The 56,423-nt window shown below is 66.3% G+C and carries 53 protein-coding genes, 1 pseudogene and 1 riboswitch (2 of these 55 running past the window's edge); of the genes and pseudogenes, 17 read left to right on the forward strand and 37 right to left on the reverse strand.

Annotated features, from left to right (window positions below; all coding sequences use genetic code 11):
* On the reverse strand, nt 1-36 hold the start of the coding sequence (locus tag NNX37_RS04605) for a VOC family protein (RefSeq protein ID WP_255791125.1). The gene continues 366 nt to the left of window position 1, outside the view; only the first 36 of its 402 coding nucleotides appear in the window; the start codon lies at nt 34-36; its stop codon lies beyond the left edge, outside the window.
* A 165-nt stretch (nt 37-201) separates the two neighbouring features.
* On the opposite strand from NNX37_RS04605, the gene NNX37_RS04610 reads away from it, so the two are divergent.
* Nucleotides 202-954, forward strand: coding sequence for a glucose 1-dehydrogenase (locus NNX37_RS04610; protein ID WP_255791126.1), 753 nt, complete (start codon nt 202-204; stop codon nt 952-954).
* Nucleotides 955-1,002: 48 nt separating this feature from the next.
* Here NNX37_RS04610 and NNX37_RS04615 read toward each other — a convergent pair whose 3' ends face one another.
* The 3 genes from NNX37_RS04615 to NNX37_RS04625 form a co-directional block, all read right to left on the reverse strand.
* Complete coding sequence (locus NNX37_RS04615; protein WP_255791127.1) at nt 1,003-1,806, reverse strand: MerR family transcriptional regulator; 804 nt, start codon at nt 1,804-1,806, stop codon at nt 1,003-1,005.
* A 92-nt stretch (nt 1,807-1,898) separates the two neighbouring features.
* Entirely contained in the window at nt 1,899-2,315 is a 417-nt protein-coding gene (locus tag NNX37_RS04620) for a hypothetical protein (RefSeq protein ID WP_255791128.1), read from the reverse strand.
* Between the two features lie 77 nt (nt 2,316-2,392).
* Entirely contained in the window at nt 2,393-2,767 is a 375-nt protein-coding gene (locus NNX37_RS04625; RefSeq protein ID WP_255791129.1) for a hypothetical protein, read from the reverse strand.
* A gap of 486 nt (nt 2,768-3,253) precedes the next feature.
* Between NNX37_RS04625 and NNX37_RS04630 the strand changes: the two genes are divergently transcribed.
* Entirely contained in the window at nt 3,254-3,808 is a 555-nt protein-coding gene (locus tag NNX37_RS04630; protein WP_255791130.1) for a hypothetical protein, read from the forward strand.
* A gap of 85 nt (nt 3,809-3,893) precedes the next feature.
* Complete coding sequence (locus tag NNX37_RS04635; RefSeq protein ID WP_255791131.1) at nt 3,894-4,223, forward strand: hypothetical protein; 330 nt, start codon at nt 3,894-3,896, stop codon at nt 4,221-4,223.
* 56 nt (nt 4,224-4,279) lie between these two features.
* Here NNX37_RS04635 and NNX37_RS04640 read toward each other — a convergent pair whose 3' ends face one another.
* Both NNX37_RS04640 and NNX37_RS04645 read right to left on the reverse strand, forming a co-directional pair.
* Nucleotides 4,280-5,479, reverse strand: coding sequence for an acyl-CoA dehydrogenase family protein (locus NNX37_RS04640; protein WP_255791132.1), 1,200 nt, complete (start codon nt 5,477-5,479; stop codon nt 4,280-4,282).
* Nucleotides 5,476-7,095, reverse strand: a complete 1,620-nt coding sequence (locus NNX37_RS04645) for a fatty acyl-CoA synthetase (protein ID WP_255791133.1) — start codon at nt 7,093-7,095, stop codon at nt 5,476-5,478. Before NNX37_RS04645 ends, NNX37_RS04640 begins: the two co-directional genes overlap by 4 nt.
* 281 nt (nt 7,096-7,376) lie before the next feature.
* Here NNX37_RS04645 and NNX37_RS04650 point away from each other — a divergent pair, with 281 nt between their 5' ends.
* A complete protein-coding gene (locus NNX37_RS04650; protein WP_255791134.1) occupies nt 7,377-8,105 on the forward strand; it encodes a GAF and ANTAR domain-containing protein in 729 nt (242 codons plus the stop codon).
* Nucleotides 8,106-8,141: 36 nt separating this feature from the next.
* On the opposite strand, the gene NNX37_RS04655 is transcribed toward NNX37_RS04650, so the two are convergent.
* Nucleotides 8,142-9,269 carry a serine hydrolase domain-containing protein gene (locus NNX37_RS04655; RefSeq protein ID WP_255791136.1) on the reverse strand — a complete coding sequence of 376 codons (1,128 nt, stop codon included), beginning with the start codon at nt 9,267-9,269 and terminating at the stop codon, nt 8,142-8,144.
* 97 nt (nt 9,270-9,366) lie between these two features.
* Nucleotides 9,367-9,933, reverse strand: coding sequence for a GNAT family N-acetyltransferase (locus tag NNX37_RS04660; RefSeq protein WP_255791137.1), 567 nt, complete (start codon nt 9,931-9,933; stop codon nt 9,367-9,369).
* A 138-nt stretch (nt 9,934-10,071) separates the two neighbouring features.
* On the opposite strand from NNX37_RS04660, the gene NNX37_RS04665 reads away from it, so the two are divergent.
* Both NNX37_RS04665 and NNX37_RS04670 read left to right on the forward strand, forming a co-directional pair.
* A complete protein-coding gene (locus NNX37_RS04665; protein WP_255791138.1) occupies nt 10,072-10,698 on the forward strand; it encodes a hypothetical protein in 627 nt (208 codons plus the stop codon).
* 107 nt (nt 10,699-10,805) lie between these two features.
* Nucleotides 10,806-11,384, forward strand: coding sequence for a rhodanese-like domain-containing protein (locus NNX37_RS04670; protein ID WP_255791140.1), 579 nt, complete (start codon nt 10,806-10,808; stop codon nt 11,382-11,384).
* Between the two features lie 89 nt (nt 11,385-11,473).
* Here NNX37_RS04670 and NNX37_RS04675 read toward each other — a convergent pair whose 3' ends face one another.
* Nucleotides 11,474-12,856, reverse strand: a complete 1,383-nt coding sequence (locus tag NNX37_RS04675) for a DUF2254 domain-containing protein (RefSeq protein ID WP_255791141.1) — start codon at nt 12,854-12,856, stop codon at nt 11,474-11,476.
* A 192-nt stretch (nt 12,857-13,048) separates the two neighbouring features.
* On the opposite strand from NNX37_RS04675, the gene NNX37_RS04680 reads away from it, so the two are divergent.
* Together NNX37_RS04680 and NNX37_RS16480 are read left to right on the forward strand one after the other, a co-directional pair.
* Nucleotides 13,049-14,779 carry an MDR family MFS transporter gene (locus NNX37_RS04680; protein ID WP_255791142.1) on the forward strand — a complete coding sequence of 577 codons (1,731 nt, stop codon included), beginning with the start codon at nt 13,049-13,051 and terminating at the stop codon, nt 14,777-14,779.
* A 1-nt stretch (nt 14,780) separates the two neighbouring features.
* Nucleotides 14,781-15,245: a MarR family winged helix-turn-helix transcriptional regulator gene (locus NNX37_RS16480; RefSeq protein ID WP_255791143.1), complete on the forward strand. Its 465-nt coding sequence runs from the start codon at nt 14,781-14,783 to the stop codon at nt 15,243-15,245.
* On the opposite strand, the gene NNX37_RS04690 is transcribed toward NNX37_RS16480, so the two are convergent.
* From NNX37_RS04690 to NNX37_RS04700, 3 genes are all read right to left on the reverse strand, one after another.
* Nucleotides 15,229-16,845, reverse strand: coding sequence for a PAS domain-containing sensor histidine kinase (locus NNX37_RS04690; RefSeq protein ID WP_255791144.1), 1,617 nt, complete (start codon nt 16,843-16,845; stop codon nt 15,229-15,231). The genes NNX37_RS16480 and NNX37_RS04690 overlap by 17 nt on opposite strands.
* A complete protein-coding gene (locus NNX37_RS04695; protein WP_255791146.1) occupies nt 16,842-17,654 on the reverse strand; it encodes an alpha/beta fold hydrolase in 813 nt (270 codons plus the stop codon). Before NNX37_RS04695 ends, NNX37_RS04690 begins: the two co-directional genes overlap by 4 nt.
* A 296-nt stretch (nt 17,655-17,950) precedes the next feature.
* Nucleotides 17,951-18,433, reverse strand: a complete 483-nt coding sequence (locus NNX37_RS04700) for a MarR family winged helix-turn-helix transcriptional regulator (RefSeq protein ID WP_255791147.1) — start codon at nt 18,431-18,433, stop codon at nt 17,951-17,953.
* 94 nt (nt 18,434-18,527) lie between these two features.
* Here NNX37_RS04700 and NNX37_RS04705 point away from each other — a divergent pair, with 94 nt between their 5' ends.
* Nucleotides 18,528-20,387, forward strand: a complete 1,860-nt coding sequence (locus NNX37_RS04705) for an ABC transporter ATP-binding protein (protein WP_255791148.1) — start codon at nt 18,528-18,530, stop codon at nt 20,385-20,387.
* A gap of 38 nt (nt 20,388-20,425) precedes the next feature.
* On the opposite strand, the gene NNX37_RS04710 is transcribed toward NNX37_RS04705, so the two are convergent.
* The 9 genes from NNX37_RS04710 to ctaD all read right to left on the reverse strand — a co-directional run bounded on the left by NNX37_RS04710 (nt 20,426) and on the right by ctaD (nt 31,698).
* Nucleotides 20,426-20,791, reverse strand: a complete 366-nt coding sequence (locus NNX37_RS04710) for a VOC family protein (RefSeq protein WP_255791149.1) — start codon at nt 20,789-20,791, stop codon at nt 20,426-20,428.
* Between the two features lie 33 nt (nt 20,792-20,824).
* Complete coding sequence (locus tag NNX37_RS04715) at nt 20,825-21,184, reverse strand: VOC family protein (protein ID WP_255791150.1); 360 nt, start codon at nt 21,182-21,184, stop codon at nt 20,825-20,827.
* Nucleotides 21,185-21,374: 190 nt separating this feature from the next.
* Nucleotides 21,375-23,894 carry an MMPL family transporter gene (locus tag NNX37_RS04720; protein ID WP_255791151.1) on the reverse strand — a complete coding sequence of 840 codons (2,520 nt, stop codon included), beginning with the start codon at nt 23,892-23,894 and terminating at the stop codon, nt 21,375-21,377.
* Complete coding sequence (locus NNX37_RS04725; protein ID WP_255791152.1) at nt 23,887-24,585, reverse strand: TetR/AcrR family transcriptional regulator; 699 nt, start codon at nt 24,583-24,585, stop codon at nt 23,887-23,889. The genes NNX37_RS04720 and NNX37_RS04725 overlap by 8 nt, the downstream gene beginning before the upstream one ends.
* A 58-nt stretch (nt 24,586-24,643) precedes the next feature.
* A complete protein-coding gene (locus NNX37_RS04730; RefSeq protein ID WP_255791153.1) occupies nt 24,644-25,621 on the reverse strand; it encodes an aldo/keto reductase in 978 nt (325 codons plus the stop codon).
* A gap of 32 nt (nt 25,622-25,653) precedes the next feature.
* The gene (locus NNX37_RS04735) at nt 25,654-26,538 is read right to left on the reverse strand and encodes a DUF2231 domain-containing protein (protein ID WP_255791154.1); all 885 of its coding nucleotides are present in this window, start codon (nt 26,536-26,538) and stop codon (nt 25,654-25,656) included.
* Nucleotides 26,539-26,681: 143 nt separating this feature from the next.
* On the reverse strand, nt 26,682-28,079 hold the full coding sequence (locus tag NNX37_RS04740; RefSeq protein ID WP_308206302.1) for an FAD-binding oxidoreductase: 1,398 nt from the start codon (nt 28,077-28,079) through the stop codon (nt 26,682-26,684).
* A 60-nt stretch (nt 28,080-28,139) separates the two neighbouring features.
* Complete coding sequence (locus NNX37_RS04745) at nt 28,140-29,789, reverse strand: L-lactate permease (protein WP_255791515.1); 1,650 nt, start codon at nt 29,787-29,789, stop codon at nt 28,140-28,142.
* 154 nt (nt 29,790-29,943) lie between these two features.
* A complete protein-coding gene (ctaD, locus tag NNX37_RS04750; protein WP_255791155.1) occupies nt 29,944-31,698 on the reverse strand; it encodes an aa3-type cytochrome oxidase subunit I in 1,755 nt (584 codons plus the stop codon).
* A gap of 212 nt (nt 31,699-31,910) precedes the next feature.
* Between ctaD and NNX37_RS04755 the strand changes: the two genes are divergently transcribed.
* Together NNX37_RS04755 and NNX37_RS04760 are read left to right on the forward strand one after the other, a co-directional pair.
* Nucleotides 31,911-32,681 (forward strand): SDR family oxidoreductase, encoded by a 771-nt coding sequence (locus tag NNX37_RS04755; RefSeq protein WP_255791156.1) that lies wholly within the window; start codon nt 31,911-31,913, stop codon nt 32,679-32,681.
* Nucleotides 32,682-32,740: 59 nt separating this feature from the next.
* Entirely contained in the window at nt 32,741-33,394 is a 654-nt protein-coding gene (locus NNX37_RS04760; protein ID WP_255791157.1) for a PH domain-containing protein, read from the forward strand.
* 36 nt (nt 33,395-33,430) lie between these two features.
* On the opposite strand, the pseudogene NNX37_RS04765 reads toward NNX37_RS04760, so the two are convergent.
* The 8 genes and pseudogenes from NNX37_RS04765 to gcvP all read right to left on the reverse strand — a co-directional run bounded on the left by NNX37_RS04765 (nt 33,431) and on the right by gcvP (nt 43,327).
* A pseudogene (locus tag NNX37_RS04765) lies at nt 33,431-33,851 on the reverse strand (ChaB family protein).
* The gene (locus tag NNX37_RS04770) at nt 33,844-34,059 is read right to left on the reverse strand and encodes a hypothetical protein (protein WP_255791158.1); all 216 of its coding nucleotides are present in this window, start codon (nt 34,057-34,059) and stop codon (nt 33,844-33,846) included. Before NNX37_RS04770 ends, NNX37_RS04765 begins: the two are co-directional and overlap by 8 nt.
* Nucleotides 34,060-34,226: 167 nt before the next feature.
* A complete protein-coding gene (locus NNX37_RS04775; protein WP_255791159.1) occupies nt 34,227-35,801 on the reverse strand; it encodes an alanine/glycine:cation symporter family protein in 1,575 nt (524 codons plus the stop codon).
* Nucleotides 35,802-35,907: 106 nt separating this feature from the next.
* Nucleotides 35,908-37,323: an L-serine ammonia-lyase gene (locus tag NNX37_RS04780; protein ID WP_255791160.1), complete on the reverse strand. Its 1,416-nt coding sequence runs from the start codon at nt 37,321-37,323 to the stop codon at nt 35,908-35,910.
* Between the two features lie 11 nt (nt 37,324-37,334).
* Complete coding sequence (gene glyA / locus NNX37_RS04785; protein WP_255791161.1) at nt 37,335-38,642, reverse strand: serine hydroxymethyltransferase; 1,308 nt, start codon at nt 38,640-38,642, stop codon at nt 37,335-37,337.
* Nucleotides 38,639-39,016 carry a glycine cleavage system protein GcvH gene (gene gcvH, locus NNX37_RS04790; protein ID WP_227919961.1) on the reverse strand — a complete coding sequence of 126 codons (378 nt, stop codon included), beginning with the start codon at nt 39,014-39,016 and terminating at the stop codon, nt 38,639-38,641. Before gcvH ends, glyA begins: the two co-directional genes overlap by 4 nt.
* 315 nt (nt 39,017-39,331) lie before the next feature.
* On the reverse strand, nt 39,332-40,462 hold the full coding sequence (gcvT, locus tag NNX37_RS04795; protein WP_255791162.1) for a glycine cleavage system aminomethyltransferase GcvT: 1,131 nt from the start codon (nt 40,460-40,462) through the stop codon (nt 39,332-39,334).
* 12 nt (nt 40,463-40,474) lie between these two features.
* Entirely contained in the window at nt 40,475-43,327 is a 2,853-nt protein-coding gene (gcvP, locus tag NNX37_RS04800; RefSeq protein WP_255791163.1) for an aminomethyl-transferring glycine dehydrogenase, read from the reverse strand.
* 142 nt (nt 43,328-43,469) lie between these two features.
* Nucleotides 43,470-43,575: riboswitch (glycine riboswitch) on the reverse strand.
* Nucleotides 43,576-43,869: 294 nt separating this feature from the next.
* Here gcvP and cycA point away from each other — a divergent pair.
* Nucleotides 43,870-45,348 carry a D-serine/D-alanine/glycine transporter gene (cycA, locus tag NNX37_RS04805; protein ID WP_407079928.1) on the forward strand — a complete coding sequence of 493 codons (1,479 nt, stop codon included), beginning with the start codon at nt 43,870-43,872 and terminating at the stop codon, nt 45,346-45,348.
* 7 nt (nt 45,349-45,355) lie between these two features.
* Here cycA and NNX37_RS04810 read toward each other — a convergent pair whose 3' ends face one another.
* Genes NNX37_RS04810 through NNX37_RS04830 form a run of 5 tightly spaced genes read right to left on the reverse strand, consistent with a single transcriptional unit; the run spans nt 45,356 to nt 47,813 of the window.
* Entirely contained in the window at nt 45,356-45,979 is a 624-nt protein-coding gene (locus NNX37_RS04810; protein WP_255791166.1) for an alkaline shock response membrane anchor protein AmaP, read from the reverse strand.
* A 45-nt stretch (nt 45,980-46,024) separates the two neighbouring features.
* Nucleotides 46,025-46,639 carry a DUF6286 domain-containing protein gene (locus NNX37_RS04815; RefSeq protein WP_255791167.1) on the reverse strand — a complete coding sequence of 205 codons (615 nt, stop codon included), beginning with the start codon at nt 46,637-46,639 and terminating at the stop codon, nt 46,025-46,027.
* Nucleotides 46,636-47,037 (reverse strand): alkaline shock response membrane anchor protein AmaP, encoded by a 402-nt coding sequence (locus NNX37_RS04820; protein ID WP_255791168.1) that lies wholly within the window; start codon nt 47,035-47,037, stop codon nt 46,636-46,638. The genes NNX37_RS04815 and NNX37_RS04820 overlap by 4 nt, the downstream gene beginning before the upstream one ends.
* A complete protein-coding gene (locus NNX37_RS04825; protein WP_255791169.1) occupies nt 47,034-47,213 on the reverse strand; it encodes a hypothetical protein in 180 nt (59 codons plus the stop codon). The genes NNX37_RS04820 and NNX37_RS04825 overlap by 4 nt, the downstream gene beginning before the upstream one ends.
* A 30-nt stretch (nt 47,214-47,243) precedes the next feature.
* Complete coding sequence (locus NNX37_RS04830; protein ID WP_255791170.1) at nt 47,244-47,813, reverse strand: Asp23/Gls24 family envelope stress response protein; 570 nt, start codon at nt 47,811-47,813, stop codon at nt 47,244-47,246.
* A 203-nt stretch (nt 47,814-48,016) separates the two neighbouring features.
* Between NNX37_RS04830 and NNX37_RS04835 the strand changes: the two genes are divergently transcribed.
* The gene (locus NNX37_RS04835) at nt 48,017-48,655 is read left to right on the forward strand and encodes an RNA polymerase sigma factor (protein ID WP_255791171.1); all 639 of its coding nucleotides are present in this window, start codon (nt 48,017-48,019) and stop codon (nt 48,653-48,655) included.
* A gap of 95 nt (nt 48,656-48,750) precedes the next feature.
* Nucleotides 48,751-50,349, forward strand: a complete 1,599-nt coding sequence (gene aceB, locus NNX37_RS04840; RefSeq protein WP_255791172.1) for a malate synthase A — start codon at nt 48,751-48,753, stop codon at nt 50,347-50,349.
* Here the strand turns inward: aceB and NNX37_RS04845 are convergent.
* Entirely contained in the window at nt 50,346-51,362 is a 1,017-nt protein-coding gene (locus NNX37_RS04845; protein ID WP_255791173.1) for an alpha/beta hydrolase, read from the reverse strand. The two genes, aceB and NNX37_RS04845, sit on opposite strands and share 4 nt — an antisense overlap.
* Nucleotides 51,359-52,504, reverse strand: a complete 1,146-nt coding sequence (locus NNX37_RS04850) for an alcohol dehydrogenase catalytic domain-containing protein (protein ID WP_255791174.1) — start codon at nt 52,502-52,504, stop codon at nt 51,359-51,361. Before NNX37_RS04850 ends, NNX37_RS04845 begins: the two co-directional genes overlap by 4 nt.
* 159 nt (nt 52,505-52,663) lie before the next feature.
* On the opposite strand from NNX37_RS04850, the gene NNX37_RS04855 reads away from it, so the two are divergent.
* Nucleotides 52,664-53,092 carry a helix-turn-helix domain-containing protein gene (locus NNX37_RS04855; RefSeq protein ID WP_255791175.1) on the forward strand — a complete coding sequence of 143 codons (429 nt, stop codon included), beginning with the start codon at nt 52,664-52,666 and terminating at the stop codon, nt 53,090-53,092.
* An 81-nt stretch (nt 53,093-53,173) separates the two neighbouring features.
* A complete protein-coding gene (gene ald / locus NNX37_RS04860) occupies nt 53,174-54,292 on the forward strand; it encodes an alanine dehydrogenase (protein ID WP_255791176.1) in 1,119 nt (372 codons plus the stop codon).
* Between the two features lie 54 nt (nt 54,293-54,346).
* On the opposite strand, the gene NNX37_RS04865 is transcribed toward ald, so the two are convergent.
* Nucleotides 54,347-55,654: an MFS transporter gene (locus NNX37_RS04865; protein ID WP_255791177.1), complete on the reverse strand. Its 1,308-nt coding sequence runs from the start codon at nt 55,652-55,654 to the stop codon at nt 54,347-54,349.
* 333 nt (nt 55,655-55,987) lie between these two features.
* Here NNX37_RS04865 and NNX37_RS04870 point away from each other — a divergent pair, with 333 nt between their 5' ends.
* Nucleotides 55,988-56,423, forward strand: the 5' portion of a protein-coding gene (locus tag NNX37_RS04870) for a hypothetical protein (protein WP_255791178.1). The gene runs 29 nt beyond the window's last position; 436 of the gene's 465 nt are visible here — the first part of the coding sequence; it begins with the start codon at nt 55,988-55,990; its stop codon lies beyond the right edge, outside the window.

The raw sequence follows: 56,423 nt of genomic DNA on the forward strand, positions 1-56,423 counted from the left end.
ACTGTCGAAGGATGTGTGGGAGATCAGGGATGCCATGGGGAGGAGCCTATTGGGTTTCCTGCGGATATGACACTGCCCACAACGAGGCCCGTCCGTCGGATTTTGCCCGATTCCGCCGCCGTACGATCGAAAGCGGGCCCCGCCCCACCCCAGCACCGAACGTGCCGTGGAAACCGGCAATCCAACCAGGAGGATCCAACCGTGAGCGAACGACTCAAAGACAAAGTAGCCCTGATTACCGGCGCAGCCAGCGGGATGGGCGCCTCTCACGCGCGGGCTTTCGTGCGTGAAGGCGCCAAGGTGATGATCGCGGACATCAACGACGATGCCGGTGCCGCCCTGGCCGCGGAACTGGGCGACGCCGCCCGTTACGTTCATCTGAACGTCACCAGCGCCGAGGACTGGGCCGCCGCCGTGGCAGCCACCCTGGATACCTTCGGCAGGCTCAACATCCTGGTGAACAACGCCGGCATCCTCGACGGCGGTCCGCTCGGCCAGTACCCGGCGGAGCGCTGGCAGCGGGCGCTGGACATCAACCTGACCGGCCCCTTCCTGGGCATGTCCGCCGCCGTCGACGCACTGAAGGCGTCCGCGCCGGCGTCGGTCATTAACATTTCCTCCACCGCCGGGCTGGAGGGCATCGCCGGGATGCACGGCTACACGGCGTCGAAGTTCGGTCTGCGCGGCCTGACGAAGTCGGCCGCGCTGGAACTGGCCGCGTCCCACGTGCGGGTGAACTCGGTGCACCCGGGGTCCATCCAGACGCCGATGACCGCCGTGATGGGCCGGCAGAAGCCGATCGACTTCACCGAAACCACCCTCACCCGGCCGGCCGCGCCGGAGGAGGTCACCAGTGTTGTCCTCTTCCTGGCCAGCGACGAATCCAGCTTCTCCACCGGCGCGGAGTTCGTAGTCGACGGCGGGATCACCGCCGGGAAGATCTACAACGTCTAAACCTGCGGTGTTCCGCGGACCGGCACCCGGTGCCGGTCCGCGACCCCCTTACGCCGGCTGGACGGGCTGCTGCAGCTCCGTGACCCAGTCCGCCTGGTCATCGGAGGCTGCACGGATATACACCTCGCGGCACGGGCCGGAGAGAACAAAGCCGCGAGCAATGGTCTCCGTGTGCACGGCCTGCCAGCTTTCCCCGATGCGGTCCATGGTGCCAAGGTGGATACCGCAGATGGCCGTCGGGACGGACGGCAGATCCACCATCTCCACGCCGCCGGGACCTGCAGAGGAGACGGCATACCCGGCCACGATCTGCATACCGTCTTCGCTCACCTCGTACTGGGCGACCGGCTGATCCAGGGATGCGCCGGTGGGTGCCAGCGCCTCCGCGACGGCGTCGAACAACGGCCCGACGACGCCGGCCACTTCAGCCTGTTCGGAGACAACGGCGGTGCGGGCGGCCAAACGGACCGCGGGCAGTGACTTCTGCACAATTTCGATCTGGGACATGGCATTTTCCTTTTCAATGAGGTGGAGCCGCCGTTCCACGTCGAGGAGCCGCGCGGCCGCCGTCCGCTGTTCGCTCTCCACCTCGGCCCGCCGGATGCGGAGCATCCGGGCGATCCGGGCGGCGTCGACTCCGGCGTCGAGAATGGAGGCAACTTGCTCCAGGCCGAAGCCGAGCTGGCGGAGGGCGACGATCCGGTGCAGCCGTTCGAGCTGGGAGGGATCGTAGGAGCGGTAGCCGCTGAACTCGTTCACGTGGGCCGGTACGAGCAGCCCGGCGGTGTCCCAGTGCCGCAGCATGCGGTGGGTCACCTGGCCGATCTGTGCGAAGGCTCCGATGGATAACATGTCCCAGTTCTCCTGCCTGCCACTGTGTCAGGGTCAAGATTCACGCCGAAATGATTTTCCCCTGCGGCGGTCACCACGGCACACCGCTCCGGTCAGGTCGCGAGGCCGCCGCCCCACACATCATTGGGCTCGCTGTACAGGATGAAATCGAGGACCACCCAGGAAAAGAAGAGGAACAATGCCAATCCCGTGACGTTGAGGATTGTAGTGATCCAGCCGAGCACCTTCCCGGCAGTCGCCGGTGCGTTCAGCTTCTCGGCCTTTCGGGCGTAGTAAATGGCGAGCGGACCAAGAATGATGCCGGCCGCGAACAGGCCCACAATTCCCAGAATCATCGCCTGCTGGGCAAGGTGTTCCCCGGGAGTGCGCTCCCGGATCCCGGGACCTGCGTACCCGGGATCTATAAACCCGGGGTACAGCGGCGGCGGCGGCGTCCCCGGGTAACCACCGGAAAATGCCCCCGGGTGTGGTTGGGCATGCTCCTGTGGTGCGGAGTTCGGTGCGGTCATGCGGGCCTCTCCTCTTCGGTGCTGATTCCGATCATCGTAAGGGTTTTGCCCGACCCTGGCGGCAGACGGCCGTTCGGCTAGAGGCCCCCGTCCCCGTAGCCGGTGAGCGAGGCGAGGATAAGGAAGTAGACCAAGGTCTGGAAGAAAGCCGCGTAAATGGCGTAGATGACCACGGTGACCCAGCCGAGCACCTTGCCCGCAGTCGCCGGCACCTCCAGCTCTTCCGCTTTCCGGGCGTAGTAAATGGCGAACGGCGCAAGCACGAGTCCGGCCACAAACAGGCCAAGCACCCCGAAAAGGAGCGACTGGTTCTTAAAGCGCTCCCCAGCAGCCCGTCCGCCGGGCAGCTGGACAGACCCCGGGTAGGGCGGCAGTGCAGTCGACGGCTTTCCTTCGGTCGTTGAAGGGTAGGGATACTGCTCGTCCTGCGGGGCGGAGTGGGATGTTGACACTGGAGACTCGTTTCTACGGTGCTGCGGGATTCCGTTTGTCGGAGGCTGGTGCTTGATGATGCCCCGGCGGAAGAAGGCTACAGGACGATGCACAGCCGCCCGGGGTTCAGCGGTGCCGGGCGGGGCTGGTGCCGGCACGCGGCGTCGTCCGCAAGCCATACCTGCACCGAACCCCGCTGGACGCGGCCCGCATCCCCGTCGAAGCGGCAGAGTTATGAGACCCTTCCCCTGTCAGGCAGGCGCCAATGCCGGACATCGGTTTCGGTCCGCGGCCTAACGTGCGGGCCGCAGAAATGGGGGAAATTCATGTATAAGTCCGCGAAAGCCGGAGCTATTTTGGTCGGTGCCCTGGTTCTGGGCGGGTGCGGCTCAACTGAGCCAGCCTCCGCTCCGTCTGCCCCGTCCAGCCAGCCTGCTGCTGACTCTCCGACGTCGCAGCCCGCCAAAGACCCTTCACCTACCCCGTCGGCCGAGCCGACTGCGCAGATGAAAACGTATACGACGGCGGACGGCATGCTCGAGTTTGAACATCCTGCAGACTGGACCGTGATTGACGGACCTCCTCCTGCGGTGGGTGCAGGACAAGCGGTTAGTGTTCTTGACGGCGCGGGCCGAACCATGGCGACCCTCAGCACCGGATACCCGGGCGTGCACGACGCGGCCATGATGAGCCCCTCGCAGCCGACCGAACTGGATTATCAGGAGATGCCCGCAGACCAGCTGCCTTTGGTCTTCGCGGACTCGGTCAACGCCTTCAACTTCCAGGTTGTCTACAATCCCAATACCGATGTGACCGGAGCGGTGATGAGCATCAACAACCTCGCGGCAGGCTCCGATCACGGGTGGCTGCGCGGCATTGACCTGGATGCAGCCACGGGCGCGTCATTCTCCCGATGGATAGACGGCACGGACAGCCTGACCGGCCTGGCCCCCGAACTTTCGGCAGCCGGCGGTGCGGCAGCGTACGAGGCCTACATGGCGACGCCGGAATACCAGGCAGTCAAGACCATGCTCTTGTCCCTCCGCCAAACGGCAGGCTAAACAGCGCACGTGCAGAATCAGCCCGAACGCTATCAGTGCCCCTGATGTCGCAAGAAGAATCAACCGCGTAGAGGAGTAACCCGGATTGCAGAAGAAAATGGCCGCCGCCGTCCTTGCGGCAGGAATGCTCGGCACCTCGGCATGCTCGGACTCTCGGATGTCCACTGAGGAGACCTGCCAGGAAATCAGTGACCTTGTTTTGGCCAGCCCGTTGACCTGGGAGCCTGAAACACTCTACGAGGGGTTCAAACCCATCGAAGCTCGGGCTTCCAGGGAGCTGCGGAAGCCGACTAAAGCCGTCTTGGATTACTTGGAAGCAGCAGCCAAAAATGAATCAGATATGGAACGCATGTCCGAGCTGGAAGCCGGCTTTGATGAGGCCGAGGCCCAGATTGACGAAGTCTGCATCAAGTAATCTCTGCGAATACTCCGGGGACCGCCCGGCCCAGGTGCGCAAAGGGTGCGTTCGGGTCAGGCGAAGGCACTGATCCCGGTGAGGTCGCGGCCAAGAATGAGTGCCTGGACGGATTCCGTTCCCTCGTAGGTATGGAGCGCCTCCACATCGGTCAGGTGCCGGATGACATGGTTTTCGAGCAGAATGCCGTTGCCGCCCAGCATGTCCCGTGCCACCGAAGCGATCCGCCGGGCGGCGCGGGTGTTGTGGTATTTGAGCATTGAGGCCTGCACAGGACGCATCCGGTTCTCTGCCTGAAGCTGGGTCACGGCTCTGCACTGCAGCTGCATATTGGTCAGCTCCGCCAGCATCTGTGCCAGCCGTTCCTGAACCATCTGGTGCGCGGCAAGGGGTTTGCCGAACTGCGTTCTCTGCTTGGCGTAGGACAAGGCAGCCTCGAACATGGCCGTCGCGTGACCAAGGGCCGACCATCCGACGCTCACCCGCGTCTCGACGAGCGCCCGGGAGACGTCCTTGAAGGAACCGGCCCATGGAAGGAGGGCTTCCGGGCCCACTTTCACCCCGTCCAAGGCGATTTCCGCTTGGTGGATCGCCCGTAGGGCGCCCTTGCCGCGGATGACCTGGGCGGAGTAGCCCGGGGCGGACTGCTCCACGAGAAACCCTTTGACCTGGCCGTCGGCCTCATCGCGTGCCCACACGATGGTGATACCGCCGGCAGCGCCGTTGCCGATCCACTTCTTGTGTCCGTTGAGGACCCAGCCGCCCCCGTCCGGCCGGGCGGAGGTCTCCAGCGAAACGGCATCCGAGCCGTGGTCCGGCTCGGTGAGGGCAAATCCTCCGAGGAGCTCGCCGGAGGCCAGCGGCCCGAGGTACCGTTCCTGCTGCTCGATGCTGCCGAACAGGACAAGGCTGCGCAGAACCAGCCCGCCCTGGACCGCGGCGGCCGCACCCATGGACCCATCGGCCCGGGAGATTTCCATGGTGACCAGCCCGGCAGCCAAGGGGGACATGCTTTCGTGTCCGGGGATCTGCAGGCCGTCGGTGAACAAATCAAGCTCGCCCATGCGGCGAACCAGATCTAGCGGGTACTCTCCGCGGTCCCAGTACTCGTTGATGCGGGGCAGCAGCTCGGCCGTGTATTGGCGGGCGCGGTCCCAGTGGGCGGAGTCGGCGGACGGGATGTTCCCCAGGGCACCGAGGTAATCGGTGCCGAGAGCTTCGACCAGCTCATAGTCCGTGGACGGCTGGGCGGTCATGTCTGGATCCCCGAACCCTGGTCTGCCCGCTCCGCGCGCAGCTCGCGCTTGAGGAGTTTGCCGGACTGGTTGCGGGGCAGCTCGGCCACGAAGTCCACACGCTTGGGAACCTTGTAGTCCGCGATCCGGTTCCTGACGTGCGCACGCACGGTTTCCGCGGTGAGCGACGTCCCCTCCTTGAGGACCACGACGGCGGTGATCGCCTCAACCCACCGCTCGTCCGGCAGACCGACGACGGCAACCTCGGCTACCTCGGGCAATTCGTAGATGCAGTCCTCGACTTCGCGCGGGGCAACGAGCACCCCGCCGGTGTTAATGACGTCCTTGATCCGGTCCACCACCTGGATGTAGCCCTGCGTGTCCCGGGCGACCTGGTCCCCGGAGCGGAACCAGCCGTCAGTGAAGGCCTCGGCCGTGGCTTCGGGCTTGTTCCAGTAACCGGCCAGCAGCTGGGGCGACCGGTACTGGATCTCGCCGGGCTCGCCTGGCTCGGCGGCACGCCCGTCCGCGGTGACCACCCGCGCCTCAACGAAGTACACCGGCCGGCCGCACGAGGCAGGGCGGGCATCGTGCTCCTCGGGACGCAGCACTGTGCACAACGGGCCGAGCTCGGACTGCCCGAAACAGTTGTAGAAACCGATTTTCGGGTAGCGGGAGCGCAGCCGCTGCAGCACGGTGACGGGCATGATCGAGGCTCCGTACTGCGCCTTGGTCAGGGAGGACAAATCGCGGGTCTCCAGCTCCGGGTGGTTGCTCAGCGGCACCCACACGGTCGGGGCGAGGAACAGCGAGCCGATGTGCTCCGCCTCCACCAGGCGCAGGATCTGTCCGACGTCGGGGCGCGGGATCAGCCGGACGGTCGCCCCCAGCGAAAGATACGGGAGGGCGAACACGTGCATCGCGGCCGAATGGTAGAGCGGCATCGCGATGAGCGGGCGGTCCTCCGCCGTGAGGTCCAGGGCAATGACCGAGGAGACGTACTCGGCCACCAGGGCCGCATGCGTCATCATGGCCCCCTTGGGGGCCGAGGTGGTGCCGGAGGTGTAGAGCAGCTGCACCAGGTCATCCCCGGCCACGCTCACATCAAGCGGGGCGGTGTCCGCCTGCGGATCCAGTGCGGTCTCCAGGACGGAAGGGTCATTCCTGCCGGTGCCGGGGAAAATCGGCCACACCTGCTCAATCGCCGGGGCCCGGCCGGCAGCCCGAATGTCGTCCACGAGCGGCAGCAGCGCGTCATCGGCCACCACCAGGCTTGCTCCCGAATCCTCCAGGAGATAGCTGAGCTCGTCGCCCTTGAGTGCAAAGTTCACCGGGACGTGGACCAGCCCTGCCTCGGCGCAGGCCAGGAAGAGGAGCAGGTAGGCGTCGGAGTTTGCTCCGTAGGCAGCAACACGGGCGCCGGAGGGAAGCCCGGCGTCCGCCAGACGGCGTGCGAGCCGATGTACAGCGGCCCCGAGTTCGGTATAGGTCCAGCGCCGGTCCTCGAACAAGAGCGCGGCAGCCGATCCGTTGCGGGAGACAGTGCGGCGCAAGAGGGCGCCGACGGTGTTGGACGGCGTCTCCTGCACGGGCCCGGCGGCGGCGGAACTGTCAGAGTCCAGGGGTAGTACTTGCATGCTGTGGTGTTTCCTCTCGCTGATCAGTAACGCCGTTCGAGGAGGCCTGCGTCGGTTTATCGGCCGACGCCCGGTCATCCCGCCGGGGAGGATCCTTCGAAACAACCGCCCCGCCTGTCACTAGTAGGATGTCCAACTATCTGACTGTTGTCCAGATCACACTTTGGTCTCTGTGACCGGGGGAGGAAGAAGCCCCCGGGACCGCTCTGGGAACGGCAGCATTTTCGGAGCGTGTGGCAGGCGTCCCAGGGACGAATGCCCCCTTTAGGTAAGCTGTTGCAATGACAGCCCTTACTCGTGGAACCTCAGTTGCGGCACAGCTGCAGCAACTCATTCTGGACAACCCGGGCATGGAACTTTTTCTTGAAGCCTTCGCCGGGCAGGCTGCTGAACTTTTCAGCGACCCGAACCAGCTGCTCTGCAGCATCACCCTGAAGCGGGACAAACGCGCCCAGACCGTGGCCAGCAGCAGCACCGAGGCCAATAAGCTCGATGAACTCCAGTACGGCTACGGCGACGGGCCCTGCCTATATGCGGCGGAGAGCGGAGAGCTGACGCTGGTGGCGGATACCCGCACCGGGTCCCGCTGGATCGAGTATTTCGAGGCCATCCATGGTCTCGGTTGTTATTCCATGCTCGCCGTACCCCTGCTCATTGGTGACGACGGCGGAGCGGCCCTGAACCTCTACGGCAGGAGCACCGGCATCTTCACCGATGATTTCGTGCGTGCTGTGGAGGATTATGCAGCGGAAGCGGCCGTGACACTGCAGGTTGCCGTTATGATCGCGAACCACCAGGACGTCAGCGACAATCTGCACAAGGCGATGGAATCCCGGACCGCCATCGACGTTGCCGTCGGCATCGTTGCCGGCCAGAACCGCTGCAGCCAGGAGGAGGCCTTTGCCATCCTCAGCCGGGCGTCCAGCCACCAGAACATCAAGCTGCGTGCCCTGGCCGAACGGCTGGTTGAATCGGTGACCGCGGCCAAGGTGGCAACCCACTTCGCCTAACAGGCCGGGCAGGCCAGCGGCGCCAGGCGGCGCGGATTACAGATTCCCCCGCACCTCCCCGAACGGTTTCCAGAAGTAATCGAAATGCTCCTGCGGGCTGCTCAGGAACCGCTGGGTGAAGACGACGCCGATGTCCCCGTTGGGATAGACGGCGGCGCTGGTCCCGGATCCGCCGGCCCAGCCCCCCATGCCCGGCTCGGACCAAGCCGCCCCGCGTCCGGTCTGCACGGCGGTCATGAATCCCCAGGACTCGTCCGGGCCGGCCACTTCAGCCACACCGACCTGCTGCGGCGAGGTCAGCTGATCCGCGGTCATTTCGCGCCGCAGCTCGGCGGGCAGCACCGTGTCATCCGCGAGCCCGGCGAGGAAGCGCAGGAAGTCCGGCACGGTGGAGACCAGGCCGCCGCCCAGGGACGCGAACTTCGGCGGGCCGGCCAGTGCGTCCCGGTAGGACACCGCCTCGAACAGCCCGCCGTCGTCGTTCGCTGCATACACCACGGGGAAATGTTCGGTGCCAGTGGGGAACCCCGTGCCGATCAGCCCGAACGGTTCGCTGATCCGTTCCTGCACCAGCTGGTCCAGGGGCGTGACGGCAGCTGCCGCGAGCAGGACGGAAAGCACGTCCGCGCTGGAGTGGTACATCCAGCGCTCCCCGGGCTGATAGGCCAGCGGCAGGCTGCCGAGCCGGGTCAGATACTCCTCGGGAGTCATGTCCGGCGGGTTGGGACCCCAGAGGAAATCCTGGGTTGCCGCCACATAGGGGGTCGGTTCGAGGTCGACGCCGAGCCCGGCGGTGAAGGTCAGCAGGTGGCGCACCGTGACGGGGCCGCGGGCCGGGACCGTCAGCGTCAAAGGCGCGTCAGGGGTGGCCAGCACCCGCAGGTTCGCGAGTCCCGGCAGCCAGCGGCCGGCGTCGTCATCCAGCCCGAGCGTACCGTCGGCCACCAGACTCATGGCCAGGGCGCCGCCGATCAGCTTACTCAGTGAGGAAATGCGGAACGGGGTGTCCTCGGCCATCGGTTCGGACCGGTCGAGTCCCAGCGACCCGGCGGCGAAAATTTCGGTCTGCCCGTTGATCCGAACGCCTGCCACCAGTCCCGGGCACCAGCCCGATTGGACGGTCTCGGTCAGCCTGTCCCAGAGGGGTGCGGCGATGCCTGGCATGCTTCTACTGTCCGCTTGTGCGGCGGAGCGCGTCAACGGATGGGGGTCCCGGGCTCTTTACGGGGGATTGATTGCACCCGCTCCGTCCCGGCGCCGGTTACTCCCTGCGGTCCCGCACCGCCGCGTAAATGAACAGGTCCCTGCGCTGCCCGGAGATTTCCATGTAACTCCGCAGCAAGCCCTCCCGTTCAAAGCCGGCCAGCTCGGCGGTCCGGATCGAGGCGGTATTCCACGGCTCGATGTACGCCTCCACGCGGTGCAGTTCCGGAATACTCCAGGCGAAGTCCAGCAGTGCCCGCAGGGCGTGGGCGGCAAACCGGTGGCCGCGGGCGGTCGGCATGATGCCGTAGCCGGCCTGGGCACGGCCGTGCTGCAGCTCCCACCCCCAGAGTCCGATCTGCCCCACGCACCGGTCCGTGCCGGCGTCGGCCACCGCAAAGGAAAAGCCTGTTCCCTCGGCGTGCCGCTGCCGCTGCCGTTCCAGCCACTCCAAGGCCTGCCCGTGGGTCGCCCGCGCCAGAAGGCTTCCTACCGTGGGGACGTACTTGTCCCGGGCCAGCTCCATGGCCATCCCGACGTCGGTGTCCCGGAACGCGCGCAGCCTCACGTTGGCATACTGCGGCTCGACCGAAGGCCATGGGGGAATGCCGGTGCTGGTTTCCATGGCGACAGCCTGCCACAGCCGCGCCCGGTGGCCGGAGGCGAACCGCCGAACCGCACCGTTTGCATGGTCCGGGCATTCCCGGCAGGGACTCTCGGAGACAATGTACGGATACCTGCCCCACACGGAAATAGAGGAAGTATGACCACCGTCAATCTCAGCGTCAGTATTCAACGGAAAAAGCTAATGCCCTGGCAGCGGCCGGATGCCGTCTTCAAAACCGGCATGGACGTGGAATCCGTGGACATCTCCGAAGCTCCGGTCGCCGGCGTCTATGAGCCGGGAAGCGAATACTCCGGCGAATCGCTCCGAATCAGGGGCGGAGACTGGTTCGTTAGCCTGGGCCAGAACGCACGGGAGGTCATAGACCTTTCCGCCCATCTCCACGGACTCTCCCGGACGAAGGACCAATCAGCGGCAGAGGAGGCCGCCCGCCGCGCCGCAGACCAGTTCCTCGTTATTGCAGGCACCGTCTGGAAGAAGATCGGGGAACCGTACTACGAGATCATCGATTCCAGGGTAGACGGTGAGCGCGGCACCACCATTCTGGCGAACTGCAACGCCAACTCCCCTGTCGAGGACACTGCCTACTGCTACGGTGCGGACGAACGTGAGCAGGCCGTGAAGGACGCTACGGATCTCGCCGACCGCCGGGTGCGCAGCAAAGAGGTCTGCCTGGCGCTGCAGGATTTCGCCGGTATCGCGGTGACGCCCGAAGCGATCCTGACCATCAGGCACGGGATGCAGCCCGGCAGCCCCCTGGGGTAAACCCTGCCCTCACTGGCTTCCGGGCGCGCACGGTTTCCCGACAGCAGCCGTTTCACCGCCCGGGAAATCAACCTCCCAAATCTTCATCTACAGAAATGAGCCATTCCATGTCTTCTACCACCACCGCCCTTGACGCCGCCGCACTGCAGAACCTCATCACCCGGGATGAGGACCTAGTAGTCCTCGACGTCCGTTCCGCCGCCGAGTTCGAAACCCTGCACATCCGCGGCTCTTACAACGTCCCGCTGCCGCTGCTGAGCGGGCACACCGCGGACTTGGCTGAGCGCCTCGGCAGCCGCGTGGTGCTGGCCTGCCAGTCGGGCATCCGCGCCGAGCAGGCCCGTGAGCGCCTCGCCGGTGCCGGCGTTGACGCCCAGGTACTCGCCGGCGGTGTGCCCGCATTCGCTGCCGCCGGCGGCAGCGTCGTCCGCGGCGCCCAGCGATGGTCGCTGGAACGCCAGGTCCGGATGGCCGCAGGCTCCCTCGTGGTGGCAGGGCTGGCCGGCGGTCGGCTCGTGTCGCCGAAGATGCGCCTGCTGGCCGGAGCGATCGGCGCCGGGCTCACGTTCTCCGCCGCGACCAACACCTGCGCCATGGGCCAGGCCCTGTCGAAGATGCCTTGGAACAAAGCCGCGTCCGAGCCCACGGCCCAGTCGGCCATCAGCCAACTGCCCGCCACCCGCTAAGCACCGCGGTGCGCCGGCCGGTGGGCCGATGGGCCGATGGGCCGATGGGCCGATGGGCCGATGATCAGGAAACTGTCCGTTCCGCTGCCCTAAACCGACCGGGTCTCCCCCGCCCGGTCCGTGAAGGCGGACCGCAGGTCCCCGGCCAGCGCTTCCTCGACCCGGCGGGCCATGTCCCGGACCTCCTGCTCATCGGCCACGGCCAGATCCCGGGAAGTGCTCTCCAATACCAGCGAGGACTGCCGGCGGATCTCCTCACGCTGGTCGTCATTGACGGCGTTGGCCGCGCAGTCACGCAGCAGCCGCAGGAGCCCGGACAGCACAACCGGCTCCGAGTGCGCGAAGCGCCGCACGGGACCGCAGACCAGGTCCATGAAGTACCGGTAGTCCCGGCCTGCAGTGACCAGCCGCAGCACACCGGCGGAGTCCGCCTCCCCCTCCGGGCCGAGCCGGCGGCGGGAGATGTCGACCAACAGATCCGCGCAGTACCCCAACGCATGCGCAGCGGTGATCGGATCGTTGATGCTGGGGGAAATGGCCTTGACCGCAATATCCGTCAGCTGCCGCAGCCCGAGAGCGGCGTCCTGCTCCGGCGTCCGCTCATAACCGATCTCCAGTGCCTCGGCCAGGGAAGCCCGTACCGCACCCAGCGGGACAACGCCGCCGCTGTCGCTCCACACCCGGGCCACCGGCGTCCCGAAGGTCACGTGATCGCCCGGCTGCACCTCGATCCGCAGAGTCAGCCCGTGCCGCTGCAGCATCTGGACCAGCGGCTTGGCCTGCACCGCCTGTACGATGCCGCTGCGGCGGGCCGGGACGACGGTGCCGCCGTCGGGGACGGGGAATTCCTGTACCTCGCCGGCCTCGGAGTCGGGATAGGTTTCGCGCAGCACCGCCAGGCAGCTCTGATGCGCGTTAAGCATCATGGTGTCCACCCGCAGGGACCGGGTGATGTGCCCGATGAACAGCAGCAGCACCACGCCGCTGGCAATCCCCAGCACGTAGACCAGGCCCACCACCAGGACCGGGACGGACCGGTCCACTTCCATTCCGTACAGGCCGGTGACGGAGACCATGAACGTTCCCATCAGCACGCCAAGAATGGTCTGAGTGCGGGCATCCCGGGCGAACTCGCGCAGCAGCCGCGGCGAAAACTGCTGCGAGGCCAGCTGCAGGGCCACAACAGTCAGGGAGAACGTCACGGTGGCCGCGGTCATCACGCTGGTGGCCACGGTCTGCAGCAGGCTGCTCGCCGCGTCGACGCCGGCCGGCCAGATCCAACGTGCCCACGCGACGTCGTCGGCCGGACGGACCTGAAGCAGCAGCAGCGCCAGCAGCACCGCAGCCAGCGAAGCGCTGGTGGGCCAGAACCAGAGCGAGGCCCGCAGCGCATCGCGGGACACGTGGAACCGCCGCTCTGGCCCCGGGTGGCTCGGCAGGAAGGTGGATGGACCGTGCACCGTATCGCTCATCGAAGCCCCTGGGAGAGTAAAAGTAAGCCTGCTTTCATTGTGCCCGGGTTCGGCATGCGACTCCAATCCGAGGACTGTCTCGTCACGTACCCCCATGAGATCGGTCACCAGCAGGCGCATATCGGCAGGGCGGCGAAAAAGCCGGACCTAACGTTGATATAGATCAACTTTTCCCAGCTTTTTGGAGTGCGCATGTCCGTTTCCCCTGCCCGGGAGGGCGCTTCCCCCTCAACGCGAGCCGAGGCGCGCGCCGAGGCCAAACGCAAGCACCGCGCCGTCCTCCAGGCTCTGACCGGCCTGCTGCTGGGCATGTTCGTCTCGATGCTGGCCAACACGGTGGTCAGCACCTCGCTGCCGGTGATCATTTCCGATCTCGACGGCGACCAGGCAGCCTTCACCTGGGTGGTTACCGCCACCCTGCTGGCCACCGCGGTCTCCACCCCGGTCTGGGGCAAGCTCGCTGACCTGCTCAACCGCAAGGTCCTGATCCAGCTGGCCTTGATCATCTTCATCGTGGCCAGTGCCGCGGCAGGTTTCGCCCACAACACCGACTGGCTGATCGCCATGCGCGTGATCCAGGGCATCGGCGCCGGCGGCCTCGGTGCGCTGACCCAGATTGTCATGGCGGACATTGTTTCCCCGCGTGAACGCGGCCGCTACATGGGCCTGTTCGGTGCCGTGATGGCCCTGTCCACGGTGGGTGGCCCGCTGATCGGCGGTGTCATCACGGACACCGTCAACTGGCGCTGGAACTTCTACGTCGCGGTGCCGCTGGCCGTCGTCGCACTGGTGATGATCCAGAAGACCCTGCATCTGCCCCCGCTGAAGAAGCGAAAGGTCCAGATCGACTACGCCGGCATCGTGCTGCTTTCGGCATCCGTGTCCTGCCTGCTCGTCTGGGTCTCCCTGGTGGGCAGCGACTTCGGCTGGGCCAGTGCCGCCACGGCATGGATGGTGGGCGGTTCCCTGCTGGGCCTCGCCGCGTTTGTGGCCGTGGAGCGATCAGCTACGGAGCCGCTGATCCCGCTGAGCCTGTTCCGCAACCGGACCTTCACCTTCTCCGTGATCGGATCACTCTCCGTCGGAGTCGCCATGTTCGGCACCACCGTCTTCCTGTCCCAGTACATGCAGCTGGCCCGCGGCGCCTCCGCGACCATGTCCGGGTTGATGACCATCCCGATGATGGCCGGCCTGCTGATCATCTCCACACTGGTGGGCCGGATGATCACCAAGACCGGCAAGTGGAAGGCCTACGTGGTGGTCGGGTCCGTACTGCTGACCGTCGGGCTGGTCCTGATGGGCACCATCGAATACGACACCGACTTCTGGCTGGTCTCCGTGTACATGTTCCTGCTCGGCGCCGGCGTGGGCATGGTGATGCAGAACCTGGTCCTCGTGGTGCAGAACGACGTTCCCACCCGGGACCTCGGCGTCGCCAGCTCCAGCATCAACTTCTTCCGCACCATCGGCGGCACCGTCGGTGTCTCCGCCCTCGGCGCCGTGCTGGCCACCCAGGTGACGGACCGGCTGGCCGCGAAACAGGGCGAGCTGATGGCTGCCATCGGCGCACTCGGTGCGGAGGGCAAGGAAGTGGCCGATTCACTGGCCTCCGGCACCATCCCGGATGTGAACTCGCTGCCCGAATCGGTGCGCTTCATTGTGGAATCGGTCTACGGCTCCTCCGTGGCGCACATCTTCATGATCGCGGCGCCGCTGGGGATCCTGACCCTGCTGGCGGTGCTGTTCCTGCCGAACCTGCCGCTGGGCAGCCTGACCCGGCACGAGAAGATGCAGGCCGAGGAATCCGCAGTGGCCCCTGCCGGCTCCGCGGAAACGGTAGCCCACGTATCCGAGCACACCGCCGGGCAGAATCCCGCTGTTCCGTCCGGAAAGGATGTTCCCTCCGGAAAGGACAACAGCTAGCGTGGCGACGCCGACGGCCGGGGACTCTGAGAACATCACCTTCGAGTCCTCGGTCCTGGAGGTGGAACACCAGTTCTCGATGATGCTTGCCGCCGCCCGGCGGTCCGTTAAGCACGCCGCGGCAGCCGTCCACCCTGCCCTGCAGCCGCTGGGTTTCACGGTCCTGATGACCCTGTACCGCGGTGGGGAATGCCAGCAGGGCAGTGTTGTCGAAACCCTTCACGTGGACAAGGCACTGCTCAGCCGAACGGTGTCTCAGCTGGAGGCCCTGGGCCTGGTGGTCCGCCGGACCGATCCCGCGGACGGACGGGTCCAGCTGCTGGATCTGACCGCCGAAGGCCGGGCCCGCTTCGAAGGAGCGAATACAACCAAACGGTCCAAGCTGCGCGCCCGGCTGCGGAGCTGGACCCCGGCCGAGCTTCGGAACCTCTCTGACCTGCTGCACAAGCTCAACGAGCGGGACTGATTTCCTCAGCGTTTACCGCGTTCAGGGGCAGGGACACCGTGAACTCGCTCCCCTGCCCCGGGCTGCTGATGAAGCTCAGCTTCCCGCCGTGCGCCTCCACGATGTTCTTGGTGATGACCAGTCCCAGCCCCACGCCGGGGACCGCTGAGGCGACGGCACGGCGGGCACGGAAGAACTTGGTGAAGACCTTTTCCTGCTCCGCAATGCTCATTCCAATCCCGGTATCCGCCACCCGGAGATGGACTGCCTGCTCGTCCTGCCACAGCCGCACGGTCACCGTTCCGCCGTCGGGGGAATACTTCACGGCATTGGAGAGCAGGTTATCCACCACCTGGCTCATACGCTGCGGATCCACGTCCGCGGTCAGGGAAGCCGGGATGTCCGATACCAGCTCCACCCGGCCGGCATCCGCCTTCGGTTCCACTGACTCCACCCCGGCCCGCACAATCTCAGCCAGATCCATCGGACGGCGGTCCATTTTTGTGGCACCGGACGCCACCGACAGCAGATCGGACACCAAAGCCAGCAGCCGCTCCGAGTTACGCAGCGCGACGTTCAGGGCCGACTCCACCTGCGGGGGCAGGCCGTCCTCGTCCAGGGCAAGGTCGAGGTACCCCATGATCGAGGTCAGCGGGGTCCGCAGCTCGTGGGACACGCTGGCCACAAACTCATCCTGCGCCGCCCCGGCACGGACCAGCTTGGTGACATCGCTGAAGGCAAGCACGGATCCGGGGAAGGATCCCTCGGTTTTGATGGGCCGCGCGGACACGTTGAGGGCCAGCTCGTGTTCACCTGTACCGAACCACACCAGCTGGTCCGAGAATGACTCGCCGGCGGCGGCCCGCCGAATGGGGTGCTCAGTCTCGGGGACAGGCGTCGTCCGGTCCGGACCATAAATCTGCGGCCCTACCCCTGCGAGGGGGATGGGTCCGACGGTCCGGCGCCAGCTCGAGAGCAGATGGGAGTTGGCCAGCAGGGTGTTGCCCTGTGAATCCACTACCAGCAGGCCGACGTTGGCGGCGTCCAGCACGGATTCCAGCAATGCCTCACGTTCCCTGCTCTCGAGCAGGTTTGCCTGCAGGATGCGGTCCTTCTCCACGATGGCTTGCTGCTTTTCCCGGAGTTCCTCCACTGCCACGGCACGGGCAGCTTCGGCCGCTTCGGCCTTCCGCAGTGCCTCCACGAGCTCACGCTCGTAGAGGGTGCGTTTGGCGGCCTTGAAGGCTGCGATCCGGTCCACCGAGGTGCCGTCGCTGTCTTCGGAACGGACACCGGACAGGAGTACCGGAACCGGCTCCCCGTTCACCGACAGCAGCTCCGCGGCCATTTCGTTGAAGCACCCGGACACGGCCAGCTGGGACACCGCATAGGAGGCAAAAACCACCCGGTCACCCACGGGCATCAGGTCGGTGACGTTGCTGCCGAGCAGTGCGTCCCGGGAACGCCCGGTCCAGGCGGCAAGGGTCTGGTTGACCTCCAGGATGGTTCCATCCGCGGCCAGGACGAGGTGTCCGGAAGGCGCCGCGTGGAAGTGCTCCTCGTAGGCGCTTCCATGCGGCTGCGGTTGGTTCGCTCCCCGGCCGGTACCGGCGCCGGTCATGAGCGAACCACCGGTAGGTGTTGGAGGATGGCCTCAACCGTCTCGCGGGGGGAAATGACGTGCGGCATGCTTCCGCGGACGTTCAGCTCCGCCAGCGTACTGCCGGGAAGGAACCGGTGAAGGTACAACCCCGCCGCTTCAGGAGTAAGCGGGTCGGCCCGGGACTGCAGAATCAGGGCCGGGACCGACACCTGGGGCAGCAGGTGCCGGATGTCCGTGGCAAAGGTCATCCGCAGGAAATCCCGCACGTATTCCGGGTGTAGCCGGCACATCTGCTCGGCCATGGCAGCTTCACCCTCCGGGCCGGCGTCCGGGCCCGCTATTCCCGGAGCCACCATCCGTGCCCAGAGCGGATAGTTTGCCTCCACGGCATCCATCACTCCCTGGATATCCTCCTCCGAGAACCCACCGGCATATCCGTCGTCGCTGACGTAGCAGGGCGCGGTGCAAAGCAGAACGAGGCGTGCAATCCGTGGAGTCTGCACCGAGGCGGCCACTGCCATCGCGCCGGCGATGCTGTGCCCCACAATGATGGCCTGCTCCAGGTCCAGAGCATCCAGAATTTCCACCAGGTCCGCCGCATAGCCTTCGAGGACGGCATACTTGGCCGGGTCATAAGCCTCAGGATCGGCACCGCCGGTTCCTACGTGGTCAAACAACACCACCTTGTAGGTGTCCGTGAATGCCGGCAGGATCGGATTCCAGATCACCTGGTCGCAGCCGAAACCCTGCACAAGCATCAGCACCGGACCATCGGCACGCCCCAGCACCCGGACGTTGTTGCGACGGATCACTGTCTGCGCATTCATCCTGCTTCTGCCTTCGTCGGGTCCGTGATGAGACCCGGAATTGGAAGAAGTACCGGTCGTATTGCGCATGAAGTTGAGGCCTTATATCGAGACTGTTTCAAGTACCGGCGAAATTGCCGGAGAGAGAAAGCGGCACGAACGCGCAGAGATTCCCCGTTGCAATCTAACAGAGCCGCAGGTACGGAAGAAATCAATGCAATGACATGTACTGCTAATCGGCAGCATCCTTGCCTTTTCGTAGGGCAGCTGCCGATACGGCTCCCGTCATGAAGGAGATTTCACCGTCATACAGAGTCCTATTCCTCCCTGTTCCGGCCAAGATTTCCGAGGATCCGTGCCAGATCCGCCCGGTCTCCGGGCGACAGGACGGAAAAAAATTCATCCGCCTCACGTTTCCGCTCCGCCAGGACTGTTTCGCGCAGGCGCTCCCCGGCCCCGGTGAGTGACAGCAGGGCAGCCCGCCGGTCGGTCGGATGCGCCCGGCGCTCCACCAGGCCCTTGGCGGTCAGCTGGTCCACCACCTCCGTGGCGGAACGCGGCGCAATGCGCAGCCGCTCCGCCAACTCCTTCAGCCGCAGCCCGGGCTCACTGCCCGGAGGCACATCGGCGTCCCCGCCACCGTTCTGTTCGGCGGCCCGCGCCACCTCGTTCATCGCCCGGAACTGGTGCGGCGTCAGCTCATACGGAGCGAGCTGCTGCATCCAGCGTTTCCGCAGTCCGCGGAACGCGGCATGCATCAGGTCACCAAGGGCAGCCGGATCGGCAGGGGCATTCGTCATGGAGATCAGTCTACTCATTTCACAGGTAACCACATAATGAGGTAACCTCTGCATTAGCTGCCGATTCGCATCTCCCGGCAGCACAGGAGGAACCATGGCTATTCCCGAAGCGGCCCCGGAGGGCCCCGGAAGCGGTAGAGGATCAGGCGGCGGCCGCGGCCCCGCAAAACTGAATCCCGCCGACCAAAAACAACTGACCCGGCATCCGGTTCATCTGCGGCGCATCGCCGCCCTGTTCGCCCCGCACAAGGGGACGATCGCCGTCGTCGTTCTGCTGATCACCGCCTCGTCGGTGGTCGGCCTCGCCCAGCCGTTCCTGGTCCGCGCCGTGATTGACGACGCGCTGCCGCACGGCAATACCCGCCTGCTGCTGTTCCTCACCGCATCCATGGTGGGGGTGGCCGCGCTGACCGCCGCGATCGGCGTCGTCCAGACCTGGCTGGCCACCGGCATGGGCCAGCGCGTAATGCACACCCTGCGCGTCCGCCTATTTACCCATTTGCAGGCCCAGTCCCTCGGCTTCTTCACCCGCACCCGCGGCGGGGAGGTGCAGTCCCGGCTCACGCACGACATCTCCGGCATGCAGTCCGTGGTCACCACCACCGCCACTGGAGTCGCCTCGAACCTCACGACGGCGGTAGCCACCGCCGTCGCCATGGTGGCCCTCTCCCCCGGGCTCACCCTCATCTCGCTGGTGGTGCTGCCGCCGGCCATCTGGCTTTCCCGCCGCGTGGCCATTATTCGCCGCGACGTCACCGACGAACGCCAGCGCGAACTTGCCGCCCTGCACACCCAGGTAGAGGAGGGCCTGTCCGTTTCGGGGGTGCGGCTGGCCAAAACGCTGGGCACTGTTCCGCGCGACGCCGAGCGGTTCCGCGCCCGCTCCGAGACCCTTGTGGGACTGGAGATGCGGAGCCAGCTCGCCGGCCGCTGGCGGATGGCCACCATGCAGATTGTCTTCGCAGCCATCCCGGCCGTCATTTACCTAGCCGCCGGGTTCCCGGCCACCAGCGGCGACATGACCATCGGCACCCTGGTGGCTTTCACCGGGCTGCAGGCCGGCATTTTCCGGCCGGTCATGGGTCTGCTGAACATCGGTGTGCAGTGGGTGACCGCCATGGCGTTCTTTAGCCGGATCTTCGAATACCTGGACCTCGAGCCGCAGATCCGTCCGGCCGCGCATCCGGTCCGGCTGGATCCGGGCGCGGTGCGCGGCGACGTGCGGTTTGAGGACGTGCACTTCGCGTACGACGACGGCACCGAAGTCCTGCACGGCATCGACCTGGCGCTGCCCGCCGGGACGGCCACCGCCGTCGTCGGCCCCACCGGCTCCGGCAAAAGCACCCTCGCGTCCCTGTTGCCGCGGCTCAACGACACTGGTTCCGGCAGTGTGAGCATCGACGGCGTGGATGTACGTAATCTGGCGCCGGAGGACCTGGTCCGGATTGTCGGCGTCGTCTCGCAGGAGACGTATCTGATTCATGCCTCCATCCGCGAGAACCTGCTGCTGGCCGATCCGCAGGCGAGCGACGAGCAGCTCTGGTCCGCCCTGGCCGCGGCACAGATGGCCGACACCGTCGGTGCCCTGCCCGAGGGCCTGGACACTCTGGTGGGTGCGCGCGGCCACCGCTTCTCCGGCGGCGAGCAGCAGCGCCTGGCCATTGCCCGCACCATCCTGCGCAATCCGCCGGTGCTGGTGCTGGACGAGGCCACTTCGGCGCTGGACAACACCACCGAGGCACAGGTGCAGCTCGCCCTGGAGCGGTTGTCGGCAGGCCGGACCACGCTCACCATCGCGCACCGGCTCTCCACCGTGGAGAACGCGGATCAGGTGGTGGTGCTCGACGCCGGCCGGGTTGTCGAGGCAGGCACGCCGGCGGAGCTGCGGGCTGCCGGGGGTGCGTTCGCCCGGCTTGCCGCTCATAGCGCCGTGCAGGACGGCGTCATAGCCTAACCGCCGCTCATTCCGCCCGGCCTCCGCTTATCCGGCCGCTAGCCCTGGCAGAGGCAGAAGGGATGACCCGCCGGATCCAGGAACACGCGGAAGGTCCTTCCCAGCTGGTGCTCATGTTTGGTTGCCCCAAGCGCGAGGACCGCGGCTTCCCCCTCGTCCAGATCGTCAACATCGACATCGATGTGCATTTGCTGGGGAGCATCCTGGCCGGGCCAGACCGGCGGCGTGTAGTTCTTCACCCGCTGGAAAGCGAAGCGCTGGCCGGTGACGTCGGAAATCTCGGTCCAGTCGCCGTCGTACCCGTCCAGGTCCACCTTCCAATCCAGGAGGGCGCCGTAGAAGGTGGCGAGTGCCTCGGGATCCGGGCAGTCAATAACTGTGCTGGGTACTCGTGCGATAGCCATGGCTGGAACCTTAGCCGGGCTTCAGTCACCCTGCTAGCCGACACAGATACAGAAGGGGTGGCCGGCCGGGTCCAGGAACACGCGGAAGGTCTCCCCCGGCTGGAACTCGTGCTTGGTCGCGCCAAGGGCGAGGACGGCGGCTTCCCCTTCGTCCAGATCGTCCACATCGACGTCAATGTGCATCTGCTGGGGAACATCCTGACCCGGCCATTCCGGCGGCGTGTAGTTTTCCACCTTCTGGAAGGCGAAGCGCTGGCCGGTGACATCGGTGATGTCCGCCCAGCCGTTGTCGTCCACCGACACCTTCCAGTCCAGGAGGGCGCCGTAGAAGGTGGCGAGTGCCTCGGGGTCCGGGCAGTCGATGACAGTGTTGGGAACTCGTGCGATAGCCATGGCGGGAAGCTTAGGGCGCTGCGAGGCCGGCTGTCACGCGAATTTCTGCTGCTGACACGCAGGAACAAGGTTGCTCCAGGCTCCGGCAGAAGAAGCCACCACCTTCTGGGCATGCTTCGCGGGAACGAAAAACGTGCCGCCCTTCCGGAAGGAAGGACGGCACGTTTTTTGTTCTTCGGGAACGGGCGGACTAGCTCCGGACCGGTTCCTCCACTTCTGAGTGCTGCTCGTCGACGTGCGGGTGGCGGCGTTCCAGGGAGGCGCCCTCGACGTCGACATCCGGCAGGATCTTGTCCAGCCACTTCGGCAGCCACCAGGCCTTGTCGCCGGCCAGGTGCATCAGGGCCGGGACCAGCAGCATCCGCACCACGAAGGCATCAACGAGGACACCGAAGGCCAGCGCGAAGCCGATCGGCCGGATCATCGTGCTGTGCGAGAAGATGAAGCCGCCGAACACGGACGCCATGATGATGGCCGCGGCGGCCACCACCGAGCGTCCGGCGCGGAAGCCCTGGGCGACGGCGAGGCGTGCCGGTGCGCCGTGGACGAAAGCCTCCCGCATGCCGGAGCCGAGGAAGAGCATGTAGTCCATGGCCAGGCCGAAGAGGATGCCCGCCAGGATGGTCGGCAGGAAGCTCAGGATCGGGCCGGGGGTTTCCACCCCGAAGATGCCGGCGAGCCAGCCCCACTGGTAGATGGCCACCACGCCGCCGAGGGCGGCGAAGTAGGACAGGATGAAGCCGAGAGTGGCGATCACCGGAACGAAGATGGACCGGAACACCAGGATCAGGATCAGCAGGGACAGTCCCACCACCACGCCGAGGTAGAGCGGCAGGGCGGAGCCCAGCTTCTCGGAGATGTCGATGTTGCCGCTGGCAGAGCCGGCCACGCCGATCTCGTAGTCGCCGTTCTCGCCCTCAACCGGGGACATGCCGCGCAGCGAGTTCACGAGTGTTTCGGTGGATTCGCTCGTGGGGCCTTCTTCCGGAATGACCTGGAAGGCAGCCACGCTCCGGTCTTCGGAGGTACCGATGGGGGCTACTGCCGCCACGTCGTCCTGCTCGAAGATGGCGGTGGCAATCTCGTTCTGGGCCACCAGCGCTTCCTCTTCGCTGGGCTCGCCGGGCAGCTCGGCCACGAGCAGCAGCGGACCGTTCTGTCCTTCACCGAACTTCTCGGAGACGGCCGCATAGGCCCGGTACTGGGTGGTGTCGTGCGATTCGGCGGAACCGTCGGGCAGGTTCAGCCGCAGGTCCATCGACGGCACGGCCAGCAGCAGCAGCGCGGCAATGGAGCCGACAACCGTCACCACGGCACGGACGGAGGACATGGGCTTGGCCGACGCGAGCTGCGGGCGGCCCTCCTTGGAGTCGGCGCCGCCGGCGGGAGTGATGGCCGCGCGTTCCTTGCGGCTGAGGATGCGCATGCCCACGAGCTTCAGCAGGGCCGGGGTCAGCGTGACGGCAACCAGCACGGCGATGGCAACACAGGCTGCACCCACGGTGCCCATGAGGCCCAGGAACGGGATTCCCGTGACGTTGAGCGCGAGGAGTGCAATGAAGACGGTTGCACCGGCGAACACCACGGCGTTGCCCGAGGTGCCGTTGGCCAGCGCAATGGACTCCTGCAGGGAGAGGCCGGTCTTGAGCTGGCGGCGGTGCCGGTTCACGATGAACAGGGCGTAGTCGATGCCCACGGCGAGGCCGAGCATCAGGCCCAGCACCGGGGTTACGGAGGCCATTTCGACGACGCCGGAGAAGGCGAGGCCGCCCAGGGCACCGATGCCGACGCCGATCAGCGCGGTCAGCAGCGGCAGCCCGGCAGCGATCAGGGTGCCCAGCATGACGAACAGGACCACGCCGGCGATGACGAGGCCAACCACCTCGCCGATGCCGAAGAGCGCCGGAGTCGCGGCCGAGATTTCAGCGGAGAAGTCCACCTTGACCCCGTCGATGGGCTCATCCTCGAAGAGGGCCACCACGGCATCCTTGGTTTCCTGCGTAATTTCCATCTGCGACTCAGTGAAGGTCACGTTCAGGATGGCGGCGCTTCCGTCCTCGGAAACGGTGCGGATTTCCGTGGCCATGTCCAGCAGGGCTGCGCCCTGTTCGGCCTGCACGGCGCCGGCTTCCAGCTCTTCGCTGCCGGCGTCCAGCTCCGCCCGCTTAGCATCCAGTTCGGCCTGCTGTGCGTCCAGTCCGGCCATCATTTCGGCGGGTGCACCCGCCGCTTCGGCCTGTTCCCGCGCGGCGTCGAGCTGGGCCTGTCCGGCCTCCAACTGGGCGCGGCCGTCCTCAATCTGGGCGCGGCCTGCCTCAACCTGCGCCAGGCCCGCCTGCAGTTCCTGCCCCTGCTTGGCCCGCTCCGCCTCGGTGGCGAACGGATCGATGACGTTTTCCACGCCGTCAATCTCGCCGGCCTCGTTAACCCACTCGGAGATTTCCTGCTGCTGGGTATCGGTGAAGCGGGAGCCGTCGTCCGTCTGAACCATCACGGAGCCGGAGCCGCCCGATGCCTGCGGAAGTTTTTCCTGCAGCCGCTCGGTGACCTTGGTGGTGGGTGTATCGGGAATCGAGAACGCGGTGGTGAGGGTGCCGCTGAAGAGCGTGTAGGCCACACCGGCCACCACGAGCACAGCGAACCACGCCGCCAGGACGGTGCGCGCACGGCGTGCGGCCGCCGCACCAAGGCGGTAGAGGAATTCAGCCATTGAGAGTCTGTCCTTTAGAGGGATGGTTGGGGGAAACTGCGGAACTAGGGCAGGCTTGCCCGGCCGGTCCGGCGGCATGGCCGGTACGGACGGTGTCGAGAAGCTGGTCCAGCATCCGGGCCCAGCTGCGTCGGGACTGCGGAGTGTCAACGGCACCGGTGGCGCAGTGCCAGTGGTGGTACAGCACCCCCAGTCCGCTGGTGAGGGCGCCCACCAGCAGGTGCACGCTGAGCTTATCGGCCTCGGGGTGGCGGCTGAGCATCACGGAGGAGAGCCGTTCGCTGAGCTCGGTGAAGGCCCGCAGGGCCATGGGGTGTGCCGTCGCTGCCGGCCCCCCGTCTCCGAGCACGCGGTTCAGGTAGGCCATGGGTCCCACCAGGTCCGCGTTGCGGAAGGCCTCGGCAATTTCGTCCAGCACGGCCGGGCCGTCGGACGCAGGGACGGCGGTCAGGCTTGCGACGGCGGAACTGAGCACGTCGCTGCAGACCTCGGACACGATGTCATTGATGGAGCCGAAGTGGTTGAACACCGTGCGGCGGGAAACGTCGGCGCGCTGCGCCAACTCGTCCACAGTGAAGTCTGTGGTCTGGCGCTCGTCCATCAGCGCGGCCGCGGCAGCCACGATTTCCTGCCGGTGGCGGCTTTTGAGCGCTTTGCGGCGGTCTTCAACCGGGAGGGTGGTGGTCAGCACGTTCCTACACTACGTGCATCATTGCACTGGGTGCAAACGGTTGGCGGCAGGCGTTCAGTCAGTACCGGGCACCCTCCGGCTGCGGTGCGTTATTGAGCATTGCCAGGTCCTCGTCACTGAGTATCAGGTCTCCGGCAGCGACGTTTTCGCGCAGGTACTTCGGCGTCTTGGTGCCGGGAATCGGAATGACCCGGCGGCCCTGGGCCACTACCCAGGCCAGTGCCACCTGCGCCGGCGTCGCGCCCACCCCTTCGGCGACGTCGTGCACCCGCTGCACAATGGCCAGGTTCGCCTTGATGTTCTCCTGCTGGAAGCGCGGGAGCTTCCGGCGCATGTCATCAGCCGGCAGCTGGTCAAAAGACGTGAACCGGCCGGTGAGGAACCCGCGGCCCAGCGGTGAGAAGGGCAGGAACGCCATGCCGTGCTCCTCGCAGTAGGGCACGACGTCGGACAGCCGGTCCCGGGTCCAGAGCGAGAGTTCGGACTGCACCGCCGTCACCGGATGCACCGACTGCGCCAGCTCAATCTGCTCCACACTCGCCTCGGACAGCCCGATGGCGCGGGCCTTGCCGTCCGTGACCGCCTGTGCCATCGCTCCCCAGGAATCCTCCAGCGGCACCTCCGGATCCACCCGGTGCAGGATATACAGATCCACGTGATCGGTGCCGAGCCGGCGCAGGCTCGCATCAATGGATGCGCGGATGTGCTCGGGGCGGCCGTCCTTCTTCAGTCCGGGCATCGTCCCGGCGGCGGGAGCCTCGTTGCTGATCTCCAGTCCGACCTTGGTGGACAGCACCACCCGTTCCCGGTAGCCGTCCTTCAGCGCCCGGCCCACGAGTTCCTCGTTGGTGTAGGGGCCGTACACGTCCGCGGTGTCGATCAGGGTGCTTCCCAGCTCGACCGCTCCGCGGATGACAGAGACAGACGTTTCATCGTCGCGTTCGGCATTCATGTCGTAGGCGTAGCTCATGCCCATACAGCCCAGCCCGATGACGCCGACCTCGGGCCCGTTGATTCCCAGATGTGTTGTACGCACGGCAGTCTCCTTGCGTGGCGAAGCGGACAGGTTCAGGGTTTAACGCTTACCTCCAGCACACCGTCCCGGATACGGGTGGAAAAGGACGGCTGCGGGGCTGTCGCCGGCCCGTGCACCACTTCCCCCGACTCCACGGAGAACGTGCTGCCGTGCCAGGGGCAGACGATGCACAGCTCGTTCGCCACCTGCCGCAGCTCGCCGTCGTGGAGGGGGCCGCCGAGGTGGCTGCAGCTGTCCACGAGGACAGAGACCGCGCCGTCCGCGGCACCGTCGGTGCGCTTGAGCACCATCAGGTTCACCGGTCCGAGACGGGCCGGCTGCGGAATTCCGGACGCGAATGCCCCCGCGGGTCCCAGCGAATGCCAACCCGCCGGGATCTGCTCGGGGAAGTCATCGTTGCGGTTGACCCCGGCGCCCTGCCGGTAGGACAGGTGGCCGCCCAGGAAACCGCCCGCACCGGAGACTGCGAGGCCGGTGAAGGCGAGGACGCGACCCAGGCCCGTGCGACCCCTACCGCGCATCAGCCAGGAGGCGGAGTAGAGGCCGACGGCGAGCACGTTCGCGGCCTGGTGCACAATCCCGGTGCGCTGCTGTTCGGTATCCAGCTGCGAGAAGTCGACGGCGCCTGCGAGCGCGGTGGGACCCGCGGCCGCTACACCCACGCCTACCAGGGTCCGGGCGGCCCGCTCGTTGCCCGGCACCAGGTCCAACACAGCAGCGGACACCCACGCACCCAGCGGCACCACGATCATCAGCGGATGAAGCGGGTGCCCCAGGGGCACTCCATGCAGGATGTCTTTCATGGCAGGCCAGGGCACACCGGCCTTCACCGCCTTCGACACCCAACCGGCTGCGGGGTCCAGCCAACCCGTGGTTTCCAGTTTGTCGGCAACGGTCACTAAGGGCAGTCGGCGCATGGCTTCTCCTCACGGAAATGATCACCTGATTGATCCTGCACAGGGTAGGTGCCGCCCCGTGCGGACGCCACCGAAACCGCCGTACCGTCCGGCTTGGGCGGTACTGTTGCACGCCGGCCCGGGCCGGCGGCAGCGGCCCGGGGCTAGAGCGCCTTGCCCGGGTTGAGGATGCCCAGCGGATCAAGGGCGGTGCGGATGGTATTCATGACCTCCAGGGACACCCCGCCCAGCTCCTCCTCCAGCCAGTCCCGCTTCAGCAGCCCGATCCCGTGCTCGCCGGTCAGGGTGCCGCCCAGCCGGTGCGCCAGATGGAACATCTCCCCCAGCGCCGCTTTGGCCGGACCGGTGGTCACGGAGTCCTCCGGATCCAGCACAATCATGGGGTGCAGGTTCCCGTCCGCGGCATGCGCGATCGTAAAGATACGGACCCCGGTACGTGCGGAAATCTCCTCAAGCCCGCTCACCACTTCCGCGAGCCGGCCCCGCGGGACGCCGATGTCGCCGATGGACACCCGCCCGAGCTTTTCCAGGGAGGGGATGGCCTCCCGGCGGGCGGTGATCAGGGCGGCGGCGTGCTCGTCGTCGACGGCCTTCTCGCAGCTGCCCAGCGTTGTCAGGACGTCCATCACCACGTCCTGTTCGAGGAACGCCCCGTACCCATCCGTCTGCACCAGCAGGAACGCTCCGCCCTTCGACCGGTAATCGGTGCCCATCGCCATATCCACGGCTTCCAGTGTGGGTCCGTCCATCAGCTCCATCACGGAGGGCTGGATCCGGGCGGCAATGACGGCGGAGGCGGCCTGGGCGGCAGTAGTAACGTCCGGGAAGAACGCTGCCACCGTGGCAGTGTGCACCGGCATGGGGCGCAGCCGGAGGGTGGCTTCGACCACTACCCCGAGGGTTCCTTCCGAACCGATCATCAGGGCATTGAGGTCATAGCCGCTGACGCCCTTGATGGTCTCGCGGCCGGTGCGCAGTTCCCGGCCGTCCGCCAGGATCACACGCAGGGCCAGCACTGATTCCCTGGTGACACCGTACTTGGCGCAGCGCATACCGCCGGCGTTGGTGGCGATGTTGCCCCCGATGCTGCAGATGGCGGTGCTCGCCGGGTCCGGTGCGTAGAACAGTCCGTACTCCGCCGCCGCCGCGTTGAGGTCGGCGTTCAGCACCCCGGGTTCCACCACGGCCAGCTGCTCCCGGGGGTCGATGCGCAGGATCCGGTTCATGCCCGAAACGTCGAGGACCAGTTCGCCGGCCCGGGAGGACGACGCCGCGGCGAGCCCGGTGCCGGCTCCCCGGGGAACCACGGGTATGCGGTGTTCGGTGGCCAGCTGGAGGGTGGCGACGACGTCGTCCGCGGTACGGGCGAACACCACGCCGTCCGGAAGCGACTCCGGAACAAAGCCGGACCTGTCGGTACTCACCCGCTGCCGGTCCGCTTCCAGGAAGGAGACGGAGGGGAAGCCGCTCAGGACGGAACCGCCCGGGCCGAAGGTGACGCCGGCGGGAACGGGAACGGGATCGAGGGAGTGCGTGCTCACGGAATTTCTCCTTGCAGTTCGGGGACGCGGACGCCCCGGGAAACCGGAATCTCGAACGGTTTAAGGGACCATCCAGCCAAGAATCGAGGTGGACTGCAGCCAGATCAGCACGGTGATGAACGCCAGCAGCCCAAGGCTCCAACCGATGAGTTTGCGCAGCAGTGTCCCTTCCGCCCCGTCGAGGCCGACAGCGGCGGAGGCGATGGCCAGATTCTGCAGCGAAAGCATCTTGCCCATGACCCCGGCCGAGGAGTTCGCGGCGGCCATGAGCGTGGGCGAGAGACCGGTCTCATTCGCGGCGGCAACCTGCAGGGCACCGAAGAGGGAGTTCGACGACGTGTCGGACCCGGTCAAGGCCACGCCGATCCATCCGAGCAGCGGAGAAAGCAGGGCGAAGAAGCCGCCGGCGGACGCCAGGGCGACCCCGAGGGTGGTGGTCTGCCCGGACAGGTTCATCACAAAGGACAGCGCCAACACGGAACACACGGTCAGGATGGTCCAGCGCAGCTGGACCAGGGTTTCGCCGTACACCTTCACCCCGCGGCGCGGTGCAATCCGATACAGCACCATGGTGACGACTCCGGAGAAAAGCAGCAGGGTGCCGGTTGCCCGGATGTGGTCAAAGCGCAGGGTCTGGGCAGCCACCGGTTCGCCGTTGTTCCCGACGACGTCGAGTCCCGGCCACAGGAACGTGGTGCTCCCGATGCTGGTCAGCCAGGTCTTGACCACGGGGATCTGGGCGATGGAAAACACCACAATGATCACCAGATACGGGGCAATGGCCATCCAGACGTCGTGGCCCGAGGGCCGGCCGCCGGATCCGGTGAGGGTGTCCGTTCCGGTCCGGGTGTCCGTTCCGGCCGCTCCGGTCCCCGACGCCGACGCAGCTTCCCCTGCGTTTTCGGCCTCGCGGGATTCGCCTGTCATTCCGATGATCTCGGCCGGCTGCCAGACACGGAGCATCAGCAGCACTGCGATGACTGTCACCACGGCGGCAACGACGTCGGTCAGTTCCACGATGAAGAAGTTCGAGGCGGCGAACTGCGCGAGTCCAAAAGCAGCTCCGGCCACCAGCGCCACGGGCCACGTCTGCCGCAGCCCGCGCTTGCCGTCCACCAGGAAAACCAGGATCAGCGGAACCACCAGGGCAATAAAGGGTGTCTGCCGTCCGGTCATGGAGGAGAGTTCCTGCAGCGGGATGCCGGTGACGCCGTTGAGCGCAATGAGGGGAGCCGCCATGGCACCGAAGGCCACCGGCGCCGTGTTGGCAAGGAGGGCGACAACGGCGGATTTCAGCGGCTTCATGCCGGCGGCCATCAGCATGGCGGCCGCAATAGCCACCGGGGCACCGAAGCCGGCCAGGGATTCCAGCAGGGCGCCGAAGCAGAAGGCGATGAGGATCGAGAGGATGCGTAGATCGTCGGAGATCGAGCGGATCGTGCGGCCGAGGACCTCGAACCAGGGCGTTGCCACGGTGAGTTTGTAGATCCACAGGGCGTTGATCAGGATCCAGAGGATGGGAAAGATGGCGTAAAAGGCTCCCAGCCCCGTGGCCGAGAGGACCTGCCCCACCGGCATCCTCCAACCGACCACGGCGAGGATGATGGACAGTGCCAGACTGATCAGGGCCGCCTGGTACGCCTTCATCCGGAAGACGCCCAGCAGGACGAACAAAATCAGCAGGGGCAGCGCCGCCAGGATGGCGGACATGGCCAGGGAACCGGCAATCGGGTCGAGAGGCTGTTGGAAGGCAGCAGTCGTCACAAAAACTCCTTTGTTTTTGTTTCCACATCCACGGTGATGATGCGTTGACCCTAGGCCCGCCCCTTCGCAGGGTCAACGGTTTGGCAGTTTCTGCTTCCTGCTATTGCCGGGGATCGGGATTTCGCGGCTGTTCGCTGCCCATATCTGCTGCTCCAAAGAGTTTCTCGGCGGGTGAATCCGTGTCGGAGTTCGCCCGCGCCATCAGCTCCGGATGATGGAGATCCAGGGCGGGGCGTTCCGAGCGGATCTTGGGCAGCGAGGTGAAATTGTGCCGCGGCGGCGGGCAGGAGGTGGCCCATTCCAGCGAGCCGCCGAAGCCCCAGGGATCATCCACTTCGACTTTCTTGCCATGCCGCCAGGTGATGTACACATTCCAGGCGAAGGGAATTATGGACAACGCCAGAATCGCGGAGCCAATGGTGGAGAGCTGGTTCATTCCGGTGAAGTTGTCCTCCACGAGATAGTCGGCATACCGCCGAGGCATACCCAGCACACCCAGCCAGTGCTGAATCAGGAACGTGGTGTGGAAACCGAAGAACAGCAGCCAGAAGTGGATCTTGCCAAGACGTTCGTTGAGCATCTTTCCAGTGAATTTGGGCCACCAGAAATAAAATCCCGCAAACATTGCGAAGACCACGGTGCCGAACACCACGTAGTGGAAATGCGCCACCACGAAGTACGTATCCGAGACGTGGAAGTCCAGCGGCGGGGAGGACAGGATGATGCCGGTCAGTCCGCCGAAGAGGAACGTGATCAGGAAGCCGAGGCTCCAGAGCATGGGGGTTTCGAAGGTGATGGATCCGCGCCACAGGGTGCCGATCCAGTTGAAGAATTTCACCCCGGTGGGCACTGCGATCAGCATGGTCATGAAGGAGAAGAACGGCAGCAGCACCGCACCGGTCACGTACATGTGGTGCGCCCAGACCGTGACGGAGAGCGCCGCAATGGCAATGGTGGCGAAGACCAGGCCCTTGTAGCCGAAGATGGACTTGCGGCTGAAGACCGGGAAGATCTCGGACACGATGCCGAAGAACGGCAGCGCAATGATGTAGACCTCGGGGTGGCCGAAGAACCAGAAGAGGTGCTGCCAGAGGATGGAGCCGCCGCGTTCGGGATTGTAGATCTCCGCGCCGAAGCGCCGGTCTGCGCCGAGGGCAAAGAGTGCTGCTGCCAGGGGCGGGAACGCCATCAGGACCAGGATGGCCGTCACCAGGGTGTTCCAGGTGAAGATCGGCATCCGCCACATGGTCATGCCGGGGGCCCGCAGGCAGATGATGGTGGTGATGAAGTTGACGGCACCGAGGATGGTGCCGAACCCGGAGAGCGCCAGTCCGAAGACCCAGAGGTCTCCACCGAGTCCGGGGCTGAAGGCAACATTGGACAGCGGTGTATAGGCCGTCCAGCCGAAGGACGCGGTGCCCTGCGGGGTGAGGAATCCGGACAGTGCCACCAGCGAGCCGAACAGGAAGAACCAGAACGCGAGTGCATTCAGGCGGGGGAACGCGACGTCGGGCGCCCCGATCTGCAGCGGCATGATCACATTCGCGAAGCCGGCGAAGAGCGGGGTGGCGAACATCAGCAGCATCGCCGTGCCATGCATGGTGAACAGCTGGTTGTACTGCTCCCGGGTCTGCAGGATCTGCATACCGGGCTCAAATAGTTCGGCACGGATGAGCAGTGCCATCACGCCCGCCAGCGAGAAAAAGACAAAGGACGCGATCAGGTACATATACCCGATGGTTTTGTGGTCGGTGGAGGTGATCCAGTTGACGACAATCCGCCCTTTGGACACCGGAACCACCCGGGGTGCTACAAACGTTCCGTCCGGTTCCGCGGTGTATTTCACTGTCGACATGGAACTATCCCGATCCGCCGAAGGGTACTGCCCTGCCAGGAACACGAGACTGTGCTTGGTATCGTAGGGCGGCTTGTTACAGCCCGCCAGACCCTCCGGACAATCCATCGGCCGACCCCGCGGGATTCGCGCGGAACGGCGGCACTGCCGCCGGTTACCGGACCGTCCCGATACCGGTGCCGGATGCGGGAAGGGCAGGGCACAATCGGAGGATGGACCATCACGCCCCCTCAACCGAAATGCCCCGGACCGCTGTGATTACCGGGGCAGGCTCAGGGATTGGCCGGGCTACAGCCCGGGCGTTTCTGGCTGCCGGCTTCCGGGTGGCCCTGGCAGGACGGCGGGAGGCTGAACTGCGGGAAACGGCTGCCGGATCCGCGTCGGCACTTGTGGTGCCCACCGACGTCACCCTGCCCGACGACGTCGAACGGCTTTTCGCCGCCGCTGCGGGCGCGTTCGGACGGGTGGATGTGTTGTTCAACAATGCCGGGACCTTTGGCCCCACGGGCAGCATTGACGAGCTGAGCGTCGAGGACTGGAACCGGACCCTGGCGGTGAATGTCACCGGCACGATGCTGTGTTCAGCGGCGGCCGTACGGCACATGAAGGCTCAAACACCGCAGGGCGGCCGGATCATCAACAACGGCTCCATCTCGGCGCATACGCCGCGTCCGCTCTCGGCGGCGTATACGGCCACGAAGCACGCCGTCACCGGCCTGACCAAAGCAATCGACCTGGACGGGCGGCCCTTCGGTATCACCTGCGGACAGATCGACATCGGCAATGCGGCCACGGAGCTGCTCACCGGGATCGGCGGCGGCCAGGGCGCGCTGCAGGCCAACGGCACCCGGGCCGTCGAACCCTCGTTCCCCGCGGCAGAAGCTGCGGCTGCCGTGCTGTTTATGGCCTCCGCTCCGGCGTCGGCGAATGTCCGTTCCCTCGTGGTCACCGCGGCCGGCATGCCCTTCGGCGGCCGCGGCTAGGGGTGTTTCATCCGGAGTCTTAGCCCTCCACGCGGTGGCTTCCACGTATGCTGGCGGTCATGGGGATACAGAACACCGGGCCCGGGTATTGGCGGGCGGCACAGGACAAGGTCGAACTCTTTCAGCGGAACCCAAGCGAACCTGCGCCGCCGTTCCGGCTGAGCGGTGTGTGGGTGGCACTGTGGATTTTCCTGCTGCTGTTGGGCGGAGTGGTGGCATACATGGCGTTCGACTCCCTGCAGACCGGAAGGCCGTGGAGGCGGGGCGAGAGTGTGTCGAGCTCATGGATCCCCCTCATCCTCGGTCTCGGCCTTATGTCCGCGCCTATCTGGCACTACCCTCAGATCCGTAAGGACTGGGGCCGGCTGTCTCCCAGGATGACCGTCACGGCCGCCGGCGTGGACATTTACGTCATGGCGGCGCCGCGTTCCCTAGGCTGGGAAGCCGTCCGCGGGTTCCGGGTGGACACCACCGGCAGCTGGGACCAGTTGGTAGCCGACCTCACCAAACCGCACCCCAATCCGGTGAAGAAGGGTCCGGCCCAAGTCACCTCGTATCCTGGCGTCTCGTGCCTTGAGCCGCACAGTACCGCCTACGTCCTGAACTCTCTGCTAGCCAGGCCCGACCTCCGCGCGGACCTCGGATCGCCCCGCTCGGAAGCGGAAATCAACGCACTCATGGTCAGCGCAGTTCCGGCAAAGCCCACCGCCTAGGCCCCTCCTCCACCACAGAAGCGGCAGGCCGGGTTCCTAGCCCTCCCGGGCCTTCCGGGTCTGCTTCTCGCTGGCCTTCTGCAGCGCCGCCACCAGCTCATCCTTGGTCATCTTGGAGCGGCCGGAGATTTCCAGACGGGACGCGAGTTCATACAAGTGGTCCTTGGACGCGTTCGCATCCACTCCCCCGGCGGTGCCCCTGGACGAGGTGCGGCCTTCGGCGGCCCGGGCATCGGAGGGACCCTTCTGCTCCTTTTCCTCCCAGTGGTCACCCACCTTTTCGTGGGTGTGCTTGAGCGAGGCGTACGCCGTCCGGGCCGCCCGCTCGCCGTCGCCGTATTCCTCCACCGCGGAGTCGTACGTCTTGGCGAAGGTGTCCTGCGCCGGCATCCGAGCGCTGCAGAGTCGAAGGCAGTTCGCTCTTCACTGCGTGGTCATTCCTGCCGGTCTTAGGCATCCTCGTCCCTGTCCGCAGCGTTCTCTTCGACTCCGTTCGGGTCCATTGCCTCCAGCACCTCGTCCGGATCGGTGTCGTCCGGCAGTGGTTCGGGTTGGCGCCATTCCTCGAGGTGGCCCGGGCGTGTGGTCTTGGTCAGGTCCTCGGTCTCGAGCTTCAGCTCCTCATCGAGGCGGCGCCCGTGGGTGCTGTTTCCGCGTTCAGCCATGATGCGTTCCTTTCGGTCCGTCGGCAGTGAGCGTCCTTACGGTCTACCACCCTTCCCGGCACGGGCTCAACCAAAAAAACTTCTTCGCCGCTCCCGGCAGTGCACGGGAGCGGCGAAGAAGTTTTTTGCAGGACCGGGGGCGATGGCTGATGCCCGGAAGACAGGGGTTAGGCGGTGGCGGCGGCGGCCTCGATGTCGTCGTCGTCGATGCCCAGCATTTCCAGCTTTCCGCTCTTGCGGTCTGCCAGGTACTGCTTCATCTCCTTCTTGATCACGGGCAGCAGCAGGTACACGCCGAGCAGGTTCACAAACGCGCAGACGAACAGTGCGGCATCGGCGAAGCTGATGACCTGGCTGAAGGACAGGACGCAGCCGGCCACGGTGAACGTCAGGAAGATGACCTTGTAGGCGATCTCGCGGCGCTTGCCGCGGCCGAAGAGGTATTCCCAGGACTTCAGGCCGTAGTAGGACCAGGTGATCAGGGTGGAGTAGGCGAAGAGCGCCACGGCGATGGAGAGCACGATCGGGAACCATGGCAGGACGGTGGCGAACGCATCGGAGGTGAGGATGACGCCGTCGGGCGCGTCGCCGCCGGCCTGGACCTGGTCAATCCCTGCCTGCAGGCTGGGGGTGGAGGCCATGATGATGGCCAGGGCGGTCATGGTGCAGATGAGCACGGTGTCCACGAGCGGTTCGAAGAGCGCCACGAAGCCTTCGCTGACCGGGCGGCGGGTCTTGACCGCTGAGTGCGCGATGGCGGCGGAGCCGACGCCCGCCTCGTTCGAGAAGGACGCCCGCTGGAAGCCGACGATCATGACGCCGATGATGCCGCCGGCGAAGCCCTCGGGACGGAACGCGCCCTCGATGATGGCGCCGAAGGCTGCCGGCACGTTCTCGAAGTTGACGATGATGACGAACAGGCAGGCCAGAATGTAGATGCCGCCCATGGCTGGCACCAGCTTGGAAGTGGTGGCACCGATCGACTTGATGCCGCCGAGGATCACAACGGCCACCAGGGCCGCCAGGACCAGGCCGAAGATCAGGGCCGCGCCCGCGCTGCCGAGGAGCCCGTCGTCGCCGCCGGTGACGTTCTGGATCTGCGCGAAGGTCTGGTTGGCCTGGAACATGTTGCCGCCGGCAATGCCGAAGATCAGGATCGCTACCGCAAAGATCCCGGTGAGGATTTTAGCCGGCCAGCGGCCCAGGCGCCGGAAGGCCACCGGCAGGTACTTGAACGGACCGCCGCTGATGGAGCCGTCCTCATGGACCTCGCGGTACTTCACGCCCAGCGTGCATTCCGCGAACTTCGAGGCCATGCCCAGCAGGCCGGCCAGGATCATCCAGAAGGTCGCACCAGGGCCGCCCAGGGCCATGGCCGCACCGACGCCGGCGATGTTGCCGAGACCGACGGTCCCGGACAGGGCGGAGGTAAGGGCCTGGAAGTGCGGCACCTCCCCCGGATCATCCTTGGAGGAGAATTTGCCGCGGACCACCTGGGTCGCCACCTTCAGCCCGCGGAACTGGATGAATCCGAAGTAGAAAGTGAAGACGATACCGGCGAGGATCAGCCAGGCGACGACTACGGGGAAGCTGAAGTCTCCAATGGTGACCGGGAAGAACACGATCCCGGAGAATACGGTGGTAATTGGTTCGAAAAAGGAGTTAACCGCGGAGTCAATGGTGCCGAGCAATCCACCGTCCTCCGATGCCGGTGCCATGGAAACTGCCCGTGCTGCGTTCATTGGTTCGAACCCCTGTTTCAAGTAAGCGTGCTGTCGAATGCGACAACATAGCCTTGCTTAACCCAGCGGTATTGCACAAATCACAGTCCGTACATGAGACAGCCGGTCAGCACTCCACCACATTGACGGCCAGGCCGCCGAGCGCGGTTTCCTTGTATTTGGAGCTCATGTCACGGCCGGTTTCCCGCATTGTCACAATGACTTCATCCAGCGAGACCCGGTGTTCGCCGTCGCCCCAGAGCGCCATTTTCGCGGCGTTCACGGCCTTCGCGGCTCCGATGGCATTGCGCTCGATGCACGGCACCTGCACCAGTCCGCCGATGGGATCGCAGGTCAGGCCGAGGTTGTGCTCCATGGCGATTTCGGCGGCGTTTTCCACCTGCTCCGGGGTGCCGCCCAGGATCTCGGCCAGGCCGGCGGCGGCCATAGACGACGCAGATCCCACTTCGCCCTGGCAGCCTACCTCGGCGCCGGAAATCGAGGCCTGCTCCTTGTACAGCACACCCACGGCGGCGGCAGCGAGGAGGAAGCGGACCACGACGTCGTCGCGCTGCTCCGGGGTCGCGTTTTCCATGCCGGGGCCGTAGTGCGTGGCGTAGAACATGACGGCGGGGATGATGCCTGCCGCGCCGTTTGTGGGCGCAGTGACCACCCGTCCGCCGGAAGCGTTTTCCTCATTGACGGCCAGGGCCACGAGGTTCACCCACTCCTGCCAGAACTTCGGGTCCCGGTCCGGGTCCTCGGCCCGCAGCCGGGTGTGCCAGGCCGGAGCACGACGGCGGACCTTCAGTCCGCCGGGCAGCAGGCCGGTACGGCGGATGGCGGAGTTTTTGCACTCCTCCATCACGTCGCGGATGTGCAGCAGGCCCGAACGGATCTCCGCCTCTGACCGGGAAACCCGCTCGTTGGCCAGCATCACTTCGCTGATGCTCAGTCCGTCGGCGGTGCAGTGCTCCAGCAATCCGACGGCGGTGCGGAAGGGATAAGGCAGATCGGACTTGCTGGCCTCCAGTTCCAGGGCGTCCGCCCGCTCTTCACCCTCGCGGACAATGAAGCCGCCGCCCACGGAGAAGAAGGTGGCCTCCTGCAGCACGGATCCGTCGGCGGCCAGGGCGGCGAACTTCATGCCGTTGGTGTGCCGCGGCAGCACCGTGAGCGGGTGCAGCACAATGTCCGCCTCGCCGTATTCCAGCGGCAAGGCCACGGCGCCAGGAACCTGGGCGCACAGCTGCAGTTTCCGGGATGACTCAATATCGGCCAGCCGCTGCTCCACCTGTTCGGGCAGGATCAGCTCGGGAGCGAAGCCTTCCAGGCCCAGCAGCACTGCGGTCATCGTGCCGTGGCCCCGGCCGGTCGCCGCGAGGGAACCGTAGAGGTCCACCCGCAGGCCGGCGACGGCGGCCAGGCTGCCGGCGTCGACCAGCTCCGCCGCGAAGACTGCAGCGGCGCGCATCGGGCCCACGGTGTGGGAGCTCGATGGGCCGATGCCCACGGTAAAGAGGTCAAAAACGCCGACTGCCAAGGTATTGCTTCCTAACGGTTTGCCGCAGCGGGGGCAGCGGAGAGGTCCGCTACTTCCGGGTACAGCGGGTGGGCCTGCGCGAGGGCGGTGACGCGCCCGCGCAGCGGTGCCAGGTCCGAGTCCTCGCCTGCAATGAGGGCCTTGGCAATGATATCCGCGACCTCGCGGAACGCGTCTTCGCCGAAGCCGCGGGTGGCCAGGGCCGGGGTGCCGATCCGCAGGCCGGAGGTCACCATCGGCGGCCGCGGATCGAACGGTACGGCGTTGCGGTTCACGGTGATGTCGATCTGCGCCAGCCGGTCTTCGGCTTCCTGGCCGTTGAGGGCGGCATTGCGCAGGTCAACGAGCACCAGGTGCACGTCGGTGCCGCCGGAGACCACCGAGATGCCGGCCGCGGCGACGTCGTCGGCCAGCAGGCGTTCGGCGAGGATCCGGGCGCCGGCAAGCGTCCGTTCCTGCCGCTCTTTGAACTCAGGGGTGGCGGCAATCTTGAAAGCGGTCGCCTTGCCGGCGATCACGTGTTCCAGCGGGCCGCCCTGCTGGCCGGGGAACACCGCGGAGTTGATCTTCTTGGCAATATCGGCGTCATTGGAGAGGATGATGCCGCCGCGCGGACCGGCAAGGGTCTTGTGCGTGGTGGTGGTGACCACGTGGGCGTGCGGCACGGGGCTGGGGTGCAGTCCCGCGGCCACCAGGCCGGCGAAGTGCGCCATGTCCACCATGAGGTAGGCACCCACCTCGTCCGCGATGCGGCGGAATTCAGCGAAGTCCAGCTGGCGGGCGTAGGCGGACCAGCCGGCCACAATCAGCTTGGGCTGGTGTTCCTTGGCAAGGGCTTCCACTTCGGCCATGTCGACGCGGTGGTCCTCTTCGGCCACGTTGTAGGGCACCACGTTGTAGAGCCGGCCGGAGAAATTGATCTTCATGCCGTGGGTCAGGTGCCCGCCGTGCGCCAGGGACAGGCCCAGGATGGTGTCTCCCGGCCGGATCAGGGCGTGCATCACGGAGGCGTTGGCCTGCGCGCCGGAGTGCGGCTGCACGTTGGCGAAGCCCGCGCCGAACAGGGACTTGGCCCGGTCGATCGCCAGCTGCTCAATGACATCCACAAATTCGCAGCCGCCGTAGTAGCGGCGTCCGGGGTAGCCTTCGGCATACTTGTTGGTCAGCACGGAACCCTGGGCCTCCATGACGGAAACCGCGGTGTGGTTTTCGGAGGCGATCATCTCCAGGCCCTGCTGCTGCCGGCGGAGCTCGTTGTCGATCTGCTCCGCGACCTCGGGATCGACTACAGCCAGCGAATCGTTGAGGTAATCGCTCACAGGTCGCCGCCGTTCTTCTCTGCGTATTCCTCGGCGCTGAGCAGTGCGCCCTCACTCGTGGCGTTCACGGTGAACAGCCAGCCGGCACCGTACGGGTCCTCGTTGAGCAGGGCCGGGTTGTCGATGGCCTCCTGGTTGATCTCCACGATCTCGCCGGACACCGGGGCGTAGAGGTCCGAAACGGACTTCGTGGACTCGACCTCGCCGCAGGTTTCGCCGGCGGTCACTGTGTCGCCGACGGCGGGCAGGTCAACATAAACAACATCGCCGAGGGCGTCGGCGGCGACAGCGGAAATGCCGACACGGACGGGGCTCGAGGAGTCCACCCACTCGTGTTCGGCGGAATAGCGGAGTCCTGCGTTTACTTTGCTCATCTGTTTGCCTTTCGGAAGAAGCTTGATCGTGTCGTTCTCTAGTCCAAAGTCTAGGCGCGGGCGCTGGCGGGGCGGCATTCGCCGCCCCTTAGCGTTGCAGATCCTGCCCTCCTCCTCGCAAGCTCGGAGAGGGACCCTGGATCTTTCGCTGCCTCGCTCGTTCCTCGCTCGGCGATGCGGGGCTACACGAACGCCACCCCGCCTGCGCGTTCCAGCAGCTCAACAAACGCTCCCACCTGCTAACGTGAGCCGCTCTCTGCAGCTTGCCACCGACTGCACCCCGCGCCGCCGTCGAAAGCGTCTTTGTCTTTGGCGTTACTGCTTGCTGCGCTTATAGAACGGAAGCTCGACAACCCTGAAGGGTTCGGGCTTGCCACGGAGGTCCACCTGAAGTTCCGTGCCGGGCTCGGTGAATGCCGTGTCTACGTAGGCGAGGGCGATGGGGAAGCCGAGCGTGGGGCTGGGAGCGCCGGAGGTGACTTTGCCGATGACCGTTTCGCCGTCGCTGCTGAGCACCGGGTAGGAGGAGCGGGCCGAACGGCGGCCGGAGCCCTTCAGGCCCACGAGGCGGCGGGCCGGGCCTGCTGCCTTGCGGGCTTCGAGCGCTGCCCGGCCCACAAAGTCGCCCTCCTTGGAGAGGGCGACGACAGGCCCCAAACCGGCGGCATACGGATCGGTGTCGAGGGTGAGCTCGTTGCCGTACAACGGCATCCCTGCTTCCAGGCGGAGTGAATCGCGGCAGGCCAGGCCCGCCGGGATCATTCCCCGGCCTTCCCCGGTGGTGAGCAGCGCGGACCAGAGGGCCGCGGCGTCGTCGTGGGGGACGTAGATCTCGAAGCCGTCCTCGCCGGTGTACCCGGTGCGGGCCACGAGCAGGTTCAGGGTCCGCTCCCCCGTCCGGATGCCCACCGTGGCGGCGGCGTAGTACTTCATGCCCGTGACCAGGTCCTGCTGGCCGTCCAGCACCAGGTCCAGCAGGACGGCTTCGGCAACCGGGCCCTGCACGGCCACCAGCGAGGTTTCCGCCGAAACGTTGTTCACGGCGACGTCAAAGCCCTCGGCGCGTGACGCCAGTTCGGCGGCCACCGTGTCGGCGTTACCCGCGTTGGGGACCACCAGGTAGGCGTCATCGGCTAGCCGGTAGCTGATCAGGTCGTCGATGATCCCACCGTCGTGGTTGGTGATCAGCGAGTACTTGGCACGTCCCGTCTTCACTGCGGAGAGCTTGCCGACGAGGGCGTAGTCCAGGAACGCTGCGGCATCCGGGCCGGAGACTTCCACTTCGCCCATGTGGGAGAGGTCGAACAGCCCGGCTGCACTGCGTATGGCCCGATGTTCGGCCAGTTCGGAGCTGTATTTCAGCGGCATCTGCCAGCCGCCGAAATCGGTGAAGGAAGCACCCAGCTGTTTGTGCGCTTCGTAAAGCGCCGTGTATTTCTCAGTCATGGAATGGTCCTTCTAGTTTTCGAAGTCTTCGATGGGCGGGCAGGAGCAGATCAGGTTCCGGTCTCCGGCGGCGCCGTCAATGCGGCCCACCGGCGGGAAGTATTTGTCCATGCGCAGGGTGCGCAGCGGGAAGGCTGCCTGTTCACGCGGGTAGGCGCGGTCCCACTCGTTGGCTGCCACGACGACGGCGGTGTGCGGGGCGTTGCGCAGCGGGCTGCCCTCGAGGGTGAAGTCCCCGGCGGCCACCTGGTCGATTTCGGCGCGGATGGCGATCATCGCGTCGATGAAGCGGTCCATCTCGCCCAGATCCTCGGACTCGGTGGGTTCCACCATGAGGGTGCCCGCCACCGGGAAGGACAGCGTGGGGGCGTGGAAGCCGTAGTCCACCAGTCGCTTGGCCACGTCTTCGGCGGTGACGCCGGTCTTCGCGGTCAGCTCGCGCAGGTCCAGGATGCATTCGTGCGCCACCAGCCCGCCCTTGCCCGTGTACAGCACCGGGAAGTATTCGTTCAGGCGGGCAGCCACGTAGTTCGCTGCGAGCAGGGCGTGCTTGGTGGCACTGGTGAGCCCCTCGCCGCCCATCAGGCTGACGTAGGCCCAGGAGATAGGGAGCACGCCGGCAGAGCCGAAGCGGGACGCGGAGACGGGAATGTCCTCGCCGCCGGTCCAGGTGGCGGCGTCGCCGGGCATGAACGGGGCCAGGTGCGCCTTGGCCGCCACGGGTCCGACGCCGGGGCCGCCGCCGCCGTGCGGGATGCAGAAGGTCTTGTGCAGGTTCAGGTGGGACACATCGCCGCCGAACTCGCCGGGCTGCGCCAGCCCGACCAGGGCGTTGAGGTTGGCCCCGTCAATGTAGACCTGGCCGCCGGCCTCGTGGATGGCTTCGCAGACGTCGCGGACGTCGTCGTCGAACACGCCGTGGGTGGAGGGGTAGGTGATCATGATGGCGGCGAGGTTCCCGCGGTGTGCGTCGATCTTGGCGCGCAGGTCCGCGTGGTCGATGGCGCCGTCGTCGGCGGTGGCCACGACCACCACCTTCATGCCGGCCAGCACCGCGGAGGCAGCGTTCGTGCCGTGCGCCGAGGCGGGGATGAGGCAGACGTTGCGCTGTTCATCGCCGCGGGAGTGGTGATAGCCGCGGATGGCCAGCAGCCCGGCCAGCTCGCCCTGCGAGCCGGCGTTGGGCTGGATGGAAACCGTGTCATACCCGGTGATGACCGCGAGCTTCTCTTCCAGATCCGCAATCAGTTCGCGCCAGCCCTCGGTCTGGGAATCCGGAGCGAAGGGGTGGATGGAGGCGAACTCCGGCCACGTCATGGCCTGCATTTCCGCGGTGGCATTGAGCTTCATGGTGCACGAGCCCAGCGGAATCATGGTGCGGTCCAGGGCCAGGTCGCGGTCCGAGAGGCGGCGCAGGTAGCGCAGCATCTGGGTTTCGGAGCGGTAGGAGGAAAACACCGGGTGCGTCATGAACTCCGAGGTGCGCAGCAGCCCGCCCGGCAGGTCGAAGCCTTGCGCGGATTCCGCCGGGGCGGCGCCGAAGGCTGCGGCGACGTCGGCGATCACGGCCGGCGTCGTCGTTTCATCCGCGGAGATGCCCACGGTGTCCGCGTCGATCCGGCGCAGGTTGATGCCCTTCGCTTCGGCGGCGGCAATCACCTCGGCGGCGCGGCCGGGAACGCGGGCGGTCACAGTGTCAAAGAAGGACTCGTGCAGCAGTTCGACGCCGGCGCCCTTCAGCGCGGTGGCGAGGGTCCGGGCGGAGCCGTGGGCGCGGCGGGCAATCGCGCTCAGGCCTTCGGGTCCGTGGTAGACGGCGTACATGGAGGCGACGATGGCCAGCAGGGCCTGTGCCGTGCAGATGTTGGAGGTCGCTTTTTCCCGGCGGATGTGCTGCTCGCGGGTCTGCAGCGCCAGGCGGTAGGCGGGGGTGCCGGCGGAGTCCTTGGAGACGCCCACCAGGCGGCCGGGCAGGGACCGTTCCAGGCCCTTGCGGACGGCCATGTAGGCGGCGTGCGGGCCGCCGTAGAACAGCGGAACGCCGAAGCGCTGCACGGAGCCGACGGCGATGTCCGCGCCCTGCTCGCCGGGAGGGGTGATGAGGGTCAGGGCCAGCAGGTCCGCGGCCACGGTGACCAGCGCGCCGCGGTCCTTCGCGTCAGCGATCACCGGGCTCTGGTCACGGACCACGCCGGAGGCGCCGGGCTGCTGGAGGACGACGCCGGCCAGCTCGCCTTCGGGCAGGCCGTCGGAGAGGTCGGCGACAATGACGTCGAAGCTGAGCGCCTTGGCCCGGCCCTTCACCACGGCGATGGTCTGCGGGAACAGTTCCGCATCCAGAACAATGGCGCCGTTGCCCTTTGCCTTATTGGACCGGCGCATCAGCAGCACCGCTTCAGCAACGGCAGTGGCTTCGTCCAGCAGGGAGGCATTGGCGATGGGCAGGGCGGTGAGGTCCTGAACCATGGTCTGGAAGTTCAGCAGCGCTTCGAGCCGGCCCTGGGAGATCTCGGGCTGGTAGGGGGTGTAGGCGGTGTACCAGGCCGGATCCTCCACCACGTTGCGCAGGATCACGGGCGGAGTGTGTGTGCCGTAGTAGCCCTGGCCGATCATCTGGACGGCCGTTTTGTTCTTGCCGGCGATGCGCCGCAGGGCCGCGAGGGTTTCCTCTTCGCTCTTCGCCGGATCCAGGACCAGCGGGAAGTTCTGCCGGATGGCAGCGGGGACGGCCATGTCCGCCAGTCCGTCGAGGGAGTCGTAGCCGACGACCTTGAGCATGGTCTCGACGGCATCGGCGCGGGCACCGATGTGCCGGTCCACGAAGGATGCTGCGGCGGGGGCGGCGGAGGACGGTTCTACAGACATAAGAGGCTCCAGGAAAGGCAGACGGGGGTGCGTCGACGGTTCCTCCCCGCTCTGTATTGGACCTGAGAGATTCCGCGGGTGTACTTCCGCTTGCACCGTCGGTGAGGTCCCGGCACAACCGGGAACTGCTTTCCAGAGTTGCCTCGCTGTGGCGGTTCGGGGGCCTGAGAGATTCCCGGGGAGGGTTTGCTCCTACGGCGCCCGCCGATGCTGCTGCGCATCCGGCGGGACTCTCCCGCCACGGCTGATAAAGGCATGTTCAATTGTGACTGCTGATGTGACACAGCCAACTTTAGCCTGCGCCCGGCTGCGTCTCAACCGGTCAATACGCCCGGCCGCGGAGCGGCGAGAACAGGTCCGCACCCCGGTGTGACCTGCGACGTCACACCCCTTGGAATTTGACGGGGCCTGTTGGCGGCTTCCAAACTGAAATGTCGGCGGCAGCGCCAACAACTTAGGGCTGCCTCATGGGGCGGCATAGGCGATAACGGCGGATCAGCTGCCGGCGGGTGCCTATTAGAAGGATTTCAATGTCTGAGCGCATGACCCGCCCACCAAGCGGCAGCACTGTTTCCGCGCCGGAAAACAGCGCCGAAGAACCCCATCTGGCCCGCTCCCTGTCCAGCCGGCACATCCAGCTGCTCGCCATCGGCGGGGCCATCGGCACCGGACTGTTCATGGGCTCCGGCAAGACCATCTCCGCCGCCGGCCCGTCGGTGATCTTCGTCTACGCGATTATCGGCTTCATGCTGTTCTTCGTGATGCGGGCCATGGGCGAACTGCTGCTCTCCAACCTTCGTTACAAGTCCTTCACCGACTTCTCCGCGGACCTGTTGGGCCCCTGGGCCGGCTTCTTCACCGGCTGGACCTACTGGTTCTGCTGGGTGGTCACCGGCATTGCGGACGTGGTGGCAATTGCGCACTACGTCACCTTCTGGTGGGGCAACGCTCCCCTGTGGATACCCGCCCTGGCTTGCATCCTGCTCCTGCTGGCGCTGAACCTGCCCACCGTCAAGGCGTTCGGTGAGACCGAATTCTGGTTCGCGCTGATCAAGATCATTGCCATCCTGACGCTCATTGTGGTGGGCCTGGTGATGATCCTGACCGGCTTCACGCACGGCGACGGCGTGACCGCCAGCTTCGGCAACCTCTGGGAACACGGCGGATGGTTCCCCACCGGCCCCATGGGCTTCATTGCCGGCTTCCAGATTGCCGTGTTCGCGTTTGTCGGGATTGAACTCGTGGGCACCACCGCGGCGGAAGCCAAGGACCCGGAAAAAAACCTGCCCCGGGCAGTGAACTCCATTCCGATCCGCATCCTGCTCTTCTACGTAGGCGCCCTGGTGGTGCTGATGGCCGTAATCCCCTGGGACGAATTCAGCGCCGACGAGAGCCCGTTTGTAGGCATGTTCACCCTGGCCGGGCTGGGCACCGCCGCTGCCATCGTGAACTTCGTAGTGCTGACTTCCGCGGCATCTTCGGCGAATTCGGGGATATATTCCACTTCGCGTATGGTTTTCGGCTTGGCGCAGGACGGCGATGCCCCTCGCCCGTTCGGCCGCCTTTCCCCGCGGAAGGTTCCGCAGAACGCCCTGTTCTTCTCCTGTACGTTCCTGCTTGCCGGCGTCGTTCTGCTTTACGCCGGCCAGTCCGTGAGCGCCGCGTTCACCATGGTGAGCACCATTTCGGCCCTCTGCTTTATGTACGTCTGGTCCATCATCCTGATCAGCTACCTGGTGTACCGAAAGCGCCGGCCGCAGCTGCACGCGGCCTCGAAGTTTAAGATGCCCGGCGGCGTCGTTATGGCCTACGTGGTGCTTGCTTTCTTCGCCTTCATCCTGTGGACGCTCACCACCAACGCGGACACCCTGCAGGCCCTGCTGGTCACCCCGGTCTGGTTTGCCCTGCTGGGCATCATCTACGCCGTCCTGCGGCGGACACCGGTGCACCAGGCGCGGGTGGCTGCGCACCGGAACGACGTCGCCCGCGAGCGCGCGGCGCTCACCGCCGGCAAGCCGTAAGCAGCTCTTAGTAGACGACCGTCCCCCGGGAGCTGACCGTAGCGCCGCCTCCGGGGGCTCCGGCTTTATTGCTGGCGTCGATCTCCAGTCCGAACGTATTGAGCGGCACTTCCAGGGCGGACACCAGGTGCGGCACCACCTCCTGCTGGATCCGGGCAATCACTCCCTGCACGTCGGCGTCGGAATTCACCGTCACCTTCATGGCCAGGTCCGGTTCGTCCGCGGTGCCGCGCAGGCGGACGCTTGAGTTCACCACGCCGGGCAGCTGCTCCGTCTCGTGGCCGACGGCGGCGGCCAGGACCTGTGGATCGCACACGGTGACACCGTGCGCCGGGTCCTCCTGGAGCCGGAAGGTTCCTGCCGCCCGGGCGCGGGGAACCTGGGCCAGAAGCCACCACAGTCCCAGGACGCCCAGGATCAGCCCGGCCAGCAGCATGCCCCACGAGGTGTACTCCCCGGCCAGGAATCCCCGGCCGTTGGACAGCACCCGGTCCGAACGTCCGGGGCTGCCGCCGATGAGGCGTGCCAGCGTCCCGCTGGCAACCAGTACGGCCAGCACTCCGGCGGCGAGGAAAAGAATCCCCAGGATGATCAGCCACGTCCGGTTGGCTTTCCCCGAATGATGTCTCATTTTCCGCTGCCTTCCCTACTGGTCCGCGCCATCGGTTCCACGCCGTCAGTTCCGCATCCGGACCGATGCCGTGACCTCAGGCACCGGATCCAGCCCGGTCGCGGCGAGACGCGAGCGCACCCCGTCCACCACCCAGTGCTGCACATCGGAGGTGCCGTGCAGCGCCGTCGTAACGTCCACATGGACCTTGCGCGAAGAAGCAGTCGCGGACGCGGAAGCCACTCCGTCAATGTGGTCGCAGGTGGACGCCGCCAGCCGGGCAACTGCCCGGCGGCTCATCACCACGTTTTCTCCGCCCCGGACCGACGGCACGCCCCCGGATTCCGCCGCCCCGGGCAGCCCCGGCATGTTCACCGGCTTGGCCTGCAGCGGCAGCGCGGAGAAGTCGCCGGGGATCATCCCGCACAACAGCAGGATCACCCCGATCAGCAGAAGCACAACCGCCCCGGTCCAGCCCCGGCTACTGTCCCATCCGGTTTCGGAGAGCCAGCGCAGCGGTTCCGTCACGAACACCGGCCAGGTGCCCTGCGTCAGGCGGACGACGGCGGCCCAGACCAGCGCCACGCCGAGGGCCAGCAACAGGACAGCGGAAATTGTTGCGGGAACGGACCGGCTGGGCCGGCGCCGCATGGAGACCGGCGGCGGAATCTTCGCGCTCACTGCAGTTTCCTTCGCCGGCGCAATTCACGCTGCGGCGGCTTCAGCCAGGAAACCGTAATGTCCACCTGCCGCACCTGAACTCCGGTCAGCTCGGTGACCCGTTCGGTGATCCGGCGGCGCAGCTGTTCGGTGGCCTGCCGCAGCGGCATTGGATACGGAAGCCCCACGGTGACCTTGAGGCTGGCCACGTTTCCGGCCAGCTCCACGCTGGCGTCCGGACGTGCAGAAAGGTCAGCCCGGCTGCCGATGCCCAGGAATCCGCCCGAGCTTCCGCCGGCGAAGGTTTCGTCCCGGGCCACCTGGCTGGCTGTTTTCTCGAGTACCTTCCGCGCCAGGACGGTTTCCCCGCGGCCATCGATATCCCAGGGCTGACGGATTGCTGCCGAAGGAACGGTCATCGGCTTGTCGCTTTACCGAGCATTCCGGGAACGTCCACCTTCCCGTCTGCCACCAACCCCACCAGAAGCCCGATCAGGCCGAACAGGACCGTTATCAGGAAGGCCAGCCAGCCGCCGAAGGCCAGCACGATTCCCAGTACCAACCCGACTGCCAGACACCACTGTGTTCCGGACATGGAATCCTCCTCTTGGTTGTTGTGCTGCCGTTACTCAAGGCTCTTGGACTGGCTGGGCGCCGGCTGTCCGTCCTGGTCCTCGTTCTCGTCCGGCAGGTGGACGTCGGTGACGTTCACGTTCACCTCCAGCACTTCCAGTCCGGTGGCGTTTTCCACGGACCGGATGACGTTGCGCCGGATTCCCTGGCTCACTTCCACCACGGAATAGCCGTACTCCACCACGATGCTGACGTCGATCGCGGCCTGCCGTTCACCCTTTTCCACGGTGACCCCGTTGCTGACGTTGGTCTGCGACCCCGGAATCCGTTCGGTCATGGAGCTGAAAGCACGCCGTGCGGCATTTCCCATGGCATAGACACCAGGAACCTCCTTGGTCGCCATCCCCGCCAGCTTCTGCACCACGGTTTCTTCAATGGTTGTGTCCCCCCGGGGTGTCTGCAGCGGCCCCGACCGGCGGTCGGCATCAACCGACGACGATCCCTGCGACGTGCCCTGTCCGGGATCAGAGCCCTGCATGGTCTGCGTACTCTGGGCACTCTGCGTACTCTGTGGATTGGTCGAAGCGGACGTTGCCCCCGCTGCCTTTGACGGATCTGCCATGGGAATCATCTCCTGCGTCATTCAATGCGGATACTCCGCGCACGTCCCTTACAGAGTTAATGACGGGCCGGACCCGGAATCGTCACAGCCCTTCGGTAAGTTCCACCGACTTTCCGCTATCCGGTCCGTTGATATTCCGCTTCAGCTCCGGTTCTGGGAAGATCACTGCACGTCCGGCCGCCGCCGGACGGGACAGGGACACCATGGCAGGATCCGAGCTGCCGCAGGCGGCATATAACGGCAGGAGTTCTTCCCGGCCCACGCAACCGGGGAGCGTCGATGAGGCGGGCCTGGTTGCGCTGGCACGTGACGGAGACCTGACCGCCTTCGAATACCTCGTGGCCATTTACCAGCGCCGGCTGTTCCGGCTCGCCTACCGGATGCTTCGGGACCGGGGGGACGCCGAAGACGTCGTCCAGGACACCCTGACGGCCGGCTGGCGGATTCTTCCCACCTTGACCCGGGAAGAAGCATTCGGCGGCTGGGTCTACCGGACGGCTACCAACCGCTGCCTGGATGTGCTCCGGCACCGCACCTCCCACCCCCAGGACCTGCCGGGCGCCGATCCGCTGGCCGACGTGGCAGCCGCCGTCGCCGCCCGGGAATCCGAGCGGGAGTCGGATCCGCACCACACTGCAGAGGTGGCCGCGGAGCTGCAGGCGCTGCGCAGGGCCCTCTCCCTGCTTCCGGCCGACCAGCGGGCCTGCTGGCTGCTCCGCGAGGTCCACGGCCAGAGCTATGCGGAGATCGGTGCCGCCCTGCGGATCAGCCCGCAGGCGGTGCGCGGCCGCCTGGCCCGGGCCCGCCAACGCCTGACAGCGGCCATGACGCAGTGGCGGTAGTCCCTTGTTATTCCACTAGTTAGACAATAATATCCACGATACGGAAGAAGTTGCCGACGTCACGTTGTCACGGCATTGCCACAGGGAGACCCATTATGGCCATTGAAGTAACCGACTCCTCACCCGCCGAAGGTGCGGAACACATCCTGACCCCCGAGGCGCTGGAATTCATTGAAGAACTCCACCGCCGCTTCCGAAGCATCCGGGATGAGCGCCTTGCCGCCCGTTCCGTCCGGCGTCAGGAAGCCGCCACCACCGGCAGGCTGGATTTCCTGCCCGAGACTGCCGACATCCGCAGCGGGCAGTGGACGGTCGCCGAGGCGCCCGCCGCGCTGCAGGACCGCCGCGTGGAAATGACCGGCCCGGCCTCCCCCGCCAAGATGGCCATCAACGCCCTGAACTCCGGCGCCAAGGTCTGGCTGGCGGACCTTGAAGACGCCTGCACCCCCACCTGGCACAACGTGGTGGATTCCCAGGTGAACCTCTACCGCGCGGCCCGCGGCGACCTGTCCTTCACCTCGCCCGAGGGCAAGGAGTACGCACTGCGCACCGATGCGCCCCTCGCCGTCGTCGTTATGCGTCCGCGCGGCTGGCACCTGCCGGAAAAGCACGTGCTGATCGACGGCGAACCCGCCGTGGGCGCACTGGTGGATTTCGGTCTGCACTTCTTCGCCAACGCCCGGCAACTGCTGGACAACGGGCAGGGACCGTACTACTACCTGCCCAAGATGGAAAGCCATCTGGAGGCCCGCCTCTGGAACGATGTCTTCACCTTCTCCGAGGAGTATGTCGGCGTGCCGCAGGGCAGCGTCCGCGCCACCGTCCTGATCGAGACCATCCCGGCCGCCTTCGAAATGGAGGAGATCCTCTACGAGCTGCGCGACCATGCCTCCGGCCTGAACGCCGGACGCTGGGATTACCTGTTCAGCATGATCAAGGTCTTCCGTGACGCGGGGAAGGCCTATCTGCTGCCGGACCGGGCCGACGTCTCAATGACCGCGCCCTTTATGCGCGCCTACACCGAACTGCTCGTGAAGACCTGCCACCGCCGCGGGGCCTTTGCCATGGGCGGCATGGCGGCATTCATCCCCAACCGCCGGGAACCGGAAATCACGGCGAGCGCCCTGGAGAAGGTAAAAGCGGACAAAACCCGCGAAGCCGGCGACGGTTTTGACGGTTCCTGGGTGGCCCACCCGGATCTGGTGCCGGTCTGCCGGGAGGTCTTCGACGGCGTGCTCGGCGACAAGCCGAACCAGGTGGACCGCCAGCGCGAGGACGTCGACGTGACCGCCACGGACCTGCTGGATGTCAGCACGGCGGAAGGCTCCATTACCGAGGCCGGGCTCCGGTCCAACCTTTATGTCGCCGTCAATTACGTTGCCGTCTGGCTCTCCGGCAACGGAGCAGTCGCCATCCGGAACCTGATGGAGGACGCCGCCACGGCCGAGATTTCCCGCTCGCAGGTCTGGCAGCAGGTGCGCAACAACGTGGTGCTGGAGGATACCGGCGAGACGGTCACCGAGGAATTGGTCAGCCGGATCCTGGCCGAAGAAACGGAACGGCTGCGCGGGGAAGTCTCGGAGGAAATGTTCACGGGCTACTTCGAGCCGGCCAGCCGCATCATCGGGGAAATCAGCCTGTCTCCGGACTACACGGACTTCCTGACTCTTCCGGCCTACGAGCTGATCGACTAGCCCTCCGGCAGGCGGGCCTTGCCGAAGTGCGGCAGGGCCCGCAGGTAACCGCTCCCCCAGCGGGTCATTGCGTTGTACGCCCGGGCCCGAACCGCCGGTGCGGACAGGAACACGTCGTGCATGGCGTCCGGGATCCGGTCCACGCTCACGGTGGGGCCCAGCGAGAGCGAGCGGTGAGCCACCACGTTGACGTCCAGCACGACGTCGGAGCGCGCCGCATCCTCCGACCAGCGCGGATGCAGGTAGCTGTTGTCCGACAGCAGCACCAGGACGGGCAGCTGCAGCTGCAGTCCCGCGGCGACCGTTGCCTGGGCGGAGAACACTGCATGCAGGAAAGCGACCGTGACCGGGAACCCCCGCACGGGACGCCATTCGGTGTCGTACTGCCATTCCCCGCCGAACGCCGCAGACACCGTCCGGGTGTAGATTCCGGGGTCAACCGGCGGCAGCGGCCTGCGGGGATGGTGCTGTGCTTCCAGGCTGACCAGCGGGGAAATGACACGGCGGGCCAGTTCCGTGGCCTGGAATTCCAGCCAGGGGCTGTTCAGGATCAGGGCTGCGGCCCGGCCCGGGTTGCGGTGCGCCCAGACTGCCAGTGTCAGTCCGCCGGTGGAGTGCCCGAGCAGGATCAGCGGCCGCGTGTCTGCGGCATTTTGCCCCATAGCCTCCAGTGCGGCTTCCAGATCGGCGTCGTAGTCGCTGAGGTCCCGGACATATCCGGGTTCCTCCCCCGGGCGCAGGCTCCGCCCGTAGTTGTGCAGGTCGACGGCGAAGAACCGGGCTCCCTGCCCGGCCCAGTAGCGTGCCAGTTCGGTCTGGAAGAAATAGTCGGACCAGCCGTGCACATAAAGAACATCCGCCGTTGGGCCGGGCGTTGGCCCGGACGGCGGATCCGACGGCGTGTAGCGGACCAGGGTGGCAACCCTGCCGCCGGGCAGGTCCAGGGTCAGCTGGTCGAATCCCTCGCCCAGGATGTCCGGTTCCCACCGGCGCCGGGTGCGCGGTCTGCTCATACGGAACCGCCGTCCGGCTCGAAGCGGATGACCTGGCGGATGGCCTGGCCGTCCGCCAAAGTATCCATGGCTGCGTTGATGTCCTCCAGGGCAATGGTGGAGGAGACCAGTTCCTCCACCGGCAGCTTCCCTTCCCGCCACAGCTGCGCATAGACGGGGATGTCGCGGGACGGAACGGCGGATCCGAGGTAGCTGCCGATGATGGTCCGCGCCTCAGCGGTAAGAGTCAGCGGCGCAATTTCGGAGGTCTGGTCCGGGGCGGGCAGCCCGACAGTGACGGTGGTGCCGCCGGGAGCGGTGATCCGTACAGCCGTTTCGAAGGCGCGGGGATGCCCGGCGGCTTCGATGACCAGGGCGGGGCGGATGCCGGCGTCGAGCGCCTCCTGCGGAGTGTAGACCGCGTCCGCTCCGAGTTCCCGGGCGCGGGCCAGCTTCCCGGGCAGCGCGTCGATGCCGATCACGCTGTGCACGTCCAGGGACAGTGCCGTCAGCAGCGCCGCCATGCCGACGCCGCCCAGCCCGACAACCGCGACGTCGTCGTCCTTGCCCGGACGGGCCGGGTTCAGCACCGCGCCTCCTCCGGTCAGCACCGCGCAGCCCAGCAGGGCCGCCACCTCCGGCGGGACGTCGTCCTCCACCGGGACCACGGACTTCCGGTTGACCACGGCGTGGGTGGCGAAACCGGAGACGCCGAGATGGTGCCGCACTTCTTCGCCGCCTGCACCGTGCAGCCGCATGCCGCCGCCGAGCAGCGTGCCGGCGTTGTTGGCCGCGGACCCGGGAATGCACGGCATTTTGCCCTCGGTCCGGCAGCCTGCGCATTCGCCGCAGCGGGGCAGGAAGGCCATCACTACCCGCTGCCCGACGGCGAGGTCCTCCACCCCTTTCCCCAGCTCCTCCACCTTGCCGGCCGCTTCGTGCCCGAGCAGCATGGGCAGCGGCCTTCTGCGGCTCCCGTTCACTACCGACAGGTCCGAATGGCACAGGCTTGCGGCCTCGATGCGCACCAGAATTTCGCCCGGTCCCGGCGGCTGAAGCTGAAGGTCCCGGACCACCACCGGCCGGGACTGCGCGTAGGGACGCGGAGCGCCGATGGTCTGCAGGACCGCGCCGCGGATGGACCTGGTGCTGTCGGTGCCCATGAACTCTCCTTTGAGTATTCGCCGAACCGGATTCCGGCGCCCCTTTTCAACACAACAGCCCTATTCCACCACGCCTGTTCCGCACCGTCCCCGGTTTCGTCCGGACCAACACGGTGCCGGTGGCTGCCCAGCCGCCATTCCTTTGGCAGGATTAGGAGCATGAGGAACAGTTCCAGGACCGTACCGGCACTGCCGGACAAAGACACCCTTGCGCTGAAGCGCGCGCTGGCCGCCGGGGACGTCACCGTCTTCGTGGACGGCACCGCCCTGCGCCTGCCTGAGGCCGCCCGGGATGCGGTGCTGGACCTGCTGTCCCGCCTCGCGGAGGGCAACCCGGTGACCGTGTCCTCCGAGCCGTCCGTGCCGGCCGATCCGCCGTTCCCCGCAGGACCGGTGCCGCTTCTGACCACCTCCCAGGCAGCCGCGGCCGCCGGCATCTCGCACACCTATCTGCGGAACCTGACGGATGCCGGCATCATCCCGGTCCAGTACCGGGGTTCGCACCGCCGCATCCGGATGGAAGACATCCAGTCCTGGCTCGAATCCCAGCAGGCCGCGAAAGCAGCCAAAGCGGCGGAGGAAGCCTGACCTTAAGTCCGGCGGGGGGATCTATGCTGGGGCTGTGTCGGCGGACACCCCGCCGGCTGAACCTACTGACGGAGCAATACTGTGATCATCGGTATCCCCAAGGAAATCAAGAACAATGAATTCCGCGTAGCAATTACGGCTTCGGGCGTGCACGAACTGCGCGCCCATGGGCACCAGGTGCTGGTACAGAGCGGTGCCGGCACCGGCTCGAACATCACCGACGCGGAATACGCCGCTGCCGGAGCGCAGATCCTGGACTCAGCCGACGACGTCTGGTCCCGGGCCGCTATGGTCCTCAAGGTCAAGGAGCCCATCGCATCCGAATACCGGTATTTCCGGCCCGGCCTGATTCTCTTCACGTACCTGCACCTGGCTGCGGAGCCGGAACTGACCGCCGCCCTGCTGGACAGCAGCGTCACCGCGATTGCCTATGAAACAGTGCAGCGCGGCCGCGCCCTCCCGCTGCTGGCACCCATGTCCGAAGTGGCCGGACGGCTTTCGGTCCAGGTGGGGGCGCAGTCCCTGATGGCTCCCGCCGGCGGCCCCGGGCTGCTGCTGGGCGGCGTGCCGGGGGTGCGGTCCGCGAAGGTAGTGGTGCTCGGAGCCGGCGTGGCCGGAACCAATGCCGCCGCCGCCGCCGTCGGCGCCCACGCCGACGTCACGGTCCTGGACATCAATATCGACCGGCTGCGGGAACTCGATGAGCTGTACGCGGGCCGGATTAAGACCGTGGCCTCCAATTCCTTCGAGATCGAACGGGCCATCGTGGACGCTGACCTCGTCATCGGCTCGGTGCTGATTCCCGGCGCCCGGGCTCCCAAGCTGGTGACCAATGACATGGTTTCGCGGATGAAGCCGGGAAGCGTCCTGGTGGACATTGCCGTGGACCAGGGCGGCTGCTTCGAAGACAGCCATCCCACTACGCACGAGGATCCCACCTTCCGTGTGCACGGGTCGCTGTACTACTGCGTGGCCAACATGCCGGGAGCGGTCCCCAACACGTCCACCTACGCGTTGACGAACGTGACGCTGCCGTACGCGGTGGCGCTGGCCAGCCTCGGCGTGGCGGGCGCCTTCGAGAAGTACCCGGACCTCGCCCACGGCCTCAACATCGCCGGCGGCCGTGTCACCCATTCCTCGGTCTCTGCCGCCCACGGTTTGGAACTGGCCTCGGACTGGCCGGACCTGGTGGCTTCCTAGCGGTTCGGCAGCCGCCGCCCGGTCCGCCGCTTTCCGCGGCGGACCGGGTGGCGCCTAATGGGCCGGGGCCGGGGCCGGTTCCTTGGAGGCGGATCCGCGCAGGACCGGCTGGCCCAGCAGCGAGATAATGACCGCACCCAGGGCCATCGGAATAACGAACAGGAAGTAGAGATCGCCGGCCGTCCAGCCGCCGTCGATCAGCGCTCCGGCCAGGATCGGGGAGATGATGGCACCCACGCGCCCCATCCCGATCACCAGTCCCAGGGCGGTGCCGCGGACCTCGCTGGAGTAGTAGGTCGGGCTGATCGCCAGCATGCCGGCGATTGGTGCGTTCGAGCCGAAGCCCACCAGCGCCGCCGCGAACAGGGCCCAGCCGAGTGGGCCGGTGGTCGAGTTGGCAAACACCACGAAGGTCGCGGCACCGATGACAAAGAACACGGCCAGGACCTTGCGCATGGGGAAGCGGGCACCGAACAGGCCCAGCAGGACGCCGCCGATAATGGCGCCGACGCTGAAGAGCACTCCGGCGTTGATGCCGTCCTGGGCGGTGAACCCGCTGGCGGTAATAAGTCTCGGAGTCCAGGAATTCGCGAAGTAGAAGCTCGCCATCAGCACAAAGTAGGCCAGCGCCAGCAGGATGGTGCGGCGGGCGTTGTAGCCGGTCAGGATGTCGGCGAAACGGGACTTGCGCTGATCCGCGGCCACGGTGTCGGGAAGGACATCCACCGCGGGCTGCCGAATGGCTCGCAGGCTGTGGTTGACGCGGGCCAGGGCGTTGGCCGGACGCCGCACCAGCAGATAGTCCACCGATTCCGGGAACACCTTCATCACCAGCGGGATCATCAGGAAGGTGACGACGGCGCCGAACAGGAAAGCCGAACGCCAGCCGTACTGGCTGATCAGAACGCCGCTGATCAGGCCGCCCAGGACTCCGCCGATCGGTTGTCCGATGCTGACGATGGACAGGGCAGTGGAGCGGCGCTTGGCGTTGGAGAACTCGGACGCGAACACGCTGATGGTGGACTGCAGCGTTCCAATCGCGATACCCGTGAGGAAGCGCAGGATCACGAGGACGGCGTAGCTGGGGGCGAAAAAGGAGGCCAGCATGCCGGCGGCGACAATGCAGACGCCGATCAGCACTGTTTTCTGACGACCGATGATGTCGGAGACCGTCGAAACAAAAATGGATCCGACTGCCATTCCCACCAGCGCGGCACTGAGCAGGTAGCCCAGCTGCGCTCCCGTCAGGCCCCATTCCTCGACGACATGGCTGGCGCTGAAGGCCATGACCAGGACGTCGAAGCCGTCGATCATATAAAGGGCGGTGCAGATGGCGATAATCGCCACCTGCCGCGGGCTCATCCGTGAATCTTCTATCCGGTCCTTGATTTGCACCAAACAAAGCTAGCTGAGAATTACGTCACAGAACATTCCGTGTCGCAGGATCGGGGCATCATGACGGACCGGCCGGTCGGTTTAACCGCGTTGGGGGCCCTCCGATCCCGTTTGTTCCGCGGGGAAACGCCGCACTAAGATAACCAATGGTCAAGACGGGGCCGCTTACCCAGCCGCACCTTCTTAACATTTCGAGGAACCTGTGCCGTCTTGCCACGTCTGCGACAGCGACACCCTGTCTCTCACCAGCGCCCCGGAGATCCCGGTCCTGCTCCGTACCCACGCCGCGGGGACAGCCGCGTGACTCCGGAGCGGGAAGAAACGCCTCCGGTTCCAGCCGCCGCCTCCGAACCCGGTTCCGCGCCGGGATACCTTCCGCGCCTGCTTTCCGCGGCCGCCTATGTGTCGCTGCTTGCCTCCGACAGGACCCTGGAGCGATTCGGCCTGAACCGGAACAGCTTCGGAGTGCTGGAGCGCCTTGCCTCGGAGGCAGCCACGGAAGGCGTGCTCGCCGAGGCGACCGGCCAGCCGCCGGCAGCCGTTCAGCGGGACCTGGCGGATCTGCGGTCCTCCGGATATGCGCTGCCGGACGAATCGGGGGCGTGGTCGGTGACCGATGCCGGCCGCAGGGCCATCGAATGCGCCCATCTGGCCTCTGCGGAAGCGTCCCTGGATAAGGAAGACAGCCGGGAGCTGCGGCAGGCACTGCATTCCCTCATCGCCTCGCTTCGACTCG

The sequence above is a fragment of the Arthrobacter zhaoxinii genome (assembly GCF_024385505.1).
Lineage (GTDB): Bacteria > Actinomycetota > Actinomycetes > Actinomycetales > Micrococcaceae > Arthrobacter_B > Arthrobacter_B zhaoxinii.

Coding starts and splice junctions, on each gene's coding strand:
- NNX37_RS04655 (WP_255791136.1), bottom strand. CDS start 9,269: ATGCCAGGCATCGCCGCACCCCTCTGGGACAGGCTGACCGAGACCGTC.
- NNX37_RS04695 (WP_255791146.1), bottom strand. CDS start 17,654: ATGAATGCGCAGACAGTGATCCGTCGCAACAACGTCCGGGTGCTGGGG.
- NNX37_RS04665 (WP_255791138.1), top strand. CDS start 10,072: ATGACCACCGTCAATCTCAGCGTCAGTATTCAACGGAAAAAGCTAATG.
- NNX37_RS04720 (WP_255791151.1), bottom strand. CDS start 23,894: ATGGCTGAATTCCTCTACCGCCTTGGTGCGGCGGCCGCACGCCGTGCG.
- NNX37_RS04640 (WP_255791132.1), bottom strand. CDS start 5,479: ATGACCGCCCAGCCGTCCACGGACTATGAGCTGGTCGAAGCTCTCGGC.
- cycA (WP_407079928.1), top strand. CDS start 43,870: ATGACCCGCCCACCAAGCGGCAGCACTGTTTCCGCGCCGGAAAACAGC.
- NNX37_RS04650 (WP_255791134.1), top strand. CDS start 7,377: ATGACAGCCCTTACTCGTGGAACCTCAGTTGCGGCACAGCTGCAGCAA.
- NNX37_RS04630 (WP_255791130.1), top strand. CDS start 3,254: ATGAAAACGTATACGACGGCGGACGGCATGCTCGAGTTTGAACATCCT.
- NNX37_RS04755 (WP_255791156.1), top strand. CDS start 31,911: ATGGACCATCACGCCCCCTCAACCGAAATGCCCCGGACCGCTGTGATT.
- NNX37_RS04620 (WP_255791128.1), bottom strand. CDS start 2,315: ATGACCGCACCGAACTCCGCACCACAGGAGCATGCCCAACCACACCCG.
- NNX37_RS04670 (WP_255791140.1), top strand. CDS start 10,806: ATGTCTTCTACCACCACCGCCCTTGACGCCGCCGCACTGCAGAACCTC.
- gcvH (WP_227919961.1), bottom strand. CDS start 39,016: ATGAGCAAAGTAAACGCAGGACTCCGCTATTCCGCCGAACACGAGTGG.
- NNX37_RS04835 (WP_255791171.1), top strand. CDS start 48,017: ATGGCAGGATCCGAGCTGCCGCAGGCGGCATATAACGGCAGGAGTTCT.
- NNX37_RS04745 (WP_255791515.1), bottom strand. CDS start 29,789: ATGTCCGCCATCCTGGCGGCGCTGCCCCTGCTGATTTTGTTCGTCCTG.
- NNX37_RS04810 (WP_255791166.1), bottom strand. CDS start 45,979: ATGAGACATCATTCGGGGAAAGCCAACCGGACGTGGCTGATCATCCTG.
- NNX37_RS04735 (WP_255791154.1), bottom strand. CDS start 26,538: ATGCGCCGACTGCCCTTAGTGACCGTTGCCGACAAACTGGAAACCACG.
- NNX37_RS04690 (WP_255791144.1), bottom strand. CDS start 16,845: ATGACCGGCGCCGGTACCGGCCGGGGAGCGAACCAACCGCAGCCGCAT.
- NNX37_RS04770 (WP_255791158.1), bottom strand. CDS start 34,059: ATGGCTGAACGCGGAAACAGCACCCACGGGCGCCGCCTCGATGAGGAG.
- NNX37_RS04820 (WP_255791168.1), bottom strand. CDS start 47,037: ATGACCGTTCCTTCGGCAGCAATCCGTCAGCCCTGGGATATCGATGGC.
- NNX37_RS04830 (WP_255791170.1), bottom strand. CDS start 47,813: ATGGCAGATCCGTCAAAGGCAGCGGGGGCAACGTCCGCTTCGACCAAT.
- NNX37_RS04705 (WP_255791148.1), top strand. CDS start 18,528: ATGGCTATTCCCGAAGCGGCCCCGGAGGGCCCCGGAAGCGGTAGAGGA.
- NNX37_RS04865 (WP_255791177.1), bottom strand. CDS start 55,654: ATGAGCCCGCGGCAGGTGGCGATTATCGCCATCTGCACCGCCCTTTAT.
- NNX37_RS04660 (WP_255791137.1), bottom strand. CDS start 9,933: ATGGAAACCAGCACCGGCATTCCCCCATGGCCTTCGGTCGAGCCGCAG.
- gcvP (WP_255791163.1), bottom strand. CDS start 43,327: ATGTCTGTAGAACCGTCCTCCGCCGCCCCCGCCGCAGCATCCTTCGTG.
- NNX37_RS04645 (WP_255791133.1), bottom strand. CDS start 7,095: ATGCAAGTACTACCCCTGGACTCTGACAGTTCCGCCGCCGCCGGGCCC.
- NNX37_RS04845 (WP_255791173.1), bottom strand. CDS start 51,362: ATGAGCAGACCGCGCACCCGGCGCCGGTGGGAACCGGACATCCTGGGC.
- NNX37_RS04825 (WP_255791169.1), bottom strand. CDS start 47,213: ATGTCCGGAACACAGTGGTGTCTGGCAGTCGGGTTGGTACTGGGAATC.
- NNX37_RS04680 (WP_255791142.1), top strand. CDS start 13,049: ATGTCCGTTTCCCCTGCCCGGGAGGGCGCTTCCCCCTCAACGCGAGCC.
- ctaD (WP_255791155.1), bottom strand. CDS start 31,698: ATGTCGACAGTGAAATACACCGCGGAACCGGACGGAACGTTTGTAGCA.
- aceB (WP_255791172.1), top strand. CDS start 48,751: ATGGCCATTGAAGTAACCGACTCCTCACCCGCCGAAGGTGCGGAACAC.
- NNX37_RS04715 (WP_255791150.1), bottom strand. CDS start 21,184: ATGGCTATCGCACGAGTTCCCAACACTGTCATCGACTGCCCGGACCCC.
- NNX37_RS04775 (WP_255791159.1), bottom strand. CDS start 35,801: ATGAACGCAGCACGGGCAGTTTCCATGGCACCGGCATCGGAGGACGGT.
- NNX37_RS04855 (WP_255791175.1), top strand. CDS start 52,664: ATGAGGAACAGTTCCAGGACCGTACCGGCACTGCCGGACAAAGACACC.
- gcvT (WP_255791162.1), bottom strand. CDS start 40,462: ATGACTGAGAAATACACGGCGCTTTACGAAGCGCACAAACAGCTGGGT.
- NNX37_RS04675 (WP_255791141.1), bottom strand. CDS start 12,856: ATGAGCGATACGGTGCACGGTCCATCCACCTTCCTGCCGAGCCACCCG.
- NNX37_RS04700 (WP_255791147.1), bottom strand. CDS start 18,433: ATGACGAATGCCCCTGCCGATCCGGCTGCCCTTGGTGACCTGATGCAT.
- NNX37_RS04850 (WP_255791174.1), bottom strand. CDS start 52,504: ATGGGCACCGACAGCACCAGGTCCATCCGCGGCGCGGTCCTGCAGACC.
- NNX37_RS04760 (WP_255791157.1), top strand. CDS start 32,741: ATGGGGATACAGAACACCGGGCCCGGGTATTGGCGGGCGGCACAGGAC.
- NNX37_RS04615 (WP_255791127.1), bottom strand. CDS start 1,806: ATGTTATCCATCGGAGCCTTCGCACAGATCGGCCAGGTGACCCACCGC.
- NNX37_RS04710 (WP_255791149.1), bottom strand. CDS start 20,791: ATGGCTATCGCACGAGTACCCAGCACAGTTATTGACTGCCCGGATCCC.